Source organism: Blastococcus atacamensis (assembly GCF_002938425.1).
Lineage (GTDB): Bacteria > Actinomycetota > Actinomycetes > Mycobacteriales > Geodermatophilaceae > Blastococcus > Blastococcus atacamensis.
The window spans coordinates 1-40,552 of the sequence record NZ_POQU01000025.1; the positions used below are offsets into that span (position 1 = coordinate 1).

The 40,552-nt window shown below is 70.9% G+C and carries 39 protein-coding genes; 23 read left to right on the forward strand and 16 right to left on the reverse strand.

Going from position 1 to position 40,552, the window contains the following annotated elements:
* Positions 1–379: 379 nt before the first annotated feature.
* Entirely contained in the window at positions 380–1,390 is a 1,011-nt protein-coding gene (locus tag C5508_RS08330) for a S1C family serine protease (RefSeq protein ID WP_232797003.1), read from the forward strand.
* Positions 1,391–1,501: 111 nt separating this feature from the next.
* On the forward strand, positions 1,502–1,888 hold the full coding sequence (locus tag C5508_RS08335; RefSeq protein WP_104524482.1) for a twin-arginine translocase TatA/TatE family subunit: 387 nt from the start codon (positions 1,502–1,504) through the stop codon (positions 1,886–1,888).
* A 213-nt stretch (positions 1,889–2,101) separates the two neighbouring features.
* On the opposite strand, the gene C5508_RS08340 is transcribed toward C5508_RS08335, so the two are convergent.
* A complete protein-coding gene (locus tag C5508_RS08340; protein ID WP_104524483.1) occupies positions 2,102–3,253 on the reverse strand; it encodes an Mrp/NBP35 family ATP-binding protein in 1,152 nt (383 codons plus the stop codon).
* 155 nt (positions 3,254–3,408) lie between these two features.
* Here C5508_RS08340 and C5508_RS08345 point away from each other — a divergent pair, with 155 nt between their 5' ends.
* The 3 genes from C5508_RS08345 to C5508_RS08355 are packed head-to-tail and all read left to right on the forward strand — an operon-like array spanning position 3,409 to position 4,980.
* Positions 3,409–4,098 carry an AzlC family ABC transporter permease gene (locus tag C5508_RS08345; protein WP_104524484.1) on the forward strand — a complete coding sequence of 230 codons (690 nt, stop codon included), beginning with the start codon at positions 3,409–3,411 and terminating at the stop codon, positions 4,096–4,098.
* Positions 4,095–4,406 (forward strand): AzlD domain-containing protein, encoded by a 312-nt coding sequence (locus tag C5508_RS08350; RefSeq protein WP_104524485.1) that lies wholly within the window; start codon positions 4,095–4,097, stop codon positions 4,404–4,406. The genes C5508_RS08345 and C5508_RS08350 overlap by 4 nt, the downstream gene beginning before the upstream one ends.
* Positions 4,390–4,980 (forward strand): hypothetical protein, encoded by a 591-nt coding sequence (locus tag C5508_RS08355; protein ID WP_104524486.1) that lies wholly within the window; start codon positions 4,390–4,392, stop codon positions 4,978–4,980. Before C5508_RS08350 ends, C5508_RS08355 begins: the two co-directional genes overlap by 17 nt.
* Here C5508_RS08355 and C5508_RS08360 read toward each other — a convergent pair.
* The gene (locus tag C5508_RS08360) at positions 4,973–5,476 is read right to left on the reverse strand and encodes a DUF1003 domain-containing protein (protein WP_104524487.1); all 504 of its coding nucleotides are present in this window, start codon (positions 5,474–5,476) and stop codon (positions 4,973–4,975) included. The two genes, C5508_RS08355 and C5508_RS08360, sit on opposite strands and share 8 nt — an antisense overlap.
* On the reverse strand, positions 5,469–6,707 hold the full coding sequence (locus tag C5508_RS08365; protein WP_104524488.1) for a magnesium transporter MgtE N-terminal domain-containing protein: 1,239 nt from the start codon (positions 6,705–6,707) through the stop codon (positions 5,469–5,471). The genes C5508_RS08360 and C5508_RS08365 overlap by 8 nt, the downstream gene beginning before the upstream one ends.
* 102 nt (positions 6,708–6,809) lie before the next feature.
* Here C5508_RS08365 and C5508_RS08370 point away from each other — a divergent pair, with 102 nt between their 5' ends.
* From C5508_RS08370 to C5508_RS08380, 3 genes are all read left to right on the forward strand, one after another.
* Entirely contained in the window at positions 6,810–7,679 is an 870-nt protein-coding gene (locus tag C5508_RS08370) for a PhzF family phenazine biosynthesis protein (RefSeq protein WP_104524489.1), read from the forward strand.
* 56 nt (positions 7,680–7,735) lie between these two features.
* The gene (locus C5508_RS08375) at positions 7,736–8,605 is read left to right on the forward strand and encodes a DMT family transporter (protein ID WP_332872185.1); all 870 of its coding nucleotides are present in this window, start codon (positions 7,736–7,738) and stop codon (positions 8,603–8,605) included.
* 154 nt (positions 8,606–8,759) lie between these two features.
* Complete coding sequence (locus C5508_RS08380; protein WP_104524490.1) at positions 8,760–9,713, forward strand: HpcH/HpaI aldolase/citrate lyase family protein; 954 nt, start codon at positions 8,760–8,762, stop codon at positions 9,711–9,713.
* 97 nt (positions 9,714–9,810) lie between these two features.
* On the opposite strand, the gene C5508_RS08385 is transcribed toward C5508_RS08380, so the two are convergent.
* Entirely contained in the window at positions 9,811–10,455 is a 645-nt protein-coding gene (locus C5508_RS08385; RefSeq protein ID WP_104524491.1) for a dihydrofolate reductase family protein, read from the reverse strand.
* Positions 10,456–10,522: 67 nt separating this feature from the next.
* Positions 10,523–11,677, reverse strand: a complete 1,155-nt coding sequence (locus tag C5508_RS08390; protein ID WP_232797005.1) for an acyl-CoA dehydrogenase family protein — start codon at positions 11,675–11,677, stop codon at positions 10,523–10,525.
* 121 nt (positions 11,678–11,798) lie between these two features.
* On the opposite strand from C5508_RS08390, the gene C5508_RS08395 reads away from it, so the two are divergent.
* The 3 genes from C5508_RS08395 (at position 11,799) to C5508_RS08405 (ending at position 18,491) form a co-directional block, all read left to right on the forward strand.
* Positions 11,799–12,998, forward strand: a complete 1,200-nt coding sequence (locus tag C5508_RS08395; RefSeq protein WP_104524493.1) for an acyl-CoA dehydrogenase family protein — start codon at positions 11,799–11,801, stop codon at positions 12,996–12,998.
* 77 nt (positions 12,999–13,075) lie between these two features.
* Complete coding sequence (locus C5508_RS08400) at positions 13,076–14,011, forward strand: NADP-dependent oxidoreductase (RefSeq protein WP_104524494.1); 936 nt, start codon at positions 13,076–13,078, stop codon at positions 14,009–14,011.
* Positions 14,012–14,111: 100 nt separating this feature from the next.
* Complete coding sequence (locus tag C5508_RS08405; protein ID WP_157944030.1) at positions 14,112–18,491, forward strand: FtsK/SpoIIIE domain-containing protein; 4,380 nt, start codon at positions 14,112–14,114, stop codon at positions 18,489–18,491.
* Positions 18,492–18,571: 80 nt separating this feature from the next.
* Here C5508_RS08405 and C5508_RS08410 read toward each other — a convergent pair whose 3' ends face one another.
* Positions 18,572–18,868, reverse strand: coding sequence for a WXG100 family type VII secretion target (locus tag C5508_RS08410; protein WP_104524496.1), 297 nt, complete (start codon positions 18,866–18,868; stop codon positions 18,572–18,574).
* 213 nt (positions 18,869–19,081) lie between these two features.
* Here C5508_RS08410 and C5508_RS08415 point away from each other — a divergent pair, with 213 nt between their 5' ends.
* From C5508_RS08415 to C5508_RS08425, 3 genes are all read left to right on the forward strand, one after another.
* A complete protein-coding gene (locus C5508_RS08415) occupies positions 19,082–19,393 on the forward strand; it encodes an EthD family reductase (protein ID WP_104524516.1) in 312 nt (103 codons plus the stop codon).
* A gap of 2 nt (positions 19,394–19,395) precedes the next feature.
* On the forward strand, positions 19,396–20,937 hold the full coding sequence (locus C5508_RS08420) for an acetolactate synthase large subunit (protein WP_104524497.1): 1,542 nt from the start codon (positions 19,396–19,398) through the stop codon (positions 20,935–20,937).
* 143 nt (positions 20,938–21,080) lie between these two features.
* Positions 21,081–22,697 (forward strand): esterase/lipase family protein, encoded by a 1,617-nt coding sequence (locus C5508_RS08425; RefSeq protein WP_113684647.1) that lies wholly within the window; start codon positions 21,081–21,083, stop codon positions 22,695–22,697.
* Positions 22,698–22,811: 114 nt separating this feature from the next.
* Here C5508_RS08425 and C5508_RS08430 read toward each other — a convergent pair whose 3' ends face one another.
* Positions 22,812–23,789, reverse strand: coding sequence for a YihY/virulence factor BrkB family protein (locus tag C5508_RS08430; RefSeq protein WP_104524498.1), 978 nt, complete (start codon positions 23,787–23,789; stop codon positions 22,812–22,814).
* Positions 23,790–23,977: 188 nt separating this feature from the next.
* Between C5508_RS08430 and C5508_RS08435 the strand changes: the two genes are divergently transcribed.
* The 4 genes from C5508_RS08435 to C5508_RS08450 all read left to right on the forward strand — a co-directional run bounded on the left by C5508_RS08435 (position 23,978) and on the right by C5508_RS08450 (position 29,125).
* Positions 23,978–25,207 carry a CpaF family protein gene (locus tag C5508_RS08435; RefSeq protein WP_232797006.1) on the forward strand — a complete coding sequence of 410 codons (1,230 nt, stop codon included), beginning with the start codon at positions 23,978–23,980 and terminating at the stop codon, positions 25,205–25,207.
* Positions 25,204–26,067 (forward strand): type II secretion system F family protein, encoded by an 864-nt coding sequence (locus C5508_RS08440; RefSeq protein ID WP_104524500.1) that lies wholly within the window; start codon positions 25,204–25,206, stop codon positions 26,065–26,067. Before C5508_RS08435 ends, C5508_RS08440 begins: the two co-directional genes overlap by 4 nt.
* The gene (locus C5508_RS08445; protein WP_198597967.1) at positions 26,064–27,074 is read left to right on the forward strand and encodes a type II secretion system F family protein; all 1,011 of its coding nucleotides are present in this window, start codon (positions 26,064–26,066) and stop codon (positions 27,072–27,074) included. Before C5508_RS08440 ends, C5508_RS08445 begins: the two co-directional genes overlap by 4 nt.
* Before the next feature lie 1,358 nt (positions 27,075–28,432).
* The gene (locus tag C5508_RS08450; RefSeq protein ID WP_104524501.1) at positions 28,433–29,125 is read left to right on the forward strand and encodes a recombinase family protein; all 693 of its coding nucleotides are present in this window, start codon (positions 28,433–28,435) and stop codon (positions 29,123–29,125) included.
* Positions 29,126–29,178: 53 nt separating this feature from the next.
* Here the strand turns inward: C5508_RS08450 and C5508_RS08455 are convergent, their stop codons facing one another.
* From C5508_RS08455 to C5508_RS08465, 3 genes are read right to left on the reverse strand one after another with little or no spacing between them, the layout of a single operon-like run.
* The gene (locus C5508_RS08455) at positions 29,179–31,296 is read right to left on the reverse strand and encodes a DEAD/DEAH box helicase (protein WP_198597968.1); all 2,118 of its coding nucleotides are present in this window, start codon (positions 31,294–31,296) and stop codon (positions 29,179–29,181) included.
* Entirely contained in the window at positions 31,293–32,495 is a 1,203-nt protein-coding gene (locus tag C5508_RS20595; protein ID WP_104524503.1) for a HamA C-terminal domain-containing protein, read from the reverse strand. The genes C5508_RS08455 and C5508_RS20595 overlap by 4 nt, the downstream gene beginning before the upstream one ends.
* On the reverse strand, positions 32,398–33,984 hold the full coding sequence (locus tag C5508_RS08465) for a recombinase family protein (RefSeq protein WP_104524504.1): 1,587 nt from the start codon (positions 33,982–33,984) through the stop codon (positions 32,398–32,400). Before C5508_RS08465 ends, C5508_RS20595 begins: the two co-directional genes overlap by 98 nt.
* 128 nt (positions 33,985–34,112) lie before the next feature.
* On the opposite strand from C5508_RS08465, the gene C5508_RS08470 reads away from it, so the two are divergent.
* From C5508_RS08470 to C5508_RS08480, 3 genes are read left to right on the forward strand one after another with little or no spacing between them, the layout of a single operon-like run.
* Positions 34,113–34,307: a hypothetical protein gene (locus C5508_RS08470; RefSeq protein WP_104524505.1), complete on the forward strand. Its 195-nt coding sequence runs from the start codon at positions 34,113–34,115 to the stop codon at positions 34,305–34,307.
* Complete coding sequence (locus C5508_RS08475; RefSeq protein WP_232797007.1) at positions 34,300–34,713, forward strand: TadE family protein; 414 nt, start codon at positions 34,300–34,302, stop codon at positions 34,711–34,713. The genes C5508_RS08470 and C5508_RS08475 overlap by 8 nt, the downstream gene beginning before the upstream one ends.
* Positions 34,710–35,177 carry a TadE/TadG family type IV pilus assembly protein gene (locus C5508_RS08480; protein WP_104524506.1) on the forward strand — a complete coding sequence of 156 codons (468 nt, stop codon included), beginning with the start codon at positions 34,710–34,712 and terminating at the stop codon, positions 35,175–35,177. Before C5508_RS08475 ends, C5508_RS08480 begins: the two co-directional genes overlap by 4 nt.
* Positions 35,178–35,232: 55 nt before the next feature.
* Here the strand turns inward: C5508_RS08480 and C5508_RS08485 are convergent, their stop codons facing one another.
* The 6 genes from C5508_RS08485 to C5508_RS08510 form a co-directional block, all read right to left on the reverse strand.
* A complete protein-coding gene (locus tag C5508_RS08485; RefSeq protein WP_104524507.1) occupies positions 35,233–35,865 on the reverse strand; it encodes a methyltransferase family protein in 633 nt (210 codons plus the stop codon).
* Positions 35,862–36,620 carry a cation diffusion facilitator family transporter gene (locus tag C5508_RS08490; RefSeq protein ID WP_104524508.1) on the reverse strand — a complete coding sequence of 253 codons (759 nt, stop codon included), beginning with the start codon at positions 36,618–36,620 and terminating at the stop codon, positions 35,862–35,864. Before C5508_RS08490 ends, C5508_RS08485 begins: the two co-directional genes overlap by 4 nt.
* Positions 36,617–36,997, reverse strand: coding sequence for an ArsR/SmtB family transcription factor (locus C5508_RS08495; protein WP_104524509.1), 381 nt, complete (start codon positions 36,995–36,997; stop codon positions 36,617–36,619). Before C5508_RS08495 ends, C5508_RS08490 begins: the two co-directional genes overlap by 4 nt.
* A 148-nt stretch (positions 36,998–37,145) precedes the next feature.
* Positions 37,146–37,730 (reverse strand): nitroreductase family protein, encoded by a 585-nt coding sequence (locus tag C5508_RS08500; RefSeq protein WP_104524510.1) that lies wholly within the window; start codon positions 37,728–37,730, stop codon positions 37,146–37,148.
* A 172-nt stretch (positions 37,731–37,902) separates the two neighbouring features.
* A complete protein-coding gene (locus C5508_RS08505; protein ID WP_157944032.1) occupies positions 37,903–38,310 on the reverse strand; it encodes a hypothetical protein in 408 nt (135 codons plus the stop codon).
* Between the two features lie 272 nt (positions 38,311–38,582).
* A complete protein-coding gene (locus C5508_RS08510; RefSeq protein WP_104524512.1) occupies positions 38,583–39,194 on the reverse strand; it encodes a hypothetical protein in 612 nt (203 codons plus the stop codon).
* A gap of 190 nt (positions 39,195–39,384) precedes the next feature.
* Here C5508_RS08510 and C5508_RS08515 point away from each other — a divergent pair, with 190 nt between their 5' ends.
* Positions 39,385–39,831, forward strand: a complete 447-nt coding sequence (locus C5508_RS08515; RefSeq protein ID WP_157944033.1) for a hypothetical protein — start codon at positions 39,385–39,387, stop codon at positions 39,829–39,831.
* The gene (locus C5508_RS08520; RefSeq protein WP_104524514.1) at positions 39,828–40,400 is read left to right on the forward strand and encodes a hypothetical protein; all 573 of its coding nucleotides are present in this window, start codon (positions 39,828–39,830) and stop codon (positions 40,398–40,400) included. Before C5508_RS08515 ends, C5508_RS08520 begins: the two co-directional genes overlap by 4 nt.
* Positions 40,401–40,552 lie beyond the last annotated feature (152 nt).

Genomic DNA, 40,552 nt, shown 5'->3' on the forward strand with positions numbered 1-40,552 from the left:
TATAGATGTTTGTTTTTTTTTTTTTTGATATGGTTACAACCGGACTAATCTGTCTCGTCAACGACGGCAGAGGGTAAGAAGTATCAGAGGCAGCGGCCCGCCCACCCCGGGCCGGGGTGGCCTGCAGGACCCGCCGTCGGGCCGGCCCGGGCGCCGCCGCACGTCCAGCGGCCCCTGGTGGAAGACCGACGCCCGGACCGATCCCTGGCGCGACCCGTCGTCGCCCGCCAGGCTCGGTGCGCCCGCCGTCTACGACGACGAGGACGAGCAGCCCGGACCCGTCGTCGTCGACGCCCAGGGGCGGCGCAAGCTGCGGCTGCGCGACCTCTCCGTCCGGCTGACGACGCTCGCCGTCCTCGCCCTGCTGCTCGTCGGGATCGTGGCCGGTGGGGTCGGCTGGTACCTGACCCGCACCGCCGACGAGAGCCCGCTCTACGCACCGGGCACCACCCTGTCGCAGGTCGATCCGGGGATCACCCGCGAACCGGGCTCGGTCTCCGAGATCGCCGAGGCGGTCATCCCCGCCGTTGTCTCCATCGAGGTGCGGGTCGGGCAGGCCGGCGCCACCGGTTCCGGCGTGGTCATCGACGGCGCGAACGGCTACATCGTCACGAACAACCACGTCATCTCCGGCGCCGACGACGTCGAGGGAGCCGAGATCCGCGCCGTGTTCTCCGACGGCAGCGGGTCGGCCGCGCGCATCGTCGGCCGCGACCCGGCCAGCGACATCGCCGTCATCAAGGTGGAGAAGCCGGGACTGGTCACCGCCTCGCTCGGCCGCTCCGACGACGTCGTCGTCGGCGACCCGGTCGTCGCCATCGGCTCGCCGCTCGGCCTGGCCGGCACCGTCACCAGCGGCATCGTCAGCGCGCTCGACCGCCCCGTGCGGCTCTCCGGCGAGGGCACCGACACCAACGCGGTGATCAGCGCCGTCCAGACCGACGCGCCGATCAACCCGGGCAACTCCGGCGGCGCACTCGTCGACGCCTCCGGGGCCCTCGTCGGCATCAACACCGCGATCGCCTCGACGGGGGCCGGTGGGTCCATCGGCCTGGGCTTCGCCATCCCGATCGACACCGTCAAGCGGATCTCCGAGCAGCTGATCTCGACCGGCTCCGCGGTGCACGCGGCGCTGGGCGTCAACGCGCGGTCGGTCACCGACGGCGCCCGGGACGGTGCGCTGGTGCTGAACGTGGAGCCCGGCAGCGCCGCGGCCCGCGCCGGAATCCGCGAGGAGGACATCATCATCGCCGTCGGCGACACCCCGGTGGGGAGCTCGGAGGAGCTGGTGGTCGCGGTGGACGCCCGCACGCCGGGCGAGGAGGTCACCATCGAGTTCGTCCGCGGCGGGAGCTCCCAGACGGTCCAGGCCACGCTCGATCCCGCTTAGGCCCCGTCCAGGGCCCGGCCCGGCCTGAGCGTGCGAAGGTCGGGGAGGACGGGGTCCTTCTTCTAGGCTGGGAACGGCCGTGCGGTGCGGCCCTCGAGGACAGGAGCGGCGGTGTTCGACTCGATCGGCTGGGGCGAGATCATCGTCCTCGCGCTCGCCGCGCTGTTCATCTTCGGTCCCGACCGGCTGCCGCACCTGGCCAAGGACGCCGCCGCGGGACTGAAGAAGGTGCGAGCGGCCATCACCGGCGTCCGCGAGCAGATGCACGACTCGATGGGTGACGACTTCGCCGAGCTGCGCGACCTGGACCTGCGGAAGTACCACCCCCGCACGTTCATCCGCGAGCAGCTGCTCTCCGACGACGGCCCCACCGTCCACCGCGGCAGCGCCACGGGCTCGGCCGGCCTGTCGGCCACCGCCGGGAACGTGACCGCGCGCGACGCCGCGCGTCCGCGCGACCACAGCACCCCGCCGCCGTTCGACGTCGACGCGACGTGATCTGTCGTCCTCCGGACGACACCGCGGCCACGTGCCGTCCCCCGCTGCGCTGAGCCGCTGCCGTCACTCCTCGGGGAGCCTCCGGCCCCCCGCTCGTCGCGACACAGTGCTGCTCGCCCCGGCTCGGGGAGCCTCCGGCCCCCCGCTCGTCGCGACACAGTGCTGCTCGCCCCGGCTCGGGGAGCCTCCGGCCCCCGCTCGCCGACGCGAAAACTACTTCCTTACGGGAGTGAGGCCCAAGGACATGCCCTGCAGGCCGCGCTGACGGACGGCGAGCCCGTCGGCGATCTTCTCCAGCGCCTTCGCGGCCGGGGTCTCTGGGTCGGCCAGCACGATCGGCGCACCGGCGTCACCGGCTTCCCGCAGCCGCGTGTCCAGCGGGATCTGGCCGAGCAGCGGCACCCGGGCACCCAGGGTGCGGGTGAGCGCCTCGGACACGGCCTCGCCGCCGCCGGAGCCGAAGACCTCCATGTGGGAGCCGTCGGGCAGCTCCAGCCAGCTCATGTTCTCGATGACGCCGACGACCTGCTGGTGGGTCTGGGTCGCGATGGCGCCGGCGCGCTCGGCCACTTCGGCCGCGGCCAGCTGCGGCGTCGTCACGACGAGGATCTCGGCGTTGGGCAGCAGCTGCGCGATGGAGATGGCGACGTCGCCGGTGCCCGGGGGCAGGTCGAGCAGCAGGACGTCCAGGTCGCCCCACCACACGTCGGCCAGGAACTGCTGCAGCGCGCGGTGCAGCATCGGGCCACGCCAGACGACCGGGGTGTTTCCCGGGGTGAACATGCCGATCGAGATGACCTTCACGCCCATCGACTGCGGCGGCATGATCATGTTGTCGACCTGGGTGGGCTTGTCGTCCACGCCGAGCATCCGCGGTACCGAGTGGCCGTAGATGTCGGCGTCCACGACACCCACGGAGAGCCCGCGCTTGGCCAGGGCCGCGGCCAGGTTCACCGTGACGCTGGACTTGCCCACGCCACCCTTGCCCGAGGCGACGGCGTAGACGCGGGTCAGCGAGCCGGGCTGGGCGAACGGGATGACCGGGTCCGCGGCGTCGGTGCCCCGGACGGTCTTGCGGAGCTCCGCGCGCTGCTCGTCGCTCATGACGTCGAGACCGACCTGGACGGTGGTCACACCGGGGACGGCGCCCACCGCCTGGGTGACCCGGTTGGTGATCGTCTCGCGCATCGGGCAGCCGGCGACGGTCAGGTAGACCTCGACGCGCACGGCACCGTCGGCGCCGATCTGGACGTCCTTGACCATGCCCAGCTCGGTGAGCGGACGGTTGATCTCCGGGTCCTGGACGGTGGCCAGTGCGGCGGTGATGGCATCGAGCGCCGGAGAACCGGTCAGCGTGTCGGACATGCGGTGTCTGTCTCCTTCGACGGGGGGACCCGGGCCGGCGCCGCGCACGGCGACCAGCGCACTGAGGTCGTCTGCCACTGTACGGCGGGTCCCCGGCCTCGCCGTCCGCCGGAGGGTGATCTGCCGCGCACGCACGGGGTCCTAGGGTCGGCGGCGTGCCCGCCGACCGTTCCCGCACCGTGCGCGACTCGATCGGGCTCGGACTGGCGGTCGGCCTCTACGGCGTGGCGTTCGGTGCCTCGGCCGACGCCGCTGGCCTGGACGCCTGGCAGGCGATGGTGCTCTCCGTGTTGATGTTCACCGGGGCGTCCCAGTTCGCGCTGGTCGGCGTCCTGGGCGCGGGGGGAAGCCCCGCGGCCGCCGTGGGCAGCGCGCTGCTGCTCGGTACCCGCAACACCGTCTACGGCGTGCGGATGGCGCCGCTGCTGGCCCCGCGCGGACCGCTGCGTCGGGCGGGCGCGGCGCACTGGGTGATCGACGAGACGACGGCGATGGCGGTGGCCGCCCCCGACCGGGAGACGGGGCGGCTGGCGTTCTGGGCGACCGGCGCCAGCATCTACCTGGGCTGGAACGCCATGACGCTGGTCGGGGTGCTCGGCGCCTCAGGGCTGGGCGGCACCGCGGAGGCGGCGCTCGACTCCGTGGTCCCCGCGGCCTTCCTCGCCCTGCTCTGGCCCCGGCTGCGGCGCGGCTTCGCCGAGCACGTCGTGCAACGGAGGGTGGCCCTGGGCGGAGCGGTGGTGGCTCTGGCGCTCACGCCGTTCGTGCCGGCGGGCGTGCAGGTGATCGCCGCGGCAGCGGCGGTCGCCCTGGCCGGGCGTCCGCGGCGGGAGGTGCCGGCGTGAGCGCCGTCTGGATCGCCGTCGTCGTCGCCTCGCTGGGCTGCTACGCGCTGAAGCTGGCCGGCCTCTCGGTCCCCGCGGCATGGGTGGAGCAGCCGTGGGTGGCGCGGATCGTGGACTTCGTGCCGGCCGCCCTGCTCGCCGCGCTGGTCGCCGTCCAGGTCGTCACCAGCGGGAACGAGCTCGTCGTGGACGGCAGGCTGGCCGGGCTCGCCGTCGCGGCGCTGGCGCTGGCGCTGCGGGCCCCGTTCATCGTGGTGCTGGTCCTTGCCGGGGCGGCGGGTGCGCTGGTCCATGTCGTCACCGGCTGAGCGCCGCCGGCTGCCGCTCAGCGCCTTCACCGGTGTGCTGGCCGGGGCAGCGGCGAAGGCGGCTGACGAGTCGGGGTGGCAGTGGGCCGCGGACATCGGCAGCTTCCCGGCCGCCTGGGTGCTGGTCGTCGCGCTGATCGGCCGGTTCGCGCCCTCGCTGCCCGTCGCGGCGGCGCGGGCGGCGGTCCTCTTCGCCTCGATGACGGTGGCCTACTACGCCTGGGCGGCGCTGGTCCTCGGTCTCGGCTGGTCACGCCTGCTGCCGGTCTGGCTCGTCCTGTCGGCGACGGCGGTCGCGGTGGTGGCCATGGGAGCCCGGTGGGCCATGAGCCGGCACGGCCCGCCCCGTGGCGCGGTGTGGGCGCTGGCCGCCGGCATCGTGCTGGCCGGGGGAGCGGTGCCCGACGCCGGCGACCACCCGGTCCAGGCGGTCGCCGACGTCCTCGTGACCGGTGTGCTGGTGCTCGTCCTGCCTCGCTCCACCGCCGCACGGGGATGGGCCTGCCTGTTCCTCGCCCCGGCGACGGTGCTCGCCGGGCTGGGGCTGCGGCTCCTGGCCGCCGTCGTCAGCTGACGGGGTCGCGTCGCCGCTTCTCGCGCCGCTCGTCGCCGTCGTCGCTGCTCATCCGGTTCAGCTCGCCCCGGATGAAGTCACGGGTCGCCAGCTCGCCGATCGCCACGCGCAGGGCAGCCAGCTCGCGGGCCACGTACTCGGTGTCGGCACGCGTCTGGGCGGCGCGCGCCCGGTCCTCCTCGGCCTGCACCCGGTCGCGGTCGGCCTGCCGGTTCTGCGCCAGCAGGATCAGCGGTGCGGCGTACGCGGCCTGGGTGGAGAAGGCCAGGTTGAGCAGGATGAAGGGGTAGGGGTCCCACCGCAGCTTGACGGCGAAGACGTTCAACCCGATCCAGATCAGCACGATGAGCGTCTGGACGGCGAGGAAGCGCCCGGTGCCGAGGAACCGGGCGATGCTCTCGGCGAACTGGCCGACGGCGTCGGGGTTGAACCGCAGGAAACCGAACCGGGAGGAGCTGCCGCGGGGGACGTCGAGGCGCTGCGGGGTGTCAGCCACGGCGCGAGCGCTCCCGCCAGTCGTCGGGCAGCAGGTGGTCCAGGACGTCGTCGACGCTGACCGCGCCCACGAGCCGGCCCTGGTCGTCGACCACCGGCGCCGCGACGAGGTTGTAGGTCGCGAAGTAGTGCGTGACCTCGGCCAGCGGCGCCTCCGGCCGCAGCGGCTCCAGGTCGTCCAGCACCCCGCTCACCAGCGTCGAGGGCGGCTCGCGCAGCAGCCGCTGGATGTGGGCGAGCCCCAGGTAGCGGCCGGTGGGCGTCGCCGACGGCGGGCGGCACACGTACACCTGGCTGGCCAGCGACGGCGTGAGCTCCTCCTGGCGCACCCGGGCCAGCGCCTCGGCGATGGTCGCGTCGGGCGCGAGGATCACCGGCTCGCTGGTCATGATGCCGCCGGCGGTGTCCTCGGAGTACTTGAGCAGCTGGCGCACCGGCTCGGCCTCGTCGGGCTCCATGAGCTCCAGCAGCCGGTTACGGTCGACGTTGGACAGCTCCGACAGCAGGTCGGCGGCGTCGTCGGGGTCCATCTCCTCGAGGACGTCGGCGGCGCGGCTCTCCTCGAGCGTGCCCAGGATGGTGATCTGCTCGGCCTCCGGCAGCTCGCCGAGGACGTCGGCGAGCCGCTCGTCGTCCATGGCCTCGGCGACCTCGTGCCGGCGCTTGATGGGCAGCTCCTGCAGGGCGTGCGCCATGTCCGCGGCGTTGAGCTCGCGGTAGGTGGCGATCAGCGTCTCGGCGCCCTGGCCGGTCTGCGGCAGGGCCAGCCCGGTGACCTCGTCCCAGGCGACCTGGTGCAGCTGCCCACGGCGGCCGATGCGGCCCGGCTCCTGCACGGCCAGCCGGGAGAGCACCCAGTCGCCGGTCCGGGTCTGCTCCATGCCGGCGTCGACGACGTGCGCGGGGCGGCCGGACTCGGTGATCGTGACCTGCCGGTCGAGCAGCTCGCCGAGCACCAGCGTCTCGCCGGCGCGCTGCTCGAACCGCTTGAGGTTCAGGGTGCCCGACGCCAGCATCACGGCGCCCGGGTCGATGGCGGTCACCCGGCCCATGGGCACGAAGATCCGGCGGCGCGCCACGACCTCCACCACCACGCCGAGGACGCGGGGCGCGGCGGAGCCGACGCGCAGCGCGATGACGATGTCGCGCACCTTGCCGACGCGGTCGCCGTTCGGGTCGAAGACGGTCAGGCCCGCCAGTCGGGACACATAGGCCCTGGTCACGGTGCTCACGGACCCTCCTCGCCGGCGCTCGTCGGCCCCTCGATCGGGGTGCGGTGTGCTCCGGTGACCTCGCACGCGGGGGCACCGGGCGCTGAGGTTACCGTCGCACCCGTGGCCGCCCGGGAAACGCTGGACTACGAGATCGTGGACGTGTTCGCCCCGCGGGCGTTCGCCGGCAATCCGCTCGCCGTCGTGTTCGGCGCCGACGACCTGAGCACCGAGCAGTGCCAGGCGCTGGCGAACGAGTTCCACCTGTCGGAGACGTCGTTCCTCTGCGCGCCGACCGAGCCCGGCGCCGACTATCGGGTGCGGATCTTCACGACCGCCACCGAGCTGCCGTTCGCCGGGCACCCGAGCGTCGGCGCCGCCCACACGTTGGTGCGCACCGGCCGGCTGGCCGCCGGCACGCTGCGCCAGGAGTGCGGCGCCGGCGTCCTCGACGTCGCCGTGGACGGCGACGGCGCGACGCTGACCGGCGGCCGGCCGACGCTGGCGGACGGCCCGGCCGCCGAGGAGCTGGCCCGTGCGTTGGGTCTGACCGCGGAGGACACCACGGGGGTGCCGGTCGCGCTCGCCGGCTGCGGCCTGCCGTTCTCCTACCTGTCCGTCGCCCGGGACGCGGTCGACCGCGCGGTGCCGGACAGGGCCGCGCTGGGGTCCCTCGGCGTGGGTGAGGGCGTGTCGGTGCTGTCCTGGGACGCCGCGAGCTCCACCGCCTACGCCCGCGTCTTCGCCCAGGAGGACGCCTGGGAGGACCCGGCCACCGGCTCGGCGGCCCTCGGTGCCGGGGTCTGGCTCGTGGAGAGCGGTCTGCTGACCGGCGAGGGGACGTCGTCCTACACGATCCGGCAGGGCGAGGCGATGGGCCGCCCGTCGGTGCTGGAGTGCACCGTCACGGCTGCCGGGGGCGTCGCCGTCGCGGCCACCGTCCGCGGGACGGTCGTCCCGGTGGCGAGCGGTCGCATCCGGGTGCCCTCCTGAGCGCGCCCGCGCCTGCTGCCGCGGCGTGGGCGCTGCACCGGCCGGGCCCCCGGGACGTGGGGCTGCTGTGCCTCGCGGTCGTGGGGGTCTCGCTCTCCGCGCCCCTGACCGCGATGGTCACCGCGCCGATGCTCGGGCTGGCCTTCTGGCGCAACGCCGCCGGTGCCGCCGCGCTCCTGCCGGTGCTCCTGAGCCGCGAGCGGTCGACGCTCACCGGCCTGCGCCCGCGGGACCTCACCAGCTCCGTCGCCGCCGGGTTGTTCCTCGCCGCGCACTTCGCCGCGTGGTTGCCGAGCCTGTCCATGACGACGGTGGCGGCGTCGATCGCGCTGGTGACCACCACACCCATCTGGACGGCGCTGGCTGCCCGCATCTCCGGTGTCCAGCTCCCGGCCGCGGTGTGGTGGGGGCTGCTCCTGGCCTTCGCCGGCGTCGTCCTGATCGTCGGCGTGGACGTCACGGTGAGCACCGAGGCCCTGGTCGGTGACGGCCTGGCGCTCCTCGGGGCGATCTGCGCCGGCGGGTACGTGCTGGCCGGGGCGCGGGCCCGGAAGCGGTTGGCGACCTCGGCGTACGCGGTGGTCTGCTACTCGGTGTGCGCGGCGGTCATCGCCGTCTCCGCACTGGTGGTCGACGTGCCGCTGGCCGGCTTCGAGGCGCGGGACTGGTGGCTGATCGCCGGGATCACCGTCGCCGCGCAGCTGTTCGGACACACGCTGCTGAACCTGGTGCTCTCCTCGGTGGGTCCGACGGTGGTCAGCCTCGCCGTCCTGCTCGAGGTGCCCGGGGCGCTCCTGTTCGCCCTCGTCCTGCTGGGCCAGGTGCCGCCGCTGCTGGCGCTGCCCGGGGTGGTGCTGGTCGTGGCGGGGGTGGCCCTGGTCGTGCGCGCCGGCCGCCCCTCGACGCTGGTCGAACCCGGCACCTGAGCGCCGAGTGCGCAGGTCCGGTCGCCCCATCCGGCGAGTCGGCGCGTGTCCTCGACCACAACTGCGCAGTCGGCAGGTGCTCGCGATCAGCGGCGCGGGAGGGGCCTGGCTACTCTCCGGTAGCTGACCGACCCACTGACCCAGCGGAGGCACCGTGGCCGAGCTCCGATCCCGTCGTTCCAACCTCGCCGTTCCGGGCAGCAACCCCCGGTTCCTGGAGAAGGCCAAGGGCCTGCCGGCCGACCAGGTCTTCCTCGACCTCGAGGACGCGTGCGCGCCGCTGGCCAAGCCCGGCGCCCGGAAGAACATCGTCGCGGCGCTGAACGAGGGCGGCTGGGGCGAGAAGATCCGCACCGTCCGCGTCAACGACTGGACGACGGAGTGGACGTTCCAGGACGTGCTGGAGGTCGTCGGCGGCGCCGGCGCGAACCTCGACTGCATCATGCTGCCGAAGGTCCAGGACGCCGCCCAGGTCAAGGCGCTGGATCTGCTGCTGACCCAGATCGAGAAGGCCAACGGCCTGGAGATCGGCCGGATCGGCATCGAGGCGCAGATCGAGACGGCGCAGGGCCTGATCAACGTCAACGACATCGCGTTCGCCAGCGACCGCATCGAGACGATCATCTTCGGCCCGGCCGACTTCATGGCCAGCATCAACATGAAGTCGCTGGTCGTCGGCGCCCTGCACCCGGACTACCCGGGCGACCCGTTCCACTACATCCTCATGCAGATCCTCATGGCCGCCCGCGCCCGCGGCGTCCAGGCGATCGACGGTCCCTTCCTGCAGGTGCGCGACGTGCCCGCGTTCGAGGAGGTCGCCAAGCGCTCGGCGATGCTCGGCTTCGACGGCAAGTGGGTGCTGCACCCCGGCCAGATCGACGCGGCGAACGAGATCTACGCGCCGTCGCAGGAGGACTACGACCACGCCGAGCTGATCCTCGACGCCTACGACTGGGCGACGTCGGAGGCCGGTGGCAAGAAGGGCTCGGCGATGCTGGGCGACGAGATGATCGACGAGGCCAGCCGCAAGATGGCCCTGGTCATCGCGGGCAAGGGCCGCGCCGCGGGCATGACCCGCACGTCGTCCTTCACGCCGCCGGAAGGCTGATCCGCACTCAGGCATGGGAACCGTTACCTGCGTCTCGAGCCGCAGAACGCAGGTAACGGTTCCCCTGCCTGGCGGGGGCGGTGGCACGCCGCGCTGATCACTTCCGCCAGAACACGTGGTCGGTGACGCCGCTCGGACTGGGGACGACGTCGCGGTGGAAGCGGTCGAGCAGTTCGTCGGGGGAGTGCCACAGCCGTGCCCCGGCGCCGATCTCCAGCGGCGCGACGACCACGTGCAGCGTGTCGACGAGGTCGGCGTCGAGGAACTGCCGAATCGTCGTGGCCCCGCCGCCGAGCCGGACGTCCTTGCCCTCGGCGGCGTCGCAAGCCTGGCGCAGGACCGCGGTCGGCTCTCCGTCCACGAAGTGGAAGGTGGTGTCCGACAGCGAGAACGACGGCCGCGCGTGGTGGGTGAGCACGAACACGGGCGTGTGGAACGGCGGCTCGTCGCCCCACCAGCGCTCCCAGTCGTGGTCCGTCCACGGGCCGCGCTGGGGGCCGAACTTGTTGCGGCCCATGATCTCCGCGCCGATGTTGTTGCCGAAGTCGCGCACCAGGTGGTCGTCGAGACCCCGGGTGCCTCCGGGCTCGGCACGGTCGGGAAGGCTCGCGGTGGCGAGCAGCCAGGCCATCAGCCGGCCGGGATCGGCAGTGCCGAACGGCCGTTCCGGGCTCTGGTGCTCGCCGGCACCGAAACCGTCGCTCGAGACGGTGAAGTTCTGAACTCTGGGCAGCTGGCTCACCGGGCACACCTCCGTGGTCGTCGACGGGTTGGACCGCGGGGGCGAGCGGAACTCGTCGCCGGTGAGGTCAGGCCGTCCCGCCGCGCTCCACCAGCTGGCGGGCGATGACGGTGCGCTGGATCTCGTTGGTGCCCTCACCGATGATCATCAACGGCGCGTCGCGGAAGTAGCGCTCGACGTCGAACTCCGTCGAGTAGCCGTAGCCGCCGTGGATGCGCACCGCGTTCAGCGCCACCTGCATCGCCGTCTCGGACGCGAACAGCTTCGCCATCCCGGCCTCCATATCGCACCGCTGGCCGGTCTCGGCGCGCTCGGCGGCGTACAGGACGAGCTGCCGGGCGGCGGTGAGCGAGGTGGCCATGTCCGCGAGGTAGTTGCCGATGGACTGGTGCTGCCAGATCGGTCTGCCGAAGCTCTCCCGCTCCTGGGCGTACCGGAGGGCGTCGTCGAACGCGGCCTGGCCGACGCCCAGGGCGCGGGCGGCCACCTGGATCCGGCCGGTCTCCAGTCCCTTCATCATCTGGGCGAAGCCCCGGCCCTCGACCCCGCCCAGCAGTGCGGACGCCGGCACGCGGTGGTCGGTGAAGACCAGCTCGCAGCTCTCCACGCCCTTGTAGCCCAGCTTGGGCAGGTCGCGGGAGACGGTGAGCCCCGGCCCGTGCTCCACCAGCAGGATCGACATGCCCGCGGAGCGCGGTTCCGCCGTCGGATCGGTCTTGCACAGCAGCGCGATGAGGGTCGACCGCCGGGAGTTGGTGATCCAGGTCTTGGCCCCGTCCACCAGGTACCCGTCGCCGTCCCGACGGGCGGTGGTGGTCATCGCCTGCAGGTCCGATCCGCCGCCGGGCTCGGTCAGCGCCATGGTGGCGCGCACCTCGCCGGTGGCCATGCGGGGCAGCCAGCGGTCCTTCTGCTCCTGGGTGCCGTGGGCGACCAGCAGCTTGGCGACGACGGTGTGCCCACCCATCGCCCCGGCCAGGGACATCCAGCCCCGGGCCAGCTCGGCGGTGACCAGGGCGTAGCAGGGCATCGACACCGGCGCCTCGCCCCACGGCTCGGGCACGGCCAGGCCGAAGACGCCCAGTTCCTTCATCCGCTCGATCAGCGCCTCGGGGTAGACGTCGGCGTGCTCGAGCTCCCGCACGACGGGCCGTACGTCCCGGTCGACGAAGTCGCGGACCGCCGCGACGATCGCCTGCTCCTCGGTGCTGAGCGTGGTCACTGCGGGCTCCTCTCCCGGGGCAGCCGGGGTCGGTGGGCGTGAGCAGGCACACGCCGGGCTGCGCGCGACCGTGGCCCATACTGCCCGGTAACAACGGACACCGGAGTCCCGGAGGAGACCGATGACGCGCCTGGCGCAGACCGCTGATCTGACCGACATCCAGCAGGAGATCCTGTCGACGGTCAGGAGCTTCGTCGACCGCGAGATCATCCCGCACGCCCAGGAGCTCGAGCACGGCGACATCTACCCGCAGGAGATCGTCGACGGGCTCAAGGAGCTCGGCATCTTCGGGCTGATGATCCCCGAGGAGTACGGCGGCCTCGGTGAGTCGCTGCTGACCTACGCGCTGGTGGTCGAGGAGATCGCCCGCGGCTGGATGAGCGTCTCCGGCGTCATCAACACCCACTTCATCGTGGCCTACCTGCTGCGCCAGCACGGCACGCAGGAGCAGAAGGAGTACTACCTCCCGCGCATGGCCACCGGCGAGGTGCGCGGTGCCTTCTCGATGTCCGAGCCGGGTCTGGGTTCCGACGTCGCCGCGATCCGCACCAAGGCGACGAAGAACGCCGACGGCGGCTACACGATCAACGGCCAGAAGATGTGGCTGACCAACGGCGGCAGCTCCACCCTGGTCGCCGCGCTCGTGCGCACCGACGAGGGCGCCGAGAAGGCCCACGAGAACCTGACGACCTTCCTCGTCGAGAAGCCGGCCGGCTTCGGCGAGGTGAAGCCGGGGATCACCATCCCCGGCAAGCTCGCCAAGATGGGCTACAAGGGCGTCGACACCACCGAGCTGGTGTTCGACGGCTACCAGGCCGAGGACACCGACATCCTCGGGGGCGTCCCGGGCAAGGGCTTCGCGCACATGATGGACGGCGTCGAGGTCGGCCGGGTCAACGTGGCGGCCCGCGCCTGCGGCATCTCCATCCGGGCCTTCGAGCTCGCCATCGCCTACGCCCAGCAGCGGGAGACCTTCGGCAAGCCGATCGCCCAGCACCAGGCGATCGCCTTCCAGCTGGCCGAGATGGCGATCAAGGTCGAAGCCGCGCACCTGATGATGGTCAACGCCGCTCGCCTCAAGGACGCCGGCAAGCGCAGCGACGTCGAGTCGGGCATGGCCAAGACCCTGGCCAGCGAGTACTGCGCCGAGGTGACCACGCAGTCGTTCCGCATCCACGGCGGCTACGGCTACTCCAAGGAGTACGAGATCGAGCGCCTCATGCGCGAGGCGCCGTTCCTGCTCATCGGCGAGGGCACCAGCGAGATCCAGAAGACGATCATCAGCCGGGGTCTGCTGAAGACCTACAGGCTGAAGGGCTGAGAGGCGTCGGCGACCCGGGACCACTCCGGTCCCAGGCCGCCCGCCTTTCCGCCTCCGGTGCGGTGTAGGCAGGACGCATGCGCGCAGCCGGAGTGACCGAGTTCGGCGGGCCGGAGGCCCTGCACATCGTCGACGTGGACCCCGAGCCGCTCGGGCCGGGCCAGGTGCGGCTCCGGGTGCAGGCGGCTGCGGTCAGCCCGACCGACACCCACGCCCGCTCCGGCGCCTACGCCGAGCGCGATCCGGTGAAGACGCCGCCGTGGGTGCCGGGCATGGACGTCGCCGGAGTGGTGACGGAGCTGGGGGAGGGGGTCGACCACCTCGCCGTCGGCGACCTCGCCATGGGCATCGTCGTCCCATTCGGCCCGTACGGCGCCTACCGGGAGGACAAGGTGCTGTCGGCGAACTCGGTGGTGCGGGCGCCGGCCGGCACCACCGCCGTCGAGGCGTCGACGCTGCCCATGAACGGGCTCACCGCCCGGTTGTCCCTCGACCTCATGGGCCTGCGGCCGGGCCAGGTGCTGGCCGTGACCGGCGCGGCCGGTGCGTACGGCGGATACGTGGTCCAGCTGGCCAAGGCCGACGGGCTCACGGTGATCGCCGACGCCTCCGAGGCCGACGAGGAGCTGGTGCGCGGGCTCGGCGCCGACGTCGTCGTCCGGCGGGGGGACGACGTCGCCGACCGGATCCGCCAGCACGTCCCCGAGGGCGTGGACGGGCTGGCCGACGGTTCCGTGCAGGACGAGCTGGTGCTGCCGGCCGTACGCGACGGGGGAGCGGTGGCGACCGTCCGCGGCTACCGGGGCAACGGGCAGCGGAACCTGCGCTTCTTCCCGACGCTGGTGCGGAAGGTGGCGGAGGACCGGGCCGCCCTGGATCGGCTCCGCCAGCAGGTGGAGGACGGCGTGCTGACGCTCCGGGTGGCGCGGACGTTCCCCGCCGAGCAGGCCGCCGACGCGCACCGCATGCTCGAGGCCGGCGGGGTGCGGGGACGGCTGGTCCTCATCTTCTGAGTCGTCCGGAGCCGCTCGCGTTTTCCGCGAGTGTCCCGCGACCGGGCGTTTTCCACAGGCCCGGATCCAGAAATCGACGATCCCGCCTACGGTCCCGAGCGTGCGTGTCCAGGTGAGCGTCGGTCAGGTCGACGGCACGCTGCTCGACGTCGCCCTCGACGTCGACGACGACCTGCCGGTCAGCCGGGTCTGCACCGAGCTGTCCCGGGTCGCCGGCGTGCCCGGTGAGGGCGCGTGGATCGACGGCGAGCGGCTCGACGACGACCAGCCGGTGGGACTGAGCGCCCTGGTCGACGGGGTCGTCGTCCACCTCTCGGAGGCCGCGGCCCTGAACGCTCCCGGGGGTCCGCCGGTCCGGGGCTGGCAGCTGCGCGTGCTCAGCGGTCCGAGCAGTGGGCTGATCGCCGAGCTGCCGATGGGCGACCACGAGCTCGGCCGCAGCAGCGCCTTCGGGTTCGCCGACCGGTCGATGTCCCGCCGGCACGCCCTCCTGCGGGTGGGAGCGGACGGCGCGACGCTGCGCGACCTCGGCTCGGCCAACGGCACCACGCTCGAGGGCGAGCCGGTCCCCGAGGACGACGACGGCGTGGAGGTCGCGCCGGGCCAGGTCGTCCAGCTCGGCGACACCCAGCTGGGAATCGGGCCCGCGGTGGTCTCGGACGCCGCGATCGAGCCGGCCGGCCCCGGCACGCGCGCCTTTGTCCGCGCCCCCCGGCTCCTGCCCTCGACGCGCGAGGCGCGGATCCAGCTGCCGCAGGAGCCCAGGGCGCGCGAGCCGCGCCGGTTCCCGCTGGTGATGATCATCGCCCCGCTGGTCATCGGCATCGTGCTCGCGACCGTCCTGCGATCGCCGCTGTACCTCATGTTCGCCATCGCCAGCCCGGTGATGATGATCAGCAACACCGTGGCCGACCGCCGGCACAGCGCCCGCGAGGACCGTCGGGCCCGCGAGGAGTACGAGAAGGAGCTCGCCCGCGCGCACGAGCGGATCGAGGCCGCCGTCGCGCAGGAGACCGTCCGCCGTCGCGACGCCCACCCGGATCCGGCGACCGCGCTGCTCACCGCCGTGCTGCCGGGCCGTCGGCTGTGGGAGCGGCGCCGCACCGACCCCGACGCGCTCGACCTGCGCCTGGGTGCGGCCGACCTGCCCGCGCAGGTGGTGGTCACCGACCGCACCGGGCGGGACGAGCCGCCGGAGCAGGGGACCGTGCGCGCCGTCCCGGTGGTGGTGCCGCTCCGGGAGGCCGGCGTCGTCGGCCTGGCCGGACCGGCCGAGCCGCTGGCCGGCCTGCTGCGGTGGGTCGTCCTCCAGCTGGCGGTGCACCATCCGACACGCGACCTGGCGCTCACCCTGCTCGCCCCGCGCGGGCGTGTGGACTGGAACTGGGTGCGCTGGCTGCCGCACGCCCGTTCGGCCGACGGCGAGGGACCGGTGGCCTTCATCGGCAACGACCCGGAGACGGTGACGGCGCGCGTCGCCGAGCTCACCGCCATGATCAAGGCCCGGCGCGACGCGACCGCCAGTGGTGGCGGCCGCGTCCAGCCGGAGTCCTTTCCGGCGCACGTCCTCGTCGTCCACGGCTTCCGGCCGCTGCGGGCCACCCCCGGCCTGGCCCAGGTGCTGCAGGAGGGCCCGGCGGTCGGGGTCTACGCGGTCTGCGCCGACGAGGAGGAGCGGTTCCTGCCCGAGGCGGCGACCGCGACCGCGGTGTTCGACCCGGCGGAGGAGGCGCAGCTGACCGTCCGTCGCAGCGGCCACGACCCGATCGTCGGTGTGCTCGCCGAGCCGGTGTCCGCCGAGCTCGCCGAGCGCGCCGCGCGGGCGCTGGCCCCGCTGCGCGACGTCAGCCTGGCCGACGACGACGCCGTCCTGCCCGACAGCGTGCGGCTGCTCGACGTGCTCGGGATGGAGCCGCCCACCGTCGACGGGATCCGGGCGCGCTGGCAGCTGGAGGGGCGCACGACGCGCCTGGTCGTGGGCTCGGGGCTGCACGGGCCGTTCACCCTGGACCTGCGCACCGACGGTCCGCATGGCCTGGTCGCCGGCACCACCGGCGCCGGCAAGTCCGAGCTGCTGCAGACGATGATCGCCTCGCTCGCGGTGGCCAACCGGCCGGACTCGCTGAACTTCGTGCTGGTCGACTACAAGGGCGGCAGCGCGTTCAAGGACTGCGTCCACCTGCCACACACAGTCGGCATGGTCACCGACCTCGACGCCCACCTCGTGCAGCGGGCCCTCACCTCGCTGGCCGCCGAGCTCAGGTACCGCGAGCGCTGGCTGGCCGGCGCCGGGGTCAAGGACATCGACGACTATCTCGACCTGCAGGCCCGCGAGCCCGGTCGCCCACCGTTGCCGCGGCTGTTGATCGTGATCGACGAGTTCGCCTCGATGGCGCGGGAGCTGCCCGACTTCGTTCCCGGCCTGGTCAACGTCGCGCAGCGCGGCCGGTCGCTGGGCATCCACCTGATCCTGGCCACCCAGCGGCCCAGCGGCGTCGTCTCGCCGGAGATCCGCGCCAACACCAATCTGCGCATCTCGCTGCGGGTCACCGACGGCGCGGACAGCAGCGACGTCCTCGACGCCCCCGACGCCGCCCGGATCCCGAAGTCCGCACCCGGTCGCGGGTTCGCCCGGCTCGGGCACGGTGCCCTGGTGCCGTTCCAGGCCGGCCGCATCGGTGGGCGTCGTCCGGGCCAGGGCGCGGTCGCCGCCACCGTCCCGTTCGTCGTCCCGCTGGGCTGGCACCAGGTCGGGTACTCCGCGCCCCAGAAGCCGGCGACGGCGACCCGGCAGTCCGACGTCGAGATCTCCGACCTGTCGGTGCTGGTCGAGGCCGTGCGCGGCGCGGCCGTGGCCGAGGAGGTGCAGGCGCAGCGCAGCCCGTGGCTGGAAGCGCTGCCGACGAGGGTCCTGGTCGGCGACCTCGATGCGCCCGCCGCCGGCGCGGCGTCGTCGGCCCGGCTGCCGTTCGGCCTGCGGGACCTGCCGGCGCTCCAGGAGCAGCAGGTCGCCGCCCTCGATCTCGCCACCGACGGGCACCTGCTGGTCATCGGATCGCCGAAGAGCGGCCGGTCGCAGCTGCTCCGCACGCTGGCCGGCGCGGTGGGCGCCCGCTGCTCGACCAGCGACCTGCACCTGTTCGCGCTGGACTGCGGCAACGGTGCGCTGCTGCCGCTGGCCGACCTGCCGCAGTGCGGCGCGGTGGTCAGCCGGACGCAGACCGAGCGCGCCGTCCGGCTGCTCGACCGGCTGAAGCGGGAGCTGGAGCACCGCCAGCAGGTGCTCGCCGAGAGCGGCTTCGCCGACATCACCGAGCAGCGCCGGTCGGTGCCCGCGGAGCAGCGGCTGCCGCACATCCTGCTGATGCTGGACCGCTGGGAGGGCTACACGCCGACGCTCGGCGAGGTCGACGGCGGACGGCTCACCGACATCCTGATGGCGATCGTCCGGGAGGGCGCCTCCGCGGGGATCTCGGTGGTGATCACCGGTGACCGCTCGCTGGGCACCGCCCGCCTGGCGTCCCTGACCGACAACAAGCTCGTTCTGCGACTGGCCGACCGGGGCGACTACCCGCTCATCGGCGTGCCCGGCCGGCAGGTGCCCGACCAGATGCCGCCGGGCCGTGCGGTGACCGTCGACGGCGCGATCGAGACGCAGGTGGCCCTGCTCGCCGACGACGAGTCCGGGCAGGGCCAGGCCGCCGCGATCGCCGAGATCGCCAAGGCGGCGCACGTGCGCGACGCCCTCGTGCCGCGCGCGTCCCGCCCGTTCCGGGTCGACGTGCTGCCCTCGCGGATCACCTTCGACGCGGCCTTGGAGCTGCTTCCCGCCGAGGTGGGCGCCGGCTTCGCCCTCGTCGGGGTCGGTGGGGACGAGCTGGTGGCGGCCGGCCCGGACCTCACCGGTGGTGGTGCGACGGCGTTCGTCGTCGCCGGGGCGGCGCGATCGGGCAAGAGCACAGTGCTGGCGGTGATGGCGGAGTCGCTGCTGCGGCAGGGGACGTCGATCGTCGTCTGCGCCCCGAAGGCGTCACCGCTGCGCGCGTTCGCCGGTCGGAAGGGGGTCCTCGACGTCATCAAGGAGGCGTCCACGCCCGCCGGCCGCTGGAGGGAGCTCCTGGCCACGGATCCCGGGCGTCCGCTGGTGCTGGTGCTCGACGATGGCGACGTGCTGCGGGACTGCCCGGCGTCGGAGGTGTTCCGCGCGGTCGTGAAGGGCTATGCCGGGTCCGGCCGAAGCCTGGTGCTGGGCGGTAACGCGGACAGCATCTGCACCGGCCTCTCGGGGTGGCAGGTGGATGCGAAGAAGGCGCGGCAGGGAGTGCTGCTCTCGCCGCAGGGGAGCACCGACGGGGACCTGATCGGCGTGCGGGTCCCGCGCAGCGCCGTCGGCGGCCCGGTCCAGCCCGGGCGTGGCCTGCTCCACCTGGGCGACAGCTCGGTGCTGACCGTCGCGGTGCCCATCCCGCCCGCACCGTGAGCCCGGGACCGGGCTGACCGCCTGACACGACTGAGGCCGCCTGGCAGGAGCGAGGCGGCCTCAGTGGTGGTGCTGCGTGCTCAGCGGCTGAGGGCGCTGGCCAGCTGGGTGTCGGCGTCGCGGAAAGTGGCGGCGGCCTGGTTCAGGTAGGAGGACATGCCCTCCAGGCCCGCGATGGTCTTCTTGGCGCCCTGGGTGAACTCGTCGTAGGCGGCCTGGAAGTTCTTGCTGGAGCTGTCGGTGACGTAGCCGTCGGCGACGAGCTGCTCCACGAGGCTCTGGAGCTGGCCGAGCATGCCGTCGATCTCGGTCTGCCCGTTGCTGAGCCGGCCGGCGGCGTCTTCCATCTGCTGGTAGGTCACGTTGACATTCGCCATGGGGAGTCCTCACGCGAGTTCTGGGTGCCTGGTGCACCGCCGGATCGGATATGTCTTGGACCGTAACGGCCACGTGGAGGGCTCGAGGCCGCTCCACGAGCCCCTGTGGACAAACTCGGCGGAGGCCCGGGAGGCCGGATTCGCGCCCCGGGCCGATGCCCTGTTTGCTGGTCGCCGGGCGGGCGCCGGACCTGCCGGAACGGAGTGCGGACCATGGTGCACAGGCTCGTCGTCAGCTACGGAGCGCCGGAGGACCCGGCCGCCTTCGACGCGCACTACCGCGACGTACACGCACCCCTGGCCCGGCAGATGCCCGGGCTGGTGCGGTTCACCACCGGCCACCCCAGCGCGATGAACCCGTCGCAGCCGGCGCCGTACCTGGTCGCCGAGCTGGACTTCGACTCCGAGGCCGCCATGGGTGCGGCGTTCGGCTCCCCGGAGGGGCAGGCCGCGGCCGCCGACGTGCCCGGCTTCGCGACCGGCGGGGCCACGATGACCCACTTCGACGTCCAGACGGTGGTCTGACCGTGAACGGAGCACAGGCACTCATCCGGACCCTCGTCGGGGCGGGCGTCGACGTCTGCTTCGCCAACCCCGGCACCTCGGAGATGCACTTCGTCGCGGCGCTGGACGACGTCCCGGAGATGCGCGCGGTGCTGACCCTCTTCGAGGGCGTGGCCACCGGAGCCGCGGACGGCTACGCCCGCATGGCCGGGGGCCCGGCCGTGACCCTGCTGCACCTGGGCCCCGGCATGGGCAACGGGCTGGCGAACCTGCACAACGCCCGCCGCGGCAAGGCGCCGCTGCTCAACGTGGTCGGCGACCACGCGCGCTCGCACAAGCGGCTGGACGCCCCATTGGAGTCCGACATCGACGCCGTCGCCGGCACCGTGTCCACCTGGGTGCGCCGCTCGCTGTCCCCGGCCGATGTCGCCGCTGACGCCGCCGAGGCGGTGGCCGCCATCGCGACCGGGGGCATCGCCACGCTGATCCTCCCGGCCGACGTCTCGTGGGAGGACGGCGCCGAGGTGGCCGAGCCGATGGCAGCCCGGCCACTGCCGCACGTGGCGCCGTCGGTGGTGGAGGACGTCGCGTCGGTGGTGCGGTCCGGCGACTCCGTCGTCCTCTTCCTCGGTGGCGACGTCATGGCCGCCGCCGACGGCCAGCTCGCCGCCGCCCAGGTGGCCGCCGGCACCGGCGCGCGCCTGGTGTCCGAGACCTTCCCGGCCCGGGCGGCGCGCGGCGCCGGGCTCCCGGACCTGCATCGGCTGCCCTACCCGCCGGAGATGGCGATGGCCGCACTGGAGGGCACCACGCACCTGGTGCTGGCCGGCACCACCGCCCCGGTGCACTTCTTCGGCTACCCGGGCGTCCCGGGCCAGCCGGTGCCCGAGGGGTGCTCGGTGCACGTGCTGAGCCTTCCGGGTGAGGACGGCGTCGCGGCGATGCAGGCGCTGGCCTCGGCCGTCGCCCCCGACGCGACGGCCGAGGTCGCCGAGTTCGAGCGACCGGAGCTGCCGACCGGCGAGCTGACCCCGCGCACGATGGCCGCCGTGATCGGCGCGCTGCTGCCGGAGAACGCGATCGTGGTGGACGAGGCGCTCACGTCCGGCGTCGGGCTCACCGAGATGACGTCGGCGGGGCCGCGGCACGACTGGCTCTCGCTCACCGGTGGTGCGATCGGTGACGGCCTGCCCATGGCGCTCGGCGCCGCCGTCGCCTGCCCCGACCGGCCGGTGATCGGCATCCAGGCCGACGGCAGCGCGATGTACACGATCTCGGCGCTGTGGAGCTACGCCCGCGAGCAGGCCGACATCATTACGATCATCTGCGACAACGGCTCGTACGCGATCCTGGAGCACGAGCTGCAGAAGGTCGGTGCGGCCTCCGACGGCGAGCGGGCCCGCAAGCTGCTCGACCTCGGCGGTCCGGGACTGGACTTCGTCTCGATCGCGCAGGGGATGGGCGTGCCGGCGTCCCGGGCGACGACGGCCGAGGAGCTCGCGGAGCAGCTGCAGAAGGCGCTGGCCGAGCCCGGCCCGCACCTGATCGACGCCGTCCTGCGCTGATCGGTCACCGTTCGCAGGATCCGGTAACGCAGGCGCACGACACGAGGGCCGACGACGCAGCGCGCCGCCGGCCCTTGACCCCTCGCCGCCCCGAGTGGGGCGATGGCCCCGTTCCGGGCCATCACTGCGAGGGGACGCCGGCCATGGACCTGCCGATCATCTACGTGCGCGGCTTCGCCGGAGGCGGCTCCGGTATCGACAAGGTTGTGGACGACCCGTTCTACGGGTTCAACGAGGGCTCGGTCCACGTGCGCGTCGGCAAGGACAGCCGGCCGCACTTCTACCAGTTCGAGAGCCCGCTCCTCCGGCTGATCACCGAGTGGGACTACCGGCTGCTGGTGCACGGCAGCCAGGAGGCCTACCTGGAGCAGCAGCCGGACGGGTCGGTGCCGGCGAAGAGCATCTGGGTGCACCGGTTCTACGACGAGGCGGCGTCGACGTTCGCGCAGGAGCCGCAGAAGTACGTCCTGGAGGAGGCGGCCGCCGACCTGTTCCGGCTGGTCCGGTCCGTGAAGCGGAAGACCGGGGCGCCGAGGGTGCACCTGGTGGCGCACTCGATGGGCGGGCTGATCTGCCGCTGCCTGGTGCAGCGGGTCATCCCGGAGCAGACCCGGGACGGGGGCGAGCTGCGCCTGGACGCCGCCGTCGACCACGTGCAGAGCCTGTTCACCTACGGCACGCCACACGGCGGGATCGAGTTCGCGCTGGGGTTCGGGCTGTTCGAGAAGGCCCGCGATCTCCTCGACATCAACGGGGCGGAGATCTTCGGCCGCCGGCGGATGTACGACTACCTGACCCCGCGGCCGGACCCGGAGGTGGACGGCGACCCGCCGGAGGGCTGGAACGAGACCGAGATGCCGGCCGGCGGCTTCCCGTTGGACCGGGTCTTCTGCCTCGTCGGCACGAACCCGGAGGACTACGCGGTCGCGATGGGGCTGTCGTCGAAGGCGGTCGGCGCCCGCAGCGACGGGCTGGTGCAGATCGACAACGCCTACGTGAAGGGCGCGCACCGGGCCTTCGTGCACCGCAGCCACAGCGGCCGGTACGGGCTGGTCAACTCCGAGGAGGGGTTCCAGAACCTGCGGCGGTTCGTGTTCGGCGACCTGCAGGTCCGGGTCGACCTGTGCGGGCTGCAGCTGCCGGGCACGCCCGAGGACGGCACCGTCTGGCAGCTGGAGACGATGCTCTCGGTCCGCGGGCTGCCGGTGCGCATGCACGAGCAGACCACCGCGCACCACTGCCCGATCCAGATCGAGCGCCCCCGGGTGGAGGACACGTCGGACACCCCCCGGCCGCTGCTCACCACGTTCCTGTCCACGCGGGAACCCCGGCCGCTGGACGACGGCCGGCAGTGCGACACGTTGCGGCACGCCCTCACGCTGCGCCTGATCTCGCTGCGGGAGAGCACCGGGTTCTTCGACTTCGGCGACCACCTGGAGCAGACCGCCGACTTCGAGGACACCCTGGTGGTCGACATCGCGCCGCCCACGACGGAGCAGGTGTCGCCCCGCGCGTGGACGGCGTGGAACAGCGACCTCCCCGGCGCGATCCGGGACTGGCGGCCCGACGGGGAACCGATGCGCGACGAGCGGCCGGAGGAGGCCGGGCTCTGGCAGGGGACCGCCCGCTTCCCCGCCGTCTTCCGGGCGACGTTCGGCGAGCAGGCCCGGCTGGTCCTGACCGTCAGCGCGCGCCCGGGGCACGAGGACGACGCACCGGCCGGCAGCGACGTGGCGCTGATCGGAGGCGCCTCGACCTAGCGCCCGAGTCGTTCACCGCGTGGGTGGAGGTGGTGCCCGGTTGTCCACAGAACCGCTCGGCGGCGGCCCGCGGACTGACTCGTTCCCGTGCTGGCCGAGCTGTTGATCGGGGGCTCAACGACTGTCGCGGTCGGGCGGGTCGAAGGTGACGTGCACGGTCTCGAAGCCTTTGAGACGCTCGGCCTTGGCCTTGCCGGTGTAGCTCCGCCGGTCGCCGGACGTGAGGTCGACGGCGTCGGTGAACGGGGTGAGCAGTGCGCGGGGGTAGAGCCGGTCGACGCGCACCACGTTGATCTCCACGCACAGCACGGCGACGACGGCCGCCAGGTACAGGAAGGCCAGCAGTCCGAGCACCAGGGCGAAGACACCGTTGACCGCGCTGGCGCTGTCCATCACCCGGCTGACGTAGTTCACCCCGAACGTCTGCAGCAGCTGCCACAGGACGGCGGCGGTGAGCGCTCCGGGCAGCACCTGGCGCACGGTGAGGTGCCGGGTGGTCGCCAACCGGAACGCGAAGGTGAACACCACTCCGTTCACCAGCACCGAGCCCACCAGCACCAGCCCGCGCAGCACCATCCCCAAGGAGCCCGCGCTACCGGTTCCCAGCGTGGAGAGCGCCGTCGTCCCGATCACCGCCACTCCGGCGGTGGCCAGCAGCAGCAGGCTGCGTCCCCGGGCCAGGAACGGGTTCGGGCGGTTGTTGCGCGGCACGTTCCACGCGGTGTTCATGGCGTGCTGCAGGGCTTGGGCGACCCCGAGCCCGCCGTACAAGGCACCCAGCACGCCGATGACGACGCCGAGGGTGCCGCCGCTGAGGCCCTGCGGCTCGCCCAGCTGGTCACCCACGACGGGGAGCTGGCTGAGCGCGGAGTCGAGCAGCCGCTGCTGCAGCTCCGGATTCCCGGCCAGCACGGTCGCGAGGATGGTGGAGGAGAGCAGCAGCAGCGGGAAGAGCGAGACGAACGCGTAGTAGGTGATCAGCGCCGCGAGGAACGGGCCGGAGTCGTCGACGTACTTGTAGACGACGGCCAGGGGGAAGCCGACGACCGAATGGCGGCGCTGCAGGCGGTCGAGCCGGTCCGTGAGCGCCACGGGCGAAGTGGATCACGTCCGTCGCCGGCGCGCCCGCGGCGCCGGGTGGCCGCGGGCGCTGCGGGACGTTCACCCGCGTGGGTGGACGTGGCCCCCGGATGTCCACAGAACCCGTGAACGGCGGCCCGCGGACTGATTCGTTTCCTTACAGTCCGAGCCGTTGATCATCGGGCTCGACGGGGGATGGCGTGCCGACTGCTCTGGACGTCGTGGACGGCGAGGTCCGCGAACTGATCCGTCGGCGTGGGCTCGATCCGTTCCTGGACCCGGGTCCGGTGCGGCTGCTGGTGCGGGACGTCGTCGCCGACTACTCCGAGCGCTCGCTGACCTCGGCGCTGCCGCCGATCGGTGACGTCGAGTCCGTGGTCCGCGACGTGCTCGACCGGGTGGCCGGATTCGGGCCGCTGCAGCGCTACCTCGACGACCCGGAGATCGAGGAGATCTGGGTCAACGAGCCGGGCCGGGTGTTCATCGCCCGGCGGGGCCGCAGCGAGCTGACGACGACGATCCTGGCACCGGGTGAGCTGGCCGACCTGGTCGAGCGGATGCTGCGCACCTCGGGCCGACGCATCGACATGTCGACCCCGTTCGTCGACGCGATGATGCCGGACGGCTCGCGGCTGCACGTCGTCATCCCCGACATCACCCGCCGGCACATGGCGGTCAACATCCGGAAGTTCGTGCTGCAGGCGCACTCGCTGGACGAGCTGGTGGCGCTCGGCACGATTCCGGCTCAGGCGGCCCGGTTCCTGGAGGCCGCGGTCGCCTCCGGCCTCAACATCCTCGTCTCCGGCGGCACCCAGGCCGGCAAGACGACGCTGCTCAACTGCCTCTGCGCCTCGGTGCCCGCCCGCGAGCGGGTCATCACCTGCGAGGAGGTCTTCGAGCTGCGGGTGCCGCTGCCCGACGTCGTCTCCATGCAGACCCGCCAGCCCAACCTCGAGGGTGCCGGTGAGATCCCGCTGCGCCGCCTGGTCAAGGAGGCGCTGCGCATGCGGCCCTCCCGGATCGTGGTCGGCGAGGTCCGCCAGGAGGAGTGCCTCGACCTGCTGATCGCGCTGAACTCCGGGCTGCCCGGCATGTGCACCCTGCACGCCAACAGCGCCCGCGAGGCCGTGGTGAAGATGTGCACGCTGCCGCTGCTGGCGGGAGAGAACATCAGCAGCGGCTTCGTGGTGCCCACGGTCGCCTCCAGCGTCGACCTGGTGGTGCACGTCGGCACCGACCCCGACGGCCGCCGTCGGGTGCGGGAGATCGTGGCGCTGCCGGGGCGGGCCGAGAACGGCGTCATCGAGACCGCCGACGTGTTCACCAGCCGCGAGGGCCGGCTGGTCCGGGCCGAGGGCTATCCGCCGCACGCCGACCGGTTCGCCGCGGCCGGCTTCGACCTGCCGGCCCTGCTCGGCGGCTCGGCGTGACGGAGTCGGGCGCCTTCCTCGGCCTGCTGCTCGGCATCGGGCTGCTGCTGATCTGGCGCAGCGGCTCACGGGCACCCAAGCCGCGCACCGACCCCCGCCGTCCCGGCCGGCGGCAGCAGGTCCTGGCCGCGGCCGGGCTCACCGGCATCAACGGCGCCCAGCTGCTCGCGCTCCAGATCGGGGCCGGCCTGCTGGCCACGATCGTCGTCCTGCTCACCACCGCCACCGTGACCGTGAGCCTGGTGTTCGGGCTCTTCGGCTTCCTGCTGCCCTACGTGCAGGTGCGCCGGCTGGCGGGCAAGCGCCGCGCCGACCTGCGCGAGGTGTGGCCGGAGGTGGTCGACAACCTCGCCTCGGCCGTGCGCGCCGGGCTCTCGCTGCCCGAGGCGCTCGCGGCGCTGTCCACCCGCGGGCCGGAGGTGCTGCGGCCGCCGTTCGCCCGGTTCGCCGCCGAGTACCGCTCCAGCGGCCGGTTCGGGCCGTGCCTCGACCGCCTCAAGGACGACCTCGCCGACCCGGTGGGCGACCGGATCGTGGAGACCCTGCGCGTGGCCCGCGAGGTCGGCGGCAGCGACCTCGGCCGCGTGCTGCGCACCCTGGCGACGTTCCTGCGGGAGGACGCGCGGGCGCGGGCGGAGCTGGAGACCCGGCAGGGCTGGGTCGTCTCGGCCGCCCGGCTCGCCGTCGCCGCCCCGTGGGTCGTCCTGCTGCTGCTGGCCACGCAGTCGGCGACGCTGGTGGCCTACGACTCGGCGATGGGCACCGCGATCCTGCTCGGCGGCGGCGCGGTCTGCCTGCTGGCCTACCGGCTGATGCTGCGGATCGGGCGGCTGCCCGAGGACGTGCGGGTGCTCCAGTGAGCTCCGGCCTGCTCGGCATGCTGCTCGGTCTCCTGGTGGCGACCGGGCTGATCCTGGTGCTGAGCTACGCGCCGCCGTTCCGCTCGGTGCGGCTGGTCGACCGGCTCGCGCCCTACGTCCACGACACCCCGCCGCCGTCGCGGCTGCTGGGCACCGCGACCGAGCCGGGGATGCTCACCGCGGTGCGCCGGATCGTCGGCCCGTCGATCAGCAACGGCGCCCGGTTCGTCGACCGGCTCGTCGGCGGCCGGGCGGCGGTGCGCCGCCGGCTCGACGCCCTCGGGAGCGACCTGAGCGTCGAGGACTTCCGCATCGAGCAGGTCATCTGGGGCGGGCTGTGTCTGCTCGGCGCCGCCGTGGTCGCCACCGTCGGCTCGGTCGCCGCGGGGAACCTGAACGTGCTCACCGCGAGCATGCTCTGCGTCTCCGGGCTGGTCGGCGGGGTGCTCGGCCGCGACTGGTGGCTCACGCAGCAGGTCAACCGGCGGGAGGAGCTGCTGCTCGCCGAGTTCCCGGTGGTCGCCGAGCTGCTGGCTCTGGCGGTGACGGCGGGGGAGAGCCCGACGGCGGCCATCGCCCGGGTCACCCGGCTCTCCGGGGGCGAGCTCGCCCGGGAGCTCGGCGCGGCGCTGGGCCGGGCTCGGGCCGGCGTCCCGCTGGTCGACGCCCTGCAGCAGGTCGCCGACCGCACGTCGCTGGATCCGCTCGCCCGCTTCATCGACGGCCTGCTCGTGGCCATCGAGCGGGGCACGCCGCTGGCCGAGGTGCTGCGCGCCCAGGCCGCCGACGTCCGCGAGGCCGGCAAGCGCCGGCTGCTCGAGGCCGGTGGACGCAAAGAGATCGCCATGATGGTGCCGGTCGTCTTCCTGGTGCTGCCCGTCAGGACCCGTCATCTTCGTGGCCACTGCTCTCAGGCTCGCCGCCTCAGCCGGGTGGCCAAAGCGTCACACGTCCTGTCACTCGTTGGCGGTAAATCCAAAGAATGGCCCATTGTCCGAATTGCTTGACGGACTTTGATGTCTCCGCTGTTTGAGACGAGTATGAGGCCCTCGGGGGAGAGGGTGAGTACGACGGCCAACTCTGTGCCGACTGCACCATGCCGACCCTCGACACAAACCTCGGTCGCGCAATTGACATGATGAATGGCGATGAGGACTACGACGCCGAACACGTCGAAAACTTTCTATAGTCCCAGCGGTTGACAGCTCAGTGGGGCCGCTGGACTCAGGCGGCGCCGTGGCACCTTGACACCTTCGCATCTTGACACCTTCGCATCTTGACACCTTGACACCTTGACCGAGGTCACTAGCAGTCGAAGGGGCCAGTGTCGGCCGACTTTGCATTCGGAAACAATTCCTGCTACCCTGTAGAGGTAAGGAATGACCTCCGAAAAATTCCTACAACCCCAGGTTTGCAGCATCAGCCCGGTAAGAGTGTTCTCGGAGGTCCACTCTTACCGGGCATCTTTATTGTGTCCTTCCGATAAAACTTCACACGACGGTTTCAGAAACCGGACTGCCTCCCTGGAATAATGGGACCCTAGCCACATGGATGACAGGCGGTTGAGTAACAGGCGGCGGGCCAGCCGTGAAGGTAATAAGGCTGTGGAGTAGGGGAATTCCCTTCGTTGTAGTGGGTGAAGTCTCTTCCGTAGAGACTCCCCTGGCGCCGATGCTCCCGCGATTGAAGGTCCTTCTTTCACCCCGTTCTTCCGACCATGCTCCCTACTCCGTAAGGACAACAGTGATTCGCTACCGGGAGGCCGGATGCTTGCAGTCGCTGTATAAATCAGGAAGAACCTTGGTAGGGCCGGACAGTCAAAAGCACGAAATGTGATGAAGAAGAGCGACGCGGACCCTAGCGACCAAGACCCCAGGGAGAGAGTGTGTGACCGAGAGCCTCTCTCCGCAGCATCGGACGAAAGACTCAACGGCAGAAGGAATCCCATGGCAAGCGACGTTGCCGCCGGGCGGTGTTTTTCACCCCCACCTTCTAAGGGACGAGGGGGGGGGATTACTGGTATCGCAGAAATAAAGATTATCAGTCTTGAAGTATCACAGAATTCAAGATCCTCGAAATACTTCTTAGCCTTCGGAGCCGCATAGAAGTATAGAAGTGGGGGCCCAAGGGACCAGTCTGTCGTCATCCAGGACGAGTGACATACCGGACGTGGCAAACAACGGCCCTCCCTGGGCGATGACTGTGTATGCCCATTATCACGAGACGATAACAACTTTTCCCAGTCGCCAAGTTGAACGCTCGTCGGTGACTGTTGAACCTGTGTCGCACGGCCATCAACGCTTTTCTATAGAGCGCCCTTGAACCCGCTGTACAGAATACGGTCATATCGCGTACAGTCTCAGGCATGGCACCTGCACTCCTCCACGAGCCGCCCCGTGCAATCGGGTATTGCCGGGTGTCCACCGGCGACCAAGCTGAGTCGGGGCTTGGCATTTCCGCGCAGCGGTCGGCGTTGGAGCAGGAGGCTGCTCGGCGTGGATGGCTTCTGGAAATCGTCACCGAGGAAGGTGCCAGCGGCAAGGACCTGGCGGGCCGGCCAAAGCTCCGTGACGTCATGGACCGGCTTGACCGACATGAGGCTGATGTCCTCATGGTCGCGAAGTTGGACCGACTGAGTCGCTCCGTCCACGACTTCACGGGCATCACTAAGCGGGCTGCCAAGCGAGGCTGGTCTGTGGTGCTCCTCGATGCCAACGTCGACACCACAACCCTGAGCGGCGCTCTGATGGCAAACGTCATGTCGTCGTTCTCTGAGTACGAGCGCGGACTAATCGCCCAGAGGACCCGAGACGCGCTGGCCGCCAAGAAGGCCGCTGGGGTGCGCTTGGGCCGCCCTCGCCGGGTATCTCCTGAGGTCACGGCCCGAGTGGTCGCCCTGAAGGAGTCAGGGCTGTCGCTGGCCGCCATCGCACAGACGCTCAACGACGAGCAGGTGCCAACCGCTCACGGAGGCGCGCAGTGGTACCGGTCCACCGTGCAGGGGGTCCTGAAGTCAAGCGTCCTTGATGCCGCCGCTGCCGGTCCGTTGAGCCAATAGGCGCGTGGCCTTCCGTCACGCGCCTGGCCTAGACGTCCGGTCACTCCCTCTCGTCAGAGTCCATCTTTGACGTCAGCGAGGACATCTATCTCAAACGGAGTTAGTCCTGGCGGCGCTTCCAGCTCGCGAAGGTTCGTTAAGACCTCATCTAGAGTTTGCGCCCTGCGAAGTCCTAGCTGCCCTTCAAGCCGTCGCGAAAGCGCCATAGGCAACCCATACTCTTCCAGGACGGTAATGAAGGGGCTTTGAAACAGGCCCTCTAGCAGACCAGCATAGTTGCCGAGTCGAATGCTCGTGCCAGCGTTCGGCAGTACCTCCCGGGCGATACGTTCCAGGGCTTGTAGGGAGCGAGGCACATGGAATTGTGCCCATTGCCTCATGAAGTCAAGGACGTTCTCCACTGCCTCGTCAGGTCCACCGGACACGTAGGCCATCTGGTCCTCAATCAAGGGACCAAGCTCTCCCTCGTGAAATCGCAATGAATTCAGCCTGGCCGACAGTACGCCCGATGTGAGTACGCCGCCCATACGCGCGGAACCGGCCAGGGTAAACAGCAATGGCGCAGTCAGTCGAACCTGCTCAGCAGTTGGCTGTCCTCCACGCCAGGTTAGGGCGTTGGTCCAGTAAGCGGGTGCGGCCACAAGCTGGCTAGCGACTTCCAGCTGTAATTCTGGACGGATTCCGCGGTTAGTCCTCAGCGTCTCCAAACTCAGAAGCTGCTGACGGTGAACCTCCGCCATTCGTTCGCGCGAATGCGGAGCAAGCTCGTCCCAGGATAGGTGTACCAGTATCCCGTCACTTGCACCCTCGGGCTGGGTCAATACGGGTACATCCACCTCCGCATCGAAGGCAGGGGGAGCGTCGTTGTATATAACCACACGACCGACGAAGTGCCTGGACATCCGACCTGAGCGGCCAACAATGTTCGAATAGGTAAAGAAGTCGTACTTGCGGTTTCCAATCGTGTTGTCCAACACGATGACGTTCTGTGCTGATGTGTTGACGCCCTCGATGAGCGTCGATGTCGCTAGCAGTGCACGAAGACGTCCCGAGTTGAACAACCGAACCATGTGATGAGCGATTGACCGGGGGAGCCGGCCATGATGGATTCCGATGCCGAATCTTAGAGCCTTCGCCACGAGCCACTCGGGGTGAAAGTGTTCGCTCAACCAGTCGGCGGCGTCGATAACAACTTCGTCGTTAACGAGCGCATCAGGAGTCGCATCAATGAGCCATTGAGCAACGTCCCTTGTTCGCTTTGGCGAGCGGCAGTAGACCAGCGTTTGCCCATCTAGGGACGTCAAAAGCTCGGAAAAATGCTCCTGCACCTCCCCGCGCGCAACGGACACTTGGGTGACGTCTGTTGCCACCGTCCTGAACTGAGTGTGAAAGAAGACGGCACGCAGCGTTTCGTTTACGCCGCTAGCGAGGCTAGCGATATTGGGGCCGAGGAGGTAAAACTGCGCGCCAGTGGTCAGCAGTTGCCGGAACGCGACGTTCAACTGGTCTGCACGGTCATCCGGCCCCTCCGCGTCAAGCTTGTAGAACTCGTCAATCACGAAGAAGTCGATTGGGGGGAGCGGCGATACCGAGGGGAGGCGCTCCTGCGTGAGTACAAAAAGATTCCTGTCGGCTAGCGACTGGGACTGATGAGTAATAATCTTGTACTTGCCGCTAAGCCGCGTCAGACGCCGCCGAGTTTCGTCAATCAAGGCGATGGTTGGCACGATGACCACTACATTGCGGAAGTCTCTCGCCGCGAGAATAGCGTCGACGACGAGGCTCTTCCCGAAGCTCGTGGGCGCGCTCAGTACGACATTGTCGCCGTTCAGGAGGTGTCGGTATACCTCGGCTTGTTCGGCATGGAAAACAGTGCGTTCATCCGGAAAATCCACAGGGCGGTGAATCTCGTAGGCCATGAAGTCTGCGAGAGACAGCTCCTCGGAGGAGTCCAAGTAGGGGAACAGTCCGTGTTCCCTGACTAGCCCGTTCAGTAGCCCCCGTAAAGAATCAGGGACGTCGCCCTGTTGTGCGAGGATGCGAATCACGAGTTCCCTGGCGGCGCCTCTCTGGTCGCTCGCCGTCAGGTCGCTAACGGTCGTGAATATTTCGAACGCCGTGCCAGGGTCGGCTATGTCTGGAAGGGCTGTACGAGCGTCTTCGAAGGTCATCGCCACTGGCGCAGCTCCTGCTTCAGTGCGGCAGTCAAAATCTCTTTGGTTGCGAGCGGAACTAGTATTAGCCGCACCGTCACAGGAAGACTAGAGGGGATGCGCTGCTCAAAGTAGGTCCAACCACTGCGTAATTCCTCCTCTAGTTGGTCCTTGTATTCCTGGCAGACGCTTGTATGAGCCCCTGTGACGGCGCTGTCGTATGTCAAAAGGACCGGGATTGTGACGCGTGTGAAGAGTTCTTCCAGAGGAGTGTTCTTGTGCAGCAGGCTGCGTAGCTCTTGTGCGTGCGGGTGTATGTCCTCAATCTTCGACGCAATCATCAGGCGCTCGTCCTGAAGATAGTCGGCGCCAAGATGCTGTTCTAGCTCCTTGACAACACTACGGACCGCGTGAGGCAAGCTGCTGTAAAACTTTGCCTCGCCCAACCAGATCTCTAAGCCATCTTCCCCGTGTACAACGTGCACGGAGTCGAATCCCTTGACGGTGTCATTCGTGGCGGTCTTGAAGAATATCTTGGCGATGACAGTATCGCTGCCGTAGAACTGCCGACATGCCAAATGGAGAAGAATCTCGCCGGGGAGCCCGCGGTCGTTTCCATTACCGAAAGTGCGGCGGATAGCGGACCGCAGAGCATCAAGTGCCCTGCCGTGGCTAAAGCCCTTCCGCTCGCTATGTCTGAGCGCGAAGTCCAGCACCCAGTCCATGAGGTGCTCCGCCATCTGGGGGCCACGCCAAGTGCCAGCGTCGAAGTCGACGGTTAGGCCCAGCAGGGAGGGCGTCAGCGTGTCGTCAACGAGTCGGTCCGTCAGCAAGGGGACGGGAAGGTCGTCCGGCGACGGGCCGCAACTGCAATCATGCGGCACGTCGTCTTCCTCTCTGGGGGCAGCCTGGGCGACTGAGTGTATCCGGATAACAACGCCAAGTTGCCCGGCCGAGTCGTCTGTTTCTCGGAAAGTCGCGCTCCTGGCGGCGCCTGCGGCTACTTGGGGCCGGTGGCTCACCACGAGTGCCGGCGGAGAGGGGTCACTAGGGCCGATAGGAGGCCGTGGGAGGGGCGACAGCTGCGGTGGCTCGCTGCCCACGCGGCAGGTCGAAGTGTCAGCTTGTAGGGCCTGTTGAGGGGGCCTTCTCCGTGGCAGACACTCTGGCTTGCGCCAAGCGTGCGTGTTCGGATTCCACCCAGGCGTCAAACTCATGGAGGTCGTGATTGATTGCGAGGTGGTCCGCTTCGCCTCTCATGGCGGCCATGAACGCCTCTGGGTCTTTAGCGATGTCCGGGTGGAAGGCGTTCCCTGTTGGTTGAATGAACGTCAACCGAGACGGATCAAAGGTTCGGCCAACCCGCCCCTTCGTTAGTCGAACGCCGGTGAATCGGTTGAGCAATGCCGAGCGAGGGTCGGTAGCCCACTGTTCGGCGGCTGTGACGGTGGCAGCCTCCTCGACGTACTTGACTTCTGGGGTCTTTGCTCGGACCTCCCTCAACGCCTTCAAGCGTTCGACCAGCTTGTCCACGTCCGCGTCAGCATCATTCATCCGGGAGGTCGTCTCCCGAATCTGGTGGTTAATCTCCCGCATGTCTCGGTCGTCGGTGATGTAAGCGGCGCGAGTCATTCGGAGGTGCCCGAATCGCTCCAAGAACTTGCGTTCGACTATGGCTTCTAGGTTCGTTACCTGCTGGTTGCACCCGCCGCGACCCTGACATTGAAAGACGCGCACCAGCTTGCCGTGAACGTTCCTGGCATTCCGATGCATCTTGCGATTGCAGTGGCCGCACCAGACCAGCCCTGCCAAGTAGGAATACGTAGCCGCCTTCTTCGGCTCCTGCACTTCCAGCCGGGTCGTCAGTGCCCGGTGCTCCTCAGGACTCATTATCGCCAAGTCGTCCCTGATAACGGGCATGCCCGTATCGTCGCGCAGCACCTCCTTCCCGCGGGTCTTTCCACTATTGCCGGGGTTGTATGTGGTCATCCCCGCCAAAATGGGATTCTGGAGCATTCGCTTGGTCACTGTGACGGTCCAGCTTGGTGCCGAGTTGGTCCGGCCAGTTCGTGGGGCGACTTCGTCCAGGTATGCGCCGATGCTGTTGATTGATTCGCCCCGCATGGCGCGGGCGGCTGCCTCGACGACAAAGCCGATGGTGGCGTCATCCTTCGCGAGTACCTTGCCCGGTCCCTCAGAATTGGGCGCGTTGCAGTAGCCGAACGGTGCTGCTCCACCGGGCACCCGTCCTGCCTTGACCAGCGCCCGCCGAGCGGCCTTGACCCGCGCTCGGATGGCCTCAGCTTCCATCTCCGCGAAGACGGCAAGCATGGTTGCGAACGCCCGTCCGGTAGCCGTGCTCATGTCGATGGGGTCGCTGACCGACGCGACCGCCGCACCTCTGGCTTGCAGAGCTTCGTCCGCGTGCAGAAAGTCGATGACCTTGCGCGAGAGTCGGTCGACCTTCCAGACCAACGCAACGTCGAAGGACCCGTGCGGGCGACTGAGGAGGGCCTGCCAGCCCTTGCGGTGCTCTGGAGCGTTGGCGCTGGCCGAGACGCCGTCGTCAACGTGTTCCCCGACGACCTCCCAGCCCTGCGCCCGGCAGTAGTCGCGTCCGGCCTCTAGCTGGCGCTCGATGCTGACCGACTCGTCCGAGGAGATGGACAGCCGGGCGTAGAGCACGGCCCGCTTGGTGTCAGCCATGTCTGAAGGTTACGGGTATGGACCGGCAGCGTCCTGCCGGTCACCGTTCTCTTCGCCCTGTTCCCGGGGCTGATCAGCATCGTCTCGCTGGCGCAATGAGCCCGCGGACCTGGAGGAAGGACGAATCCATGCGTCTCGTTCCGCGCATCACCGCCCTGCTGGACCGGATCCGCGGGGAGGACCCCGAGCGCGGGGACGTGCCCGGCTGGGTCATGGTCACCGTGATGACCGCGGCCCTGGTGCTCGCCATCCTCGGCGTGTTCCAGGACGCGATCGTGGACGCGGTGCAGAACGCGCTCACCTCCGTCACCACGCGTGGCTGACGAGCCGGTACCGGCTCTGGACGACGGCGAGCGGGGGAGTGCCGTCGTCGACTTCGTGATGGTCTCGATGCTGATCGTCGGGCTGCTGATGGCGGTGCTGCAGGTGGCGGTCTACGTGCACGTCCGCAACGTCGTGACCGCCAGCGCCCAGGACGGCGCCCGGTACGCGGCGAACGCCGACGTCGACTCGGGCATCGGCGCCGACCGCACCCTGCAGGTGGTGGCCCGGGCGACCTCGGTGCAGACGGCGGAGGGCCTGGCCTGCAGCTCGCAGGAGGAGCCGGATCCCAGCGGCGCGACGGTCGTCGTCGTGCGCTGCTCCGGTTCGGTGCCCTCGCTGCTCGCGGCGCTGGGGAACCTGCTGCCGCTGGAGGTCACCGGCCGGGCGCTCAAGGAGGGCTCGTGACCTGGCTGCGCGCCCGGCTCGGGATGGTCGCCGAGGAGCGCGGGTCGGCGCTGGTGGAGTTCGTGTTCATCGCACTGGTGGTGTTCGTGCCGCTGGTCTACATCATCGCCGGGTTCTCGGCGGTGCAGCGCGGGGTGTTCGCCTCGCAGGCCGCGGCGCGGGAGGCCGGCCGGGCGATGGGCACCGCGCCGGATCCGGTCACCGGTCAGGAGCGGGCCCTGCGGGCGGCGCAGCTGGCCGTGGAGGACCAGTCGGTGGAGGTCACCGACATGCGGCTGGAGTACGCGCCGGCCGGTTCCGGCTGCGAGGCGGCGGGCAGCTACACCCCGACGCTGGCGCCGGGGGAGGAGTTCTCGGTCTGCGTGACGGTGACGGTGCGGATCCCGCTGCTGCCGGAGTTCATCGAGTCCAACACCGCGACCGGCCAGTTCGTCGTCGAGCGCGACCGCTACGTCGACGGCTGAGCACGTCGCGGCCGCTCCGTTGGGCGCCGGTTGGACCGGTGGGTCACTCCCGTCGTCACCTCGACGCGACCGGGGTCCCCGCCGGCGACTGGTGGCGGTCGAGCCCGATGCCGGGCAGGAAGCGGCCGGTCCGAGCCGCATAGGCCGCGTACGCCTGACCGTGCACGAGTCGGAGGTAAGGCTCCTCGACGGCGCGGACCTGCAACTCCACCGCGACGATCAACGCGAGCAGCGCCGCGACGCTGAGCCAGGTCGGCACCAGCAGCAGCATGCCGACCTGGGCGACCGCCATCGCGGTGAAGATCGGGTTGCGGACGTAGCCGAACACCCCGGTGGTGACCAGGTCGGTCCGCTCCGCGTCGTCGACGCCGATCCGCCACGACGCACCCATCCCTGCCTGTCCGGCCAGCGTGGCCGCGAAGCCGACGAGCGCCAGCAACAGGCCGACGGCGGCGAGCACCGGGTGCGGGTCGGCGGCCACGGTGCCGGTCACGGCCAGCAGCGGACCGGCCAGGCCGAGCACGATCGCGGCGACGAACAGCACCCCTCCCCACCAGCCCGCGTCGGCCGGGGTGCCGGAGATGCCGCGGAAGCCGGTGGTGCCGGTGCGGCGGTGCTGCACCCACGACCGGACGCCGAACAGCACGACGAGCGCGACGACGTACAGAACGAGCGCGACCGTGCTCATCGGGTCTGCTCCCTGGCGGTGAGCCGGAGGATCTGCGGCTCGGCGCTGGTGGTGGGCGTGCAGCAGGCGCCGGCGCAATCATCAGCGCAACCACAGCTGCCGTCGGTGTCTTCGGCAGGGTGGCCGGGGGCGCAGCAGCCCTCGCCCTTCCACGCCTGGACGCCCTCGCGGACCGCGACGGCGGCGATGACCAGTCCGGCGATCGGATCGGCCCACCCCCAACCGAGCGTTGCGTTGAGCAGCAGTCCGACCAGCAGCACGGCGGACAGGTAGGTGCACAGCAGCGTCTGGGTGGAGTCGGCGACGACCGCGGAGGAGCCGAGCGCGCGGCCGGTGCGGCGCTGCGCCCAGGACAGGAACGGCATGACGATCAACGAGGCGATCGCCAGGCCGATGCCGACCGGAGACGCCTCCGGGTCCTCGCCGAGGAACAGTGCGCGGACCGACTCGACGGTCACGTAGGCGGCCAGGGCGAAGAACGAGAACGCCATCAGCCGCAGCGCCTGCCGCTCGCGGGACTCCGGCAGCCGGGAACGGAACTGCCACAGGACGATCAGCCCGCTGGACACCTCGACGACCGAGTCCAGGCCGAAGCCGATGAGCGCCACCGATCCGGCCGCGATGCCCGCCGTGACCGCGATGACCGCCTCGACGACGTTGTAGGTGACCGATGCCCCGGCGAGCAGCTGCGCCCGGCGGCCCAGCCGCGTCCGCTCGGCGGCGGTCAGCGCTGGGTGCGAGTGCGGAGCGGTCACCGGGACGCTCCCTCGCCGTAGGTCGGGCACAGCGCGACGGCGTCGCCGGTGGCCGCCAGCAGGCGCTCGGCCGCGGACAGCACGTCCAGCAGGGGCGCGGTGTGGTTCAGCGACCACATCGACGCCCGGCCCTGCGGCCGGGAGCTGACCAGGCCGCAGTCACGGAGGCAGGCCAGGTGCGCCGACACGGTGGACTGCGCCAGCCCGAGGTGCGCGGTCAGGTCGACGACCTTGTGCTCGCCCAGCGCCAGATGGCGCAGGATCGCCAGCCGGGCGGGGTCACCGAGACTGCGGAACATGCAGGCGGCGGCGGACAGCGCGGTCGCTTCGTCGACCGACGGCTCCGGCGCAACGCTCAGGTCCGCTTTCATCGCCATACGCCGATGATAGCCGGGGAGGCCGACAGCGCCGCAAGACCTCGTCCACCGGGCGGGCGCCACGGACATACGTCCCGCAACACCGCGACCGGGCCGGTTCGTCGTCGAGCGCGACCGCTCCGCCGACGACCCTGAGCAGGGTCGCCGGCTATTCCGCCGGCAGGGTCATCAGCAGGGCGTCGAGCGGCATCCGCTGCCGCGGGGTCGACTCCCGGGCGGCCAGCACCTCCGGGAGTTCGGCCTCGGCGTCGCGGCGGCCCAGCGTCAGGACGACGAGCGGCACAACCTCCGTCGGCAGGTCGAGCAGCGCGGCGACCCGGTCGCGGTCGAACCCGCCGAGCTGGTGGACCGCCAGTCCCTCGTGCTCGGCCTGCACGGTGAGGTGCGCGACCGCCTGGCCGGTGTCGTAGACCGCCCACGGCCGCGGTGCGCCGTCCGGGCCGGCGGTCTCGGCCGCGACCACGACGAACGCCGACGCCGCGTGCGCCCACAGCTGGTTGCCCGGGGCGAGCGCGTCCCGCACGGCGGCGAAGCCGGGGGTTCCGCGGCGGGCGACGGCGAACCGCCACGGCTGGGTGTTGTTCGCGCTCGGCGCCCACCGGGCCGCCTCGAGCAGCGCCGTCAGCTGGGCGTCGGTCAGCTCGTGCGCGGCGTCCAGCCCACGGGGGCTCCATCGGCCGGCCAGCAGCGGGTGGAGGGGCACGGCGGTCACGGCGGTCTTGCTGACGGTCATGCCACCGGCAGCGTGGCGGAGCGGTGTGCGCATTCCGTGCGCTCCCTCACGCGGGGAGGCCGGCTCACCCCCACCACGCGAACTCGGCGTCGAGGATCTGCTGGGAGGAGTCGGCCAGCAGATCGCGGATGCCCGGCACCTGCCGCTGCAGCCGCGCCTCGACCTCCTCCGGTTACTCCTCCCAGCTCCAGTCGTCGATGTCCACGGTCACCAGCACGCCGCCGCGCGTCGTCGCCGCGGCCGCGCCGGTGCTGTCGGCGTCCCACCTGCCCTCGGTGCCGTCGGCCAGCTGGAGCGGTTCGCCCTGCTGCTCGTCCAGCCAGAGGCGCGCGGCCCGCTCGGCGTCCGCCGCGCTGGGATAGCGCGTGACGGTGGCCCAGACGTCCAGCAGGCCGAGGTCGAAGTCCCGGTTCTCGTTCAGCCGCCGCGACTCCAGCGGCGCGGCGACGGCGGGGTCGTCGGCGTAGTAGTACGGGTGCCGGCCTTCGCCGTCGCGGATCCAGAACGACGAGAGCTCGTACTCCTCCGCGCCCGCGATCGTCAGCGTGGCGCGGGTGCCCGCGGCGGTCGCCTCGTCCACCACCACCCACGTCGAGCCGCGACGGCCAGCAGTGCGGCCACGGCGGCGTACGCGACGGCGAGCGAGCTGCGGGTGCGTCCGGCCTTCAGCCACCGCCGTCTCTCGCGGAACCGGTGCAGCTGCGAGCGCGCCAGGAGGATCGTTCCGACGGCCGCGGCGAGCACGAGCAGCCAGACGAGGACCGACGTCGCCCAGCCGGACGCGCCGATCTTCCAGGCGCGGTGGTCGGTCGGCGGGTAGACGCCGTAGCGGTCGCCGTCGGAGGGGTCGCCCTAGGCGATGGCCTCGCCGTAGGGGGTGTCGAGGTAGTAGTTGGTGCCGCCGCCGCGCCCGGAGCTCTCCTCGGTGCGCGTGACGTGGGTGTCCTCGCCGACGGTGAGCACGAGCCCGTCGCCGCTCAGGGCCCGCACGCCCTGGTAGGCGTCCGCACCCATGCCCGGCGTGAAGACGGCGAGAGTCGCGAGCACCGCCAGCGCCGCCACGGAGACCGGCGTGGGCCCGCCGCCCCGGTTGCGGCGCAGCATCGGTGCCGTCTCCGCCGCCTCGCGGCCACCGGGCAGGAACCGCACCGCCCACGCCGCGACGAACAGGACGGCCGCGGGCAGGCCGAGCACGATCGGGATCAGCGGACCCCACTTTTCCTGGATGCGGACATCGACGCTGTCCGACGGGTCGTTCTGGCCGGCGGCCAGGAGCAGCGCGAGCACCGCCGGGAAGAGGAGCAGGACCAGCAGGAACGCGGCTCGCTGCAGTCGAGCGCGCGTCCGGGCCAGGCCGCTGTGCCGGGAATCGGGCACCCGCTCGCGCGACACCGGGACGACCGGCAGGTGCTCGGCCCGCGGGCTCCGGCGCCGCCACCGCTGCCGGCTCTTCGCGCGGTTCACCGGACCTCCTCGTCGCGCTGCCCGCGGGGTCGCGGTCCAGGTCCGGACGGGACCGTATCCCGTCCGGCCGGTCGGTCTGATCGCCCGGTTCGGGGGTGTCGCGCACGCAGCGTCACGCGGCGAAGGGCCGGTTCGCCTGGTCGGGTGAGCTGATTGTCCGTGGCGGTCACCCGGCCCCTACCGTGACGGCGTGCTTCCCCGCAGGTCAGCGTCGCTCGGCCTGCTGAGCCTCGTGCTGTGCCTGTCCGCCTGCTCCGCCGAGGTGTCGCCGCCCCCGGATAAGCCGGCCGCGGTGACCGACTACGAGCCGCCGTCCGGAGCGCCGTCGCTCTGCGCGGGCCTGGCCGGGTCGACGCACTTCCTCGACATCCCCGCCGCGATGGGCGATCTCACCGCCGGTGTCGACGCGGTGGACGGGCGCAGCCGCCTGGCCGCCGCCCGTGGAGAGCTGCGGGCGCTGGTGGCCGACCTCCCCGCCGGCGACCACCCGGAACTCCGTGCGGCGACCGACGACCTGCTCGACGCGATGCTGGCGGTCCTGGACACGCCGCTCACCGAGGACGCCCGCGAGGACGTGCTGACGACCATGGACGAGTTCGTCGCCCAGCTGCAGCCGGTCTGCGAGTTCCCCGCATGAGGGTCCTCGGAGCCGGCGCGTCCGTCCTGCTGGTCGCCGCCGCGGTGCTCGCGGTCCCGACCGCCGCGGCGGCCGCTCCCGCGCCGGACCTGTGCGCCGTGGACGAGGCCCGCGGAGCGGTGCCGCCCGAGTTCGTGCTCGACGCCTGCGTGGACGCCGGTGCCATCACGGTGCGCAATCAGCTCGACGTCCCCGTGACGGTGCAGGCGACCGGCGACCTCGGCGTGCCCGAGTGGCGGGTCATCGCGCCCGGTCCGGTCCATGCCTTCGCCCGGCAGCTGACCTCCGTGCCGGTGCTGGCTCCGGGCGACGTCCTCCGCTGGCCCCGCGGCGCCGGCGCCGGCGACCTCCTCGTCGGAGAGCTCGAGCAGGTGGCCGCGCTGCCGGTGCGGAGCGCGCTGCAACCGCTGTTCCCGGGCTCCGCCGACCTCACCGCACTCGCGACCGAACTCGGAGGCGCGCTCGCCGCGCGGGCCGAGTGCGTTCCCGGGCGCAGTGTCATCGAGCGGGTCGCCTGCGACCCTTTCTTTTATACCCATCTGACGCTGCCGACGCAGGGGATAGTGTAGATACCGGTGGCAGTCGACTCATTCAATACATAAACTGTCATAAGACGCATGACACGTTACATAGTTGTATTACATAGTAGATGCAATATAGCAACGACACATTGACATCATAAGACCACATCTGATTAACGAACTCTGTACAGCATAATTAG

Coding starts and splice junctions, on each gene's coding strand:
- C5508_RS08395 (WP_104524493.1), top strand. CDS start 11,799: ATGACGCGCCTGGCGCAGACCGCTGATCTGACCGACATCCAGCAGGAG.
- C5508_RS08400 (WP_104524494.1), top strand. CDS start 13,076: ATGCGCGCAGCCGGAGTGACCGAGTTCGGCGGGCCGGAGGCCCTGCAC.
- C5508_RS08415 (WP_104524516.1), top strand. CDS start 19,082: ATGGTGCACAGGCTCGTCGTCAGCTACGGAGCGCCGGAGGACCCGGCC.
- C5508_RS08450 (WP_104524501.1), top strand. CDS start 28,433: ATGGCACCTGCACTCCTCCACGAGCCGCCCCGTGCAATCGGGTATTGC.
- C5508_RS08355 (WP_104524486.1), top strand. CDS start 4,390: ATGTCGTCACCGGCTGAGCGCCGCCGGCTGCCGCTCAGCGCCTTCACC.
- C5508_RS08500 (WP_104524510.1), bottom strand. CDS start 37,730: ATGACCGTCAGCAAGACCGCCGTGACCGCCGTGCCCCTCCACCCGCTG.
- C5508_RS08410 (WP_104524496.1), bottom strand. CDS start 18,868: ATGGCGAATGTCAACGTGACCTACCAGCAGATGGAAGACGCCGCCGGC.
- C5508_RS08485 (WP_104524507.1), bottom strand. CDS start 35,865: ATGAGCACGGTCGCGCTCGTTCTGTACGTCGTCGCGCTCGTCGTGCTG.
- C5508_RS08470 (WP_104524505.1), top strand. CDS start 34,113: ATGCGTCTCGTTCCGCGCATCACCGCCCTGCTGGACCGGATCCGCGGG.
- C5508_RS08495 (WP_104524509.1), bottom strand. CDS start 36,997: ATGGCGATGAAAGCGGACCTGAGCGTTGCGCCGGAGCCGTCGGTCGAC.
- C5508_RS08520 (WP_104524514.1), top strand. CDS start 39,828: ATGAGGGTCCTCGGAGCCGGCGCGTCCGTCCTGCTGGTCGCCGCCGCG.
- C5508_RS08455 (WP_198597968.1), bottom strand. CDS start 31,296: ATGACCTTCGAAGACGCTCGTACAGCCCTTCCAGACATAGCCGACCCT.
- C5508_RS08425 (WP_113684647.1), top strand. CDS start 21,081: ATGGACCTGCCGATCATCTACGTGCGCGGCTTCGCCGGAGGCGGCTCC.
- C5508_RS20595 (WP_104524503.1), bottom strand. CDS start 32,495: ATGAGTTTGACGCCTGGGTGGAATCCGAACACGCACGCTTGGCGCAAG.
- C5508_RS08340 (WP_104524483.1), bottom strand. CDS start 3,253: ATGTCCGACACGCTGACCGGTTCTCCGGCGCTCGATGCCATCACCGCC.
- C5508_RS08465 (WP_104524504.1), bottom strand. CDS start 33,984: ATGGCTGACACCAAGCGGGCCGTGCTCTACGCCCGGCTGTCCATCTCC.